Here is a 57,671-nt window from a genome sequence, read left to right on the forward strand (position 1 = left end):
GGTGGCGGTATTTCCATTGGTTTGCCTATCGGGCAAAGTAGTATGACACGCCAAATTATTTTTGATTTTGTAGATGTCTCAAACAAGCAACTATTCTGGCAGGCTAAATCTGAGTCGAGCTTCAACCCGAGGGCAGAACCAATAAAACGAGAAGAACGTTTTGCTGCAATCGTGGAGAAGGTTTTTAAAAAATTCCCACCAGAACGCAAGTAGCTTTAAATTTTATAATTATCCTAACATTTCATAGTGTTAATACTCTTTTATGTTTTGTAATTTTACATAAACAGAAAACACTATGAATACAATTCAAAATAAAGTCGCATTAATTACAGGAGGTTCAAAAGGTATAGGTTACGGTGTAGCTCAATCTTTAATGGAAAGAGGAGTACATGTAGCCGTAACGAGTAGAAGTGAGGCAGCTGCAAAAGAAGCTGCAGAAAACTTAAATACGAATAGTACAACCCAAGCGAAGGCAATAGGGGTAGCTGCTGATGTTAGAGATTTTGAAAGTCAGGAAAAAGCTGTTGCCCAAACAATTGAAGCGTTTGGACAACTGGATATTATTATTGCAAATGCCGGTTTAGGGCGATTTGGTAATATCGAGAATTTAAGTGTTGAGGATTGGCATGATGTTATTGACACGAATTTAACAGGTGTCTTCTATTCCATAAAAGCGGGTGTTGCAGCTTTAAAACAATCTCAAGGGTATTTTATTACTATTTCTAGTTTAGCGGGCACTAATTTCTTTGCTGGAGGTGCAGCTTATAATGCTAGTAAATTTGGTGTTACTGGTTTTACCCAAGCTGTTATGTTGGATTTAAGACAACATGGCGTTAAAGTAAGTACGATAATGCCAGGGTCTGTGTCTACGTATTTCAATGATAATGAACCTGGAGAAAAAGATGCTTGGAAAATTCAAATTGAAGATATTGGTAAACTTGTGGTTGATCTTTTAGAAATGCATCCAAGAACATTACCAAGTAAAATTGAAGTGCGCCCAACAACACCACCTTCAAAATAATGTGTTCAATTTTATAATCTCAATACCTGTCACCCTGAACTTGTTTCAGGGTCTAAACAAAAATCAACAAATAAAGTAAAGTAGATTCTGAAATAAATTCAGAATGACACTAAAGGTATAATTTGGGCTAATATTTCTAATTTTTAACTATTTTTCTGCTTGTTAAGAGCGTATTATTAGCAAAGAAATTTGCAATATAAATTCCTGATCTGAAATTACTTATATCAATTTCTTTAGTTCGGTAGGAAGAGAGTGTTAGGGATTGTAAAAGCTTTCCATCTACGCTTGTAATATTCACTTTTATATCTGTATCAGTGTTGCTTTCAAACTTAAAATTAAGTATGGCATTCGTTGGATTTGGATACAAGGAAATAGTATAGCTATTCGATTTGGCATCTATATCATCGATACTTAATGCTGAGTAATTTATAGTCCACGTTACCGTATTTACATGCACGGTTTCATGGTTGTCAACTCTTAACATTGGGCTATTATCTGTAACTACTGAAGTTAATGTATTGCTGCCTTCTAATAAATCTATTGCTGACAAGGAAACCATATCAATATTATTTCCAATAGTTATGCCATTCAAGGTCCAGACACTTTCCAAACTGTTAGGGTTTGGTTTTATTAAGTTCAACTCGAAATCTATAGGAAAGCTAGGGTTTTCAACCGGAGTAACGTTATTTGGACTAAAACTATCAACAGGTGACACCAAGTCATGTATTTTTTCAATCATTCCTTCTTTACAAACAGCACAGAAATCTCTTCCTAAATAACGCATTTTACAGTTTTGATGTGGCCTGTTCCAGGTTGCCGCTTCGCCAGACGTACCATAAGCATAAACGCCTACACCCTCATCGTTCAACCAGTTTTTCCATTTAATTAAACTTGGGTCAGATTCTTGGGTAGAATTAATATCTTCTCTCAACCTTCCGTCTCCAGGGTAATATTCATCCAATAAATTAAAAAGCGAATGCCCCAACTCATGAATGGCAATTTCGTTAGCGCTGGTGGCCATGGAAGACATAGGAAATTCTCCACCGCTACCGCCATAGACCGTAGAATTGACTAAAATTAAAGCGGAGTCATAGGCGGGAAAATTATCTGCTAGAACAGAAATAATTTTTGATCTAGCAATATTTGAACTTGGCCAGTCAATACCATAAAACAACAGCCTATGAAACCCAAAACTATCAAAAGTTGAATTAAAGTAAGTATCTGCCGTTGCTATGGGTGTTAAGGGTTCTGTAACGTCAATAGCAGTAGCTGGATGATCCGCACCACTTTCATTTGAAGGTACCTTTACAGCGTATACGTTAAAATAATCAATGTATTCTGAAAAAGGGGATTGACTAAACAATTCAGTAGTAAAACTAGTAGCATCTGTTACAAATTGATCTAATTCACTTGTTTGATAACCGTCGCCAAGAATTACCAAATTGATGCGTTTGTCGTCATCTCCCTCATATTTTATGGTCTCCACATCAAAAACTTGGGCAGAACTGAATAGACTGAAAACGAGTGATATCAATAAAGTCCAGTATCGCTTCATAGTTCACTTACATTAGTTAATATCAGAGGATTTTGTTCATTATTAATGTTGATAGCAACATATTTAGTTTCTGGATATAGTTGTAATCTTACTGTAAATTCAGAACTATCTAATTCCATTTGTACAACTTTAAAGTTTTTTGTTTCATCAATATACTCCAAAGTCTTCACCAATGGGTTTTTAATTAATTGTTCTGATAATGTTGCTGAGGTGGCATCCAGTTGAGTACAAACTAAATCTCCTAAATTTCCTGTTTTATCTAGTATTCTCTTTTGATTTTTAAGTGTGCCCTTTACTTTTTTTGAATTTAGAAACGTAACTGTTTTGTTTCCGATTTCATTTTTTTTAATCCTATAGTTTAGAAAAACAATTTTAGGTGTGTGTTTTACTTCATGCGTTTTTTCAGATGCTGGCACCTCTTGGTTTACACCACAACTGATGCACGCTAAAGTATATAAGAATACTGGAAGCAGTTTTAAAAAAATAACAATTTTGGGGCAATTGTAAGTCATGTATTTTATAAATTAAAGCACATTTATACAGTGTAAATATAAGTAATTTAAGTGTCTTCTTCCTATTTAGGCTGTTCTATCATAATCCTCACACCTTCGCTGTGGCTACTAAATTCTGGAGCATACATGCTTTGAATTGTTGTGATGCCGTTACTCATATTTCCTGCATTATTCACTCGTAAATCGTATTCAAACACATAAACGCCTTTTGGTAAATAATCAAAAAAGAAGTTAGTAGAAGCATCTTTAGTACTTTCATAATAGCCTAAACCATCTTGCCATTTGTATTTTGAAATGACATTTACGGGTTCTAAACCAGAAGCTCTCATATCTTTCATGTGCAAAAATTCCATGTTTCTATCGCTTTTTAATTCAATACGAACTCTGACTAAATCGCCTACTTTTAATTTAGTTTCAGAAGAGATTTCTGTAATTTCTTCACCTGTATCTGTATTGGTTTTTAGGAATAATTTTTTATTCAAACTTAAAGGCGTTTCTGCTGAAGTAATTTTATCTAAATCTTCAAAATATTGCCAGTATAAGGCACCCCAAGTGATACCTTGTCCTTTTTTAGAAATTTCTACCTCTGCCATTTCTGGTTTGATTTCAGAGGAAGCCCAAGACGTTTTATAATAACCGGTTCCAGCTTCAACTTTTACATCTTCTAATTTTGAAGGTTCTATTTTTCGTCCGCCTAAAACCACATCAACCATATCGGTTACTGATAGCCAATCGCTACCTTGGAGCAATAAAGCGTAAACAGCTTCTGTAGTTGCTTTAGTTGTTTTCCATTTATTGGTCTGTTTATTTTTAAGTAACCAGATTTTTAAATTGTCAATGGTTTCAAGATTCTTCGTTTCATTCTGAATGACAGAACCAGATTCACCAAATGCTTCAATTAATAAGGCTTGCGTTTCAATAGGCGCTTGATACCAATACCATGAATTAGTGCTAGATTTCCAGTACATACCCAATTCATCCGAAGTAATACTGGTTTCTTTCAAAGATTTTAAAATTTTTGAAGCTGTTTTTATATCATTAGTTCTATAAGACACCAGTGCCATCATACCTTTAGCATATAACGATCGTTTTACCCAATACTTTTGAATTTGTGATTGGTAATAAGCCATAATATCTTCTACTTCTTTAGATGCTTTAATTTCATGGAAGAAGCTTCTCATGTACAAATAATGCAATTGTGTATAGCTCAAATGGTCTTTATTTAGGTCTACTTTTGCATCATATTTTCTAATGTCTTTGTATGTTTTGACGAATTCATTATCTAGATAATTGATAGCATTTTTAATCATAGATTCTTCGGCGGCGCCAGTCCTGAGCGAAGTCGAAGGGCTCTGAATGACACCAAGTTTTTTCAAGTGTCCAAAACCAGCAATAATATGTTGTGTGATATATCGGTTTTCATTTCCTCCTTTAAACCAAGACCACCCACCAGAATTCATTTGATTGCTTTTTAATTTGTTGATGGCCAATTGCAATTCATTATTCATTTTATTCAAATCGAATAATAAGGCAATACGTTTTTTCTGTTCGGTTTCGCTTTGTGCATTTCGTAACCAAGGGGTCTCTTCAATTAAAATTGATTTTAATTCTTCATTCTTTTCCAAGTTTGAAAGTAGTGCCTCTGTATTTCGCCACTGATTAAAGACTTCCTGAATTCTAGGATTTGAATTCACAATATGGCTCGCCAAAGCATTGGCATAATATCTTGAAAAGGTTTGCTCATTACAATCATACGGATATTCCATTAAGTAAGGCAATGCTTGTACCGCATACCATGCTGGATTAGAAGTCATTTCCAAGGTCAACTTATGATGTTTTAGTGTGGTGGCTGAGGCACTCGAAGCCAACTTGTCTAAAGTAAAGCTTCTAGTCTCGTTACTTTTTACCCACATCGGTAAGGTTTCTGTAACCAACATTCTGTTTGAAAGCACAGGAAGCGCATTTTGTTCACCATCACTAAAATCGCCGGAGGTTGCTAAAATTTTATATTGAACCGCTTGTACATTATCTGGAACGGTTAAATTCCATGAGACTTGGGTGTTGTTTTTTGGGTTTATAGAAAATGATTTGGAGGCTGAGGCACTCGAAGCCTCATCTTTTGTATGACTATTATTTGTGACTTCGAGAGCCTCAGTCACCAGTCTATTTGTAATATCTATACCAGAAATAGCATCAGTTAAAGCTAATTTGGCTTGCCCTGAAAGTACTTTGTCTGTTAGATTTGCAATTTTCGTGCTTATAGTGATCTTGTCGCCTTCACGTAAAAATCGTGGTGCATTCGGTATTACCATTAGTTCTTTTTGCGTTACTGCCATTAAACTTGTTGTGGCACTTTCCAAAGTTTTGGTATGCGCTAATAATTGCAGTTTCCATTGCGTTAAAGCTTCAGGTGTATTAAAGCTGAAACTTATGTTGCCCTCTGCATCTGTTTGTAATTGCGGAAAGAAAAAAGCAGTTTCTTGCAAGTTTTTACGGATTTTAATGTTGTCGAAGTTTGGTTTTTTTTCTGATTCTCTTGATGAGTCTAATAGTTCTATTGCTTCTTCTTTAGATATCGAATTCAAAGTTTTTTCAACATTTTCCAAATCTCCACCAGCGTTTAGTTGTTCAGGACTAACTGCAGCGACAGCACCAGTTATTCCCTCTCTTTTTTGACTGCCATAACCAACAACAACTACTTCTTCCAATTCTGCGTTATCTTCCATAATTTGAATTCCTGAAACACGTCCAGACAAAGCTTCCCTTAAACGTGATGGGTAATAATTCCCGAACCTAAACCCAAACCAATTTAATCTATCATAACCTTGAGGTGTAAATCTATGAGAGAAGCGTTCTTGATACACTCTAAAATATTGTGTACCAAAACTACTTTGTCCCGTTGGGTTACTAAACGAATAAAAGGTTGGTTTTTGAATAGGGTTAAAAATCCAGTTATGCGATTTGAATTGGTCTAGAGATGCATCATACATACTTGCCAATAATTCAGCACTCACTTTATCACCTTGCGGACCTTTAATTTTAAACTGCCAAGTTTCATCAGTTCCAGGTAGTAACTTGTCTCTAAAGGTTAATGTTTCAATATATAAATCTGTGCTTGGGTAAGGCACAGCTATGGCAACATTACCAGATTGAAAACTATTAAATGCTGCAAAACTATAATTCACCGCAAAACCGCCTAAATCATCTTGGGTTACAGGAACACTAATCACTCTTTTGTTGTTATTAAGCGTGATAATTTCCTTTTTTATAATAGTTCTGTCTTTTTCAATTGTTATGGTTACGGCAATATTTTCAGCTGAAGATGCTATAGTTACATTCGCTGTATCTCCAATGTTATATGAAGATTTGTCCGTTGAGATATTGAACAACTGATGATCTGGAAGTGTTTCGTCGTTTTCACTAAACACCATTGTTTTTTCTTCATCTTTAACTACTTGTCCAAATTTATCTTTGGTTTCTAATGTGATAATATACGAGCCAGATTCCCACTTCTTCATCCTACCCAATTCTAAAGTTTTGGAGTTTTCAGTGTTAAACGATTTTTCTAAAACCAAAGCACCTTTCTCCCAATTGCTAGGTAAATGTTCATCAGTATACGCATCATATGGAAATAGTGTATTAAACGCTGCTTTAGAAAACTCTTGATAATCTGGTGCAGGCCAAGGACGCATTCTTAACGAGCGTTCAGGAGAAATTAACTTATATATTTTTATAACACCTTTTGCAGGTACAAACTCGCCATTTAAATTTTGGGTAGTTATGGAAATGGTATTGTCCTTTTTAGTTTTTTCTAGACTTTCAGGGACACTCAGACTTGCTGTTAATGCATGGTAACCAACATTCACAATTGTAGTTGCACTTCGGGTTTCACCATTGATATCAGTGACATCTGCAGTAACTTCATATTTAAAAATTGGGAGACTGCTTTTATCTACACTTGTATCTGGAAGTGCTTTAAAGGTAATCTCAAAATTCCCCGAATCATCTGTAATGGTTTCACCATGAGTAATTTCTTGAGGCTCACTATTTATGTATGGACGATACCAAAAATACCAACGCGGATACTGCACTTTTCTGTGTACACGATATACTACTTTTGCATTGGTAATGTTACTGCCTGCATAAGCTAGAGCATTGACTTTTACAGTTACTGAATCGTTAATTTTATAAGTTTCTGTAACGGGATTAAACTTGGTTTCAAATTTCGGACGTTTGTATTCTTCTAAGGATATATACTCAGTTATATAAAGGTGTCCATTTTTGTCTTCAGACTTTAGTTGAATTGAGTATTCACCATTTAAACCATTATTTGGAAGTATGAACTCTCCCGAAACGGAACCAAAATCATTAGTTGTAAGCCCCATTGTTCTAATGGTTTCACCATTAACATTAAATAATGTAATTTCTACGACATGGTTAGCTAAAACTTCCGATTTACGCTTATCAGTTTTCATTGCAATACCTTTGAAATAAACAGTTTGTCCTGGTCTGTAAATACTTCTGTCGGTAAAAAGGAAAGCATTATAATTTATATTTGTCTTTTGGATTTTGTGCCTCTGATTCAAATAATAATCACCAAAATAAGCCAGTTCGTTCCCTTTTTTAACTTTAAGATTGATGTTTCGGTACCAACCACTTCCCAACTTTTTTAGCTGTATTTGCCCAAGTTGGTCAGAGGTAAAATTTTCAATTTGCTTAGTTCTATTGTTTCTTTTGAAATAAGACACTTCAACTTTCGCGTCGGCGTAGGGTTTACCATTATTTCTATCGATGATTTGAAAGATCTTGTGATTTGGGGTCTGCGTTTCAACCAAAGCCAAATTAGTAACTTGCACATGTGCAAACGCAAAATTTGCAGCACTACTCTCTTTTTTTGATGACACCACTAGGTACCTACCATTATTTAATTTTGGCAATAAAACTTCGGTAGAATGTGCCTGAAAATCACCGTCGTCTCTTAATGTACTATTCCAAGATGCTGTTGCGTTAAGTTTTTTAATAAATGCCCATTGCTCATCTTGTCGGTATGTTTTGTTGAATGTTTCATATTGTTTTTCAGAAAGTTTATAAATCTTGAAATTGAGCAGACTCAAATTTTTGTAATCCACTAAGATTCGGGCATTTTTTTGAATAGGCAGAAATGCTTCCGTTTTTAATTGGAGGGTGGATTGAAGAATATTAGATTTAAGGACCGTACATTTCTCAGCAGCCCGACTTTCAGGAAATTTAGAAATAACGGTATTACATATGCCCAAAGCCTCCTTAGCTTTCCAGCGAGGAGTCTCATTTGTTTTAGGATTGTATTTTTTACTTTGATTATAATAAATCGAAGCAATTTCAAAATCATACAATCCAGAAACTTCCTGAGATTTTAGTCTGTCGCTTTCAGATTTTAAGGAAGCTAGTATTAAAGCCTCCTTATCGTCAAAAGTAGCGTGCTCATTTACAAATTTTAAACGTTCGATATTTACATCTGCCAAAGCGTAAGGCGATTCGTTTTTTAGATGAAACCGTATTAATGCCTTATAAATTTTTAATGCATATAATTGTAGCGATGAAGTATCTTTTGAAGTTAAATTCAAAACTGAAAATGTTTCAGCATCAGCTAAAAGTTTTGGGCTGTCAACCTCAAATTTGTAAGCGGGTTTGGTAATTTGGGTTTCATCTGTTTTATAAAAACCTAAAGCATTATGCGCTAAAAAATCAAAAAGTGTAGGTCTGAAATTCTTAGAGCCTTTTTCCGCATGCAGTAGGGCGTTATAGTATTTTAAAGGTTCTTGCTGCAATAGTAATCCGTTATTTAAAGACTTCTGAAAGTGCAAATGCACTTCAGTAAAAAGTGTTTCTAAATCCCAGGTTCTGAAATCGGTATTGGGCATTGAGGCACTCGAAATGCTAGAAGTTGTGTCTTCGAGACCCTCAGACACCCTAGTACGATTATAAAACTTATATCTGTTTTGTTGAAAGTATTGCCAATACAAATTGGCTAAAATACTTTCAAGAATGTTTTTAGTGGGGAATTCATTTTTGGCAATTTCACTCTTAAAATTATTTATAATACGCAACTGTGCATCTTCTTCCAAAACCAGTGCATACTTACTTTTAAAAAGCATGGTTTTAATTATCTGAGGATGATTATTGTCTTTTTTAGCTTGTAAAGCTATGGCTTCAACAGATTTTAAGGCCGATTTAGGCAAACCTTCTTTTTCAAGTGCCTTCACCTCCTGCCAAGAACTTTCGTAGTTATAATGTTGAGCTTGGGAGAGGTTTGAGAATAATATGACCATAATTATTATAAAGACTTGTTTCGCTTGCACTGAATTCATTTGAATTTGATTTTATATCTAAGCTACGTTCAAAAGCTATTCCAAAAAAACAATAATTAGGTAAATACTTTCGTTCGATGAGGGAAGTTAATCATTTTAATAGTAAAATAAGATTGTAAATTATTAATGGAATACTAAATCTTAAGATTATCTTAATCGGAAAATAAACTCAATCAAAAAAGTTATTTTTGCCCGGTTACCTCAAGACTCATGAAACGCTTTATACTATTTTTATGTTTTCCTGTAATATGTTTCTCCCAACAATCGTTGGATGAGGTACCTATGCTTTTTACTAACAAACAGTTTATAAAAGCAGAGTCGATTATTAAAGTATTTTTAGACAGTCACCCAGAGGATTTAAAAGCTTTAGAACTTTTAGGGGATGCTTTCGGGCATCAAGAAAAATGGGAGGATGCTACGGTTGCCTATAAAAAGTTAGTAGAGGCAAAGCCAAACGTGGCTAATTACCACTATAAGTATGGGGGTGTTTTGGGTATGAAAGCCCTTGAAAATAAGTTTAAGGCCGTTGGTTTAATAAGCGATATAAAATCATCTTTTACAAAAGCTGCAGAATTAGATAAAACCCATATAGAGGCACGTTGGGCACTTGTTGAATTGTATATGCAATTGCCAGGTATTTTTGGTGGAAGCAAAAGTAAATCGCTTAAATATGCCAAAGAGTTGGAGGCGCTCTCTAAGGTAGATGGCTACCTAGCAAAGGGGTATATCTATGAGTATGATAATGAACCGGAACTCGCTGAAAAATATTATAAAATGGCAATAGAGGTAGGTGGCTCTTTAACTTGTTTTGACAAGCTTACCAAATTTTATGAAAATGAAAATGAGCCAGAACAGGCTATTAAAACAATTGAATCAGCCTATAATAAACACCAAAGAAATGCGTTGCATTATCAAATAGGTAAAGTAGCTGCAGAATATAACATTCAACTTGAAAAAGGAGAAAAATGCCTGCAAACCTACCTTAAAAACTACTCTGCGAAAGATGGAGTGCCCAAAGCATGGGCTCATTACCGTTTAGCACAAATTCATACACACAAAAGAAATAAAGCACTGGCTTTACAACATATAGATGTAGCTATTGCCGAACTTCCAAAAATCAAACCCTTTAAAGAACAAAAGGAAAAGATTTTGCAACTTTAGCATTGATGCCTTATTAACAATTGCAATTTTCACTTTAGTTTGGAGAATGAGTCAGTCTAAAAACATCTTTAATTTGTCACGCTTTCCCTTAGGTAACACATCAAGTGTTATAGCTGTTTTTAAAAGATATTGGTTTTTAGATTTGGCAAAAATAAGCTCATAAAGTTGAGTTACACTCAGCGTTTTTTCTAAACGATCTACGAGTTTTATTTTATCTTTTGTGTTTACATAGCCTTCCTCTAAAACACTCACATAAGTTCCAGGAAATCCATAATTTATAAATTGGTTTATCACGTTTTGGTTTCCAAACTTTACACCAAATTTAAAACATGGTTCTCGAGGTTGGGTAACCTGTACAAGGGCATTACCAATCTTGTAAATATCACCCACCATTATTTGTGTTTCATTCATGCCATTTACAGTAAGATTTTCTCCAAACATACCCCATGCCCATTTTAAATTAGGATATAGCTCTTTCCAGTATGGATAATGATTAGAAGAAAATAAATAGCATGACTTATAGTGGCCACCATGTGCTTTTTTATCAGCAACAAAATCATCCTTTACGCCAGCTTTACCTAAAAAAACAGGGTTGTTTGTAGGTGTTTTAAAAATACCCGTTTTTACGGCTTTATTGCTCCACACAATAGTTTTGGGTTCAGAAATATTAGTTGATTCTATATACATGAATAAATGTTGCTATATGTTCCATATAAAATTAGCAAAAACTCTATATTCCATGCGGTTTTTTAAATACAATATTTATCTTTAACCAATGCAAGAAAAACCATCTTCATTTTCAATTAAGAATTGGAGTCAGGACGATCGACCTCGGGAAAAACTGCTTTATAAGGGGAAATCTGCTCTAAGTGATGCCGAGTTAGTGGCCATCTTAATAGGGTCTGGAAACCGAGACGAAAGTGCTGTGGCTCTATGTAAACGCATCTTATCCAGCGTAGACAATAATTTAAGTGACCTGGGTAAACTATCCATAAAACAACTGATGGTATTTAAGGGTATTGGTGAGGCTAAGGCTATAACCATTGCAGCAGCTTTAGAGTTGGGGAGGCGACGTAGAGGTGAGGAAGCACTCGAAAAAAAGAAGATTACATCAAGTTTGTCTGTTTTTGAGCTTATGCAACCTGTAATAGGAGAATTGGAACATGAAGAATTTTGGATTATATATTTGAACAATTCTAATAAGGTTATCCAGAAAAATCAGTTAAGTAAAGGCGGGATTACGGGGACTTTGGTTGATGTAAGACTAGTATTGAAAAATGCTTTAGAAGTTGGAGCTACCGGTTTAATTTTAGCACATAATCATCCATCGGGTACTTTAAAACCTAGTGAAGCTGATAAAAAAATTACGCAAAAATTAAAAACCGCGGCGCAAAGTTTAGATATTAAAGTTATAGACCATTTAATAATAACTGAAAAAGCCTATTTTAGTTTTGCAGACGAATCCCTATTGTGAAGATCTCAACTAACAAAATCTCTATAAATTAAATTTAGGGCTTATAATTTGGTTTTTTGGTTTTCGGTATTTAAAAGAATATGTTACTAGTTTACACCCATAAAGTATCCCCACGATTAAAATATGTTTTTAAGCATATTTGCACGCGCGTTTTAGGGTTTAAGGTTGATTTTACTACAAAGATAGAAGAGTTTATAGCTCATGACAGTTTAAAAATGTCGTATACCAAACAACATTTAGGGAAAGAATTTTTTGTAAAAAGTCATGAGATTTTATTTGAACAAGGACTCACAGATGTTGAAATTAATATACAAAACTGGGATAATACCAAATGCTTTTTCTACAACGGAGATAAAAGCGCAATACCTTTTGATATTTTTGCTGCGTCTTTTTACATGCTATCCCGATATGAAGAGTATTTACCGCAACGAAAAGATCAATATGGCAGATTTATAGCGACTGAAAGTTTGGGGTATAAACATGGTTTTTTGCACCAACCTGTTGTAGATATATGGGCATATAAATTTAAAGATGCCTTGCAACAGCAATTCCCCGATTTTAAATTTCCTCAAAGAGCATATCGTATAACACCAATTATTGATGTTCCTAGCCCTTACCATTACAAGCTTAAAGGCGTGATGAGATCACTTGGGGGTACTCTAAAAGATTTTTTTAGGCTTCGTTTTAAAAGTTTATATACAAGATATGCCGTACTCTTTGGTTTCAAACATGACCCTTATGACACCTTTAAATACATCATAAACAAGCAAAAACAGACCCAATTTAAATTTTTAGTATTCTTTTTTATTGGTTCATATTCTACTTTTGATAAGGGCATAAATATTAACAAGCGCAAATATGTTTCATTAATAAAACATATTGCAGATTATTGTCGTGTAGGTTTAAAAGCGTCTTATTTTTCAGTGAATGACTTAGATGTTCTCAAAAAAGAAAAACGGCAAATGGAAGACGTAATTAACACGTCTCTTAGGGCATCGCGTTATTCCTTTTCAAAATTTAATCTTCCTGAATCTTATAGAAATTTAGTACAGCTAGAAGTTAATGAAGATTATACTATGGGCTACGTGAATCACGTTGGGTTTAGAGCGGGTTCCTGCACACCTTTTTTATTTTATGATTTGGATTATGAAGTACAGACACCCTTAAAGGTTTGTCCATTTCAAATTATGGATTTTGCGTTATTAAAGCAAGCATCCTTGTTAGATAAAAAGAAAGTATTACAAACAATTATCGACGAAGTAAAGCAGGTAAATGGAGAATTTGTATCCGTATTCCATAATTATACATTTAGTAATAATGACCGATGGAACGGGTTTAAAGAACTATTTAATATCATTTTAGCCTCAACAAATGAACAAACTTAACGGTATAACAGATATTTTTTTTGATTTAGACCATACATTGTGGGATTTTGAGAAGAATTCAGCGTTAACGTTTGAAAAAATATTTAAACTAAATAATGTTGAGGTAGATTTAAATGACTTTCTAGAGCAATATATCCCGATCAATTTTAAATATTGGAAACTGTACCGTGAAGAACGCATAAAAAAAGAAGCGTTGCGATTTGCTCGATTAAACGAAACATTTCAAGCATTGGATATTTCGGTGCAAGACAGTCTAATTCGTCAACTCTCAGAAGATTACATAAAACATTTATCCACGTTTAATTTTTTGATTGAAGACGCTATTGGTGTTTTACGTTATTTGCAGTCTAGTTACCGGTTACATATAATTACAAATGGCTTCAATGAAGTGCAGCATAAAAAAATGGATAGGTCTAACATTACGCATTATTTTGAGACTATAACCAATTCTGAAATTGCAGGTGTAAAAAAACCAAATCCAAAAATTTTCAACTATGCTTTGCATTTAGCTCAAGTTAAGGCAGATCAAAGTATAATGATAGGCGATAGCTTCGAGGCGGATGTACAAGGCGCTTTAAACATTGGAATGGATGCCATTTTTTTCAATCCAAATGCGGTAAGTTTCGACGGAAGCATAAAGGGCATTTCAAAATTAATTGATATTAAGTATTATCTATAGTAATACTGTTGGAAAGTTGAGCGTTTTTAAATTCATAATGAAAAGGAGAATTAAATATTTGAGTTTGGGGTTGCTTTTGTTTTTTGCTTGCACAAAACCCATTGATTTTAATCAGGTTGAGAATTTAGTTTTGGAGCCTGTTGTGGAATCTAGTTTAATATTTTACACAGCCTCAGCAAGTGATTTTTTTGTTGGAGGTAGTGAGCAAAGTACAGCTGAGGATTTTGCAGAAATAGACGTTTTTAATAATAGTTTTGTTCAAAATAATTTAATAAAAGTAGATTTTGTTTTCAATGTAGAAAACTCAATAAATCGCGAATATAGTCTTACGGTGTCATTCTTAGATGGTAATGAACAAATCTTGGAAACTTTTAATGTAAACACTGAAGCTTCACCAAATAATCTAGTTATTGCAACCCAACATATAGAAACATTTGAAGGTGCTTCGCTGCAACGTATAAAGGAAGCTCGAGCACTTGTTTTTCGGTTGACTATGCAACCAGGGACACCCATAAACCAAAGTACACCAGGAGAGATTAGCGTAAAATCAAAAGGTATATTATCATTAAATATCAATTAATGCGCTTCAAGAATATTTCATTTCTTATAATGTTTCTGGCGAATTTTTGCTTAGCGCAAAACAAGCAAATATTGTACGGGTTTTATGAAATTCCTCAAACTTTACTCCAAAATCCAGGAGGAAGAATTGATAATAAAGGCTATTTTGGGATACCACTACTGTCTCATATTCATGTAAATGGTGGGTCATCAGGTATATCTATTTACGATTTGTTTGCAGAGGACGGTCGTGATTTTAATTTAAAAATAAGAAATGCAGTTAACCAATTGCGTCCAAACGATTTTTTTACAGCAACTCAGCAAATAGAGGTGTTTTCTGGAGGATTCTCATTTGGGCCATCTTATAATAAAAACAAATATATAAGTTTTGGATTGTATCAAGAACTCGATTTTATTGGCTATTTTCCTAAAGATTATGCAGTTTTAGCATTAGAAGGTAATCAAGTAAACATAGGTAAACCTTTTAATTTAAGCCATTTCAGTTTAAATGCTGACGTTCTCTCCGTATTACATGTGGGTTACAATAAGCAGATTAATGATAATTTTACGTTTGGTGTTCGAGGAAAAATATATTCTAGTGTTTTTAACGTAAATTCAACTAGAAATAAAGGAAAGTTTGTTACTGTAGCGGGTGAAAATAATATTTACGACCATATTTTCAATTTAGATTTATCATTAAGAACATCAGGAATAGCCTCTCTTTTAGATGACGAAAATGACGATTTTCAAAAAGATATTAAAACCATAAAAAAGCGTTTGCTGTTTGGCCAAAACTTAGGACTTGGGTTTGATGTTGGATTTACCCATCAAATAAACAACCAATGGTATTGGGATGCAAGTCTATTAGACGTTGGTTTTGTAAGACATACTAAAGACGTAGAAAATTATGAGTTAAAGGACGATTTTGTTTTTGAAGGAATCGATCCGCTTTTCCCAGAGTCTGAAAATGGGCAAACGGCCGACGACTATTGGAGCGAAATTGAGCAGGAGTTCAAAGATCTTTTTGATCTTCGTACTACCCAAGAAAAATATACGGTATGGAGACCTATAAAATTTAATACATCTTTAAATTACGCATTTGGTAAAAAGAAAATAAAGGATTGTGATTGTTTAGCTGAAGAACGCAATTACTTAAATAGAGTGGGAATGCAATTATTTATAGTAAACCGCCCTAAAGGGCTACAAGCAGCACTTACAGCATATTATTACAGAAGAATTTTTAACCGTTTAAGTGCAAAAGTTACCTATACATTAGATTCATACAATTATAGTAATATAGGATTAGGTGTTTCAGCAAATCTATGGGGTTTAAATGTGTATGTTATGGCAGATAATTTTTTGGCATATCAAAACTTATATGATGCACAAAATGTATCTTTACAGCTAGGGTTAAATTATATTTTTAAAAATGAAAACTAAATTATTCACTTCAATAGTTGCCTTCTTTGTTGTTGCAAGCATTTTTGCTCAAACCAATCTCAATAATTATAAATACATTATTGTGCCAAATAAATTTGATTTTTTGAAAGAAGACAATCAATACCGTATGAATGAATTAGCACAGTTTTTATTTGATAAATATGGATTCACTGCATTAATGGAAGGCTCTGAATATCCTGAAGATCTTACATTGAATAGATGCTTAGCGTTACGCTCTAATGTCCTTAAAGAGTCTGGTATGTTTAAAACTAGACTAAAGGTTACTCTAAAGGACTGCAACGATAGAATTGTATTTACCTCAAATACCGGAGAGAGCAGGGAAAAAGAATTCAAGGTAGCCTACAACGAGGCAATTAGAGATGCTTTCGCTACATTTCAGACTTTAAATTACGAATACGAGCCAAATAGAAATTTAATTTCTTTCCAATCTTCTGTGGCCACTGAAAAAGTAAAAACCGAAACAAAGGAAGAGATTGAAAAATTAAGGCAAGAGATAGAAACACTCAAAAACGCAAAAGAAACACCAAAAGGAGAGGGAAAAGTTGCCGAAGTAAGCATAACACCACAAGGTAAGGTTGTCCCAAAAGAACAGGTGTTACAGTCTGCCGCTGCAAAAAATAGTGCAAGTTCTAATGTATTGTATGCACAAGCCATACCTAACGGTTTTCAACTTGTAGACAGCTCTCCAAAAGTGGTATATAGAATTAAGAATACAGGACTAAATAATGTGTTTATAGTAGAAGGCAAATCAGCTATAATCTATAAAAATGGAGCGCATTGGATTTTAGAACTTCACACAGAAAATGAAAAATCACTAGAAGAACTAAATATTAAATTTTAGTTTTATTTCAATAGTTGTATTTACCTTTCCAACGTTGTTTAAGAAATTCCCGTTGTGCAATTTCCCTAGCATTATTTCTTGGTTCGTACAATGTAGTGCCTTTAACGTCATCAGGAAGAAATTCTTGGTCTGCAAAATTATTATCGTAATTATGGGCATATTTATAGTTTTCGCCATAACCAAGTTCTTTCATTAATTTTGTTGGCGCATTTCTAAGCTCCAACGGCACCGATAAATCACCAGTTTCTTTTACCAATTGTTGTGCTTTGCCAATGGCAGTATAAGCCGCATTACTTTTTGGTGAGCATGCTAAATATGTGGCACATTGGCTTAAAATAATTCGAGATTCGGGGTAACCAATGGTCGAAACAGCTTGAAAGGTGTTATTTGCAATAACTAACGCGGTAGGGTTAGCATTACCTATATCTTCACTTGCGGAAATTAAAAGTCTACGAGCTATAAACTTTACATCTTCACCACCTTCAATCATTCTGGCAAGCCAGTACACAGCTGCGTTTGGGTCACTACCTCTTATAGATTTAATGAAGGCTGAAACAATATCATAATGCTGTTCACCGGTTTTGTCATACCTAACCGTATTGTTTTGTGCTTTTTCTAAAACAAGAGTGTTCGTAATAGTAACTTCGTTAGAAGTATTAGAATTCACAATCAACTCAAAAATATTTAATAATTTTCTAGCATCACCCCCAGAAAGCCTCAATAAAGCATCCGTTTCTTTAAGTTTAATGGTTTTTTGGGAGATTATCTCATCGGTGTCAATAGCACGCTTTAAAAGAGTCTCTAAATCATTTTTAGAGAAGGCATTCAAAATATACACCTGACATCGGGATAATAAAGCGGGAATCACCTCGAAACTAGGATTTTCTGTTGTAGCACCAATCAGGGTAATCCAACCTTTTTCCACTGCTTGCAGTAAAGAATCTTGTTGCGATTTGCTAAACCTATGTATCTCGTCAATAAACAAAATGGGGTTTTTAGTCGTAAATAAACCACCACTTTGTTTGGCCTTTTCAATAACTTCCCTAATATCCTTTACGCCGGAGTTAATAGCGCTCAACGTATAAAATGGCCTTCCAGATTCTGTTGCAATTATATTTGCCAAAGTGGTTTTACCCGTGCCAGGTGGTCCCCAAAAAATCATAGACGCAATCAATCCATGCTTTAGCTGCTGTGATAACGCACCATTTTCTCCCACCAAATGCGTTTGGCTTACATAGTCCGTTAAGGTTTTAGGCCGTAACCGTTCTGCTAAAGGTTCATTTAAATTCATTACTGTAAAATTAACTGATTTTATTTAAGTTTTGGGCGTGCCCCAGATAAAAATCTGGGTCGGGCTTTCACGAGTCGCTCTCTGCGAGGAGCTCCAACAATCGCTCAATCCCTCACGCACCTGTCTGCCATTTTAGCACATATACCAAAGCTGGTGAACTATTTGCTATCTTTATTTTATGAAGCAAAACAAACATTTCGAATATTCTACTGGGGTTATAGCTTACCCCTTGTTATTCGTGTTAATTATTTGGGTAGTTTTTTGGTTCGAGGTACGTTTTGGGTTCAAGTTTTCAAAATTTGGGGTTTATCCACAAACATTTTCGGGATTAAGAGGTGTTGTACTAAGTCCATTTATACATGGCGACATCCAGCATTTATACCATAATACTATCCCACTGTTTGTACTCTCCATGGCACTATTTTATTTCTATAAGCCCATTGCTTGGAACGTGTTAGTTTGGGGTATTTTACTATCAGGGTTTTTAACTTGGTGCATTGGTAGGCCTTCATACCATATCGGGGCAAGTGGATTAATATACGTATTGGTGAGTTTTACTTTTTTTAAAGGCGTTTTTGCAAAACATTATCGCCTAATCGCTCTATCATTGTTGGTTGTGTTTTTATACGGAAGCATGATTTGGTACACATTGCCCATAGAAGAAGGCATTTCATGGGAAGGACATTTATCTGGTTTAATAACCGGATTATTATTTGCACTAATTTTTAGGAAGCAAATAGCAAAGCCAAAAAAATATATTTGGGAACAAGACAATTACAATGAAGATGACGATCCGTTTTTAAAACATTTTGATGAGAACGGAAATTTTATTGAGCACATAGAACCAGAACCCCATCAAGAAGATTTTAAAATAAATTACACTTTCAAAAAACGTGAAGAGTAGGGGTTTAAGAGCGTTGTCTTATAACTTCATACAAAAATGCGCCACAGGCTACCGAAACATTTAAAGATTCAATATCACCCAATAGCGGAAGTTTAGCCTTTTCATCAACTACTTTTAAAGTAGAAGGGTTGATACCTCTACCTTCAGATCCCATAATAATAGCACATGGCTCTTTGAAGGAAATATTATAAAGTGTATTTTCTGTTTTTTCAGTTGCAGCAATAACTTTTATTCCTGAAGCCTGCATATAAAACACAGCATCTTTAATATGGTCAACCTTACAAATAGGAACTTTAAAAACTGCTCCAGCACTTGTTTTAATGGTATCACCATTTACAGGTGCGCCACCTTTCTTCTGAATAATTATACCGTCTACACCAGTACATTCTGCGGTTCTAATAATAGCTCCGAAATTGCGGACATCGCTAAGTTGATCTAAAAGTAAAAAAAGAGGTGTTTTACCTGATTCAATAACATTCATCACTAAATCTTCCAAATCATAAAAGGCAATAGGAGAAATTTGAGCTACGGCACCTTGGTGATTTTTCTTTGTTAGTCGATTTAGTTTTTCAATAGGTACGTACGATGTGTTTACGGTATTTTTTCTAAGGACAGATTCTAATTCTGTAAAGAGGTCTCCGCTCAGTCCTTTCTGAAGAAATACCTTGTCTATAGTTTCCCCAGAATTGATAGCTTCAATAATAGCTCTTATACCGAATATTTGGGTTTGGTTTTGCATGTGGTAAAAATAAGGAAATAAAAAAACCTCATTCTATAGAATGAGGTTTTATATTATAAGTACTATAAGATTTATGGAATAGTAAATTCTTGACTAGCTTGATTCCCGAAATTTCCAACTATAGATACCAATTGTACACCATTTTGAGTTATAGTAACAGATCCGTCGGCAGGGAAGGATAGACCGTCTCCAAAAGAATCGGTTATCAAAAATGTGTAAGTTCCACTAGAGAGACACATTGTTGTTGAGAACTCTGCAAGACCATCCGCGTAACCGCCACCCGTGAACAATAAGGTGTCGTTGGCGTCAAAAACACCCCAAGTAGATTCACTAGCGTAACCGTCAAACACTATCTGTAACATAGTTTCAGGTTGTGGGCACACTTGTTTCAAATTAAGGGTTATGGGGTCGCTTTTAATAAGGCTTTCGGCCTCTGAAGTAATTTCTATAACTACAACATCTGCACCCGAAGAGCTAATGTTTGCTCCTACCACATCTACCATAAAGCTACCTACGGTGCTATTAGCAGGGATAGTTATGGATGAAGGTACCGAGTATGCAGAGGCATCTGCAGTGGTCATGTCCGCATTCACAGAAAGGTTAAATGTTCTGTCAGAACCAGAAGCCTGAGATACAGCGATTCTAACTTCTTGTGAAGCGTTTCCATTTGGATCTACACCAATTTGAAAGTCAGATTCAAATCCAACATAGTCAATACCCAAAATTGCGGGCGTGTCATCATTTTCTTGACAATTAGTAAATAACGCAATACTTATGATAAGGGATAATAGGGTTACTAATTTTTTCATAATTATAGAGGTTTAATTTATTTAATAATAATTTTTTGAGTGTATTTAGAATTTCCACTTGCTATATTTAAAAAGTAAATACCTTTTGCAAATTTTGAGCTATCAATAGAATAATCGTTTGATGCACTTGCCGGCAACACATCTTTGAATACCAAACTCCCGTTGATATTGTACAACGACAATTTAGATGATTCAGGAAGTGTTTTATAGGTAATGTTAATTTTAGTTGATGCAGGAATAGGCCATACCTTCAACCCAGAGAATGCATTCTCTTTAGTGCTCAACGTAAGGTTTGCACCGGTGATAATTACAGAGAACGCTTGAGACGCATTGGTTAAAGTACCCTTGTGTGTTACCGTTAAGGTGTAATTGCCAGCCACAGGGCTTGCAATGTCAATACGCTCAATATTGTCTACATTGTTATCACCTTTTATGGCAGCCCCTGCTACATTGGTATTATCCAGTTTCCAGGGCGTAAACACAGTGCTGCTTGCATCTTCCAGTCTTAAATCTAAATCGTTGACCAATCTAGGGGCCAGTATGTTCCCAGGACTTGATGATGCAACTCCCGCGGGGTCCGTCCAACAAATAGTAGCCCTTAGTTCACTACCGGCATCAGCTGAAAATTGATAGGTATACGTGTCGCCGTCATTCAATACAATCTCTCTGATCAATGCATTGCCGTTGCTGGCATCCGTGATAACATTGGCTGATGCTTCCGCATCAAGGAACCCCCAACCGTAAATAGGATCGGGACCAGTTCTTGTATCATCAACGGCCGTGTGGCAGATTAGCCCCTTTAAGGTTGCCGCTCTCATATAATTGGAGTTCAACTGGTTATAATACTGTTGCAACAACAGGCAAGTACCAGAAACGTTCGGCGCTGCCATTGATGTGCCGGAAAAGGTAGAGTAATCGGAATTATTGGCATCCGTAGAGGAATAAACACTACTGCCATCTCCCGCAATATCAGGCTTTACCCTAAAATCATCAGTTGGCCCTTGGCTACTGCCAGGGTTGATATTCAATATAAAATTACCATTGGCCAACAAAAAAGGATTGGCATTGGCAACGATAAGCGCATTTTTTGCAGTTTTGTTACCTGTTAACTTATCATAACCAGAAGCAATACCTCCGGTATAAGTCTCAGTCCCAGAATTACCAGCGGATTTAACGGGCAAATAATAGGGAGCCGCATAAGCTACTTGGTCCCAAATGCGAGCATCAGAGACATAGGCTCCAATATTGGCAGCACTTACACTTGTTAAAGGTATGCCATAAGAGTGATTGGACAATAATAAGCCATTTCCAGCCTCAGTGGCGGCTTCAGCATCATCACTGTTCCAATCGAACGATCTAAGAGTAGCTTTTGGCGCCATGCCCTTAGCATCGGCATCAGCACCTTTAGCTATCATTGTTCCGGCAACATGCGTTGCATGGGCACTTGTGGTCCCTATAAAAGGACCTCCGTTGAACTCTGGATACACCACGCGTGATTGTGGTACGACCTGGTCATCCTTAAACTCATCGTGCGTTCCGCGGGCACTTTCCTCGTCCCAAACCCCTATGGACATGTTCTGCCCTTCAAGGTCCAGCCCCAAGCTGCCCCCATTCTGTAGCCTATTGGTTCTCGTACCTATGGCACTATCCACATTGTGAGTAGTTCTATAAACTGGTTGCCCATCTTGAATATCATAGATCACATAAGTTTTGTTACCAACAACAACCTTACGCTCAGCGCCAGTATTCGCTTTTAAATAAGCAGAAATTCTTTTTTCTTTAGCAATATTTTTCGCCTTAAGTGTTTCTATGAGGGCATCTAGCGTCTCAACATCATAAGTGGCTCTTATTTTTTGGCGTTCAGCCGCTGTTTGTGCAAAGGCAACTACACTAAAAATTAAAGCTAAGGAAAGAATTGTGTATTTCTTTTTCATATACAGTTTTCAATTTAATAGCACACTCCATGAGGCCAAATAAAATGGACCTCAAGAAGTGTGTATTATATATTGAATAGAATTTATGTCTTACTCGTTGTTGATGCTTTCATCAATATTTGGGTTTGCATCGATCTCCTTTTCAGGAATCTTTAAGAAGAACAAATTACTGTCCGCAGGAACATTGATCACCACACGGTGCTCAGGATCTCTGTTGATAGGCAAGCTGTAACGCTTGGCATCGAACCATTCCACACCTATCTCAGCATAAAGTTCCTTGCGTCTTTCAAGTAAGATCTCATCAAGTAAGGCTTGACCCGTACTTGTTGTCTTAACCGCACTGGCATCCCTTGCGCTTTGAAGCGCGAACAATAGGTTTTGAGCTGCAGTCGTTCCACCTTGATGGTACTGAGCCTCAGCCTCAAGAAGTACCATTTCAGATTTTCTCATAATTGGCAAGTCAGCCTCAAACGTAAAGTCAAACTTGGTAGTTATAAACTCTCTATATGGTGTTGTAGCGGATACCCCGTAAATATCGAAGAACAGCTTTCTAACATCACTGTCAGCAAACTGAGCTACGAAATTTGGGTTTACATAGGTTGCCTGGTAAGACAGTACCAAGTGGTCTATCATTACATGGGGCGCCGCATAGAAAAAGTTGGTTTCGTTAGCATCCTGGTACATGGCCCAGATCCATTCCGGATCGGTCATGTCATCAAAACCAGCACCCCAGTTGCTTGAAACTACAGCATCAGCAGCAGCACCACCACCATAGGCAGCTTTGGCAGCAGCAGCCATACCAGCCCAGTCGTCTTGCGTAACTGCAAGTACACGTGCCAATATACCATTGGCTACAGCTTTATTAATATAGCTTTTACCCAAACGGGCGTCAGTTAACACAGGGATAGCTTCCTTCAAATCCGATAAGATCAATGCATACACATCACTAAGTGGGCTTGGAGGGTTACCCTCAGAAGCTCCCGTTGCCGGTTCAGTGTATATCGGTAATCTCGCAAGAGACCTATTGTTGTTGTAGTTAGGTGCAAATTCCAAGGCTAATTGAAAATAATGGAATGCCCTTAACACTTTACCCACAGCAATAAACTCTGCCTTTGATGCATCATCCAGATCACTCTCTGAAACACCCTTTATCAACACGTTGGATTGATTGATCTGGTCGTAGTTATAGTCCCAGTTAAAAATGGTACGTCTAAAGTTTGGCTCTCTATTTTCATGCCCATAGTCAAAACGGTACCAACTCGGTGCTTGTATAAGGTCGTTACCTTTGATGCTTCTTGCAAAATACAATGCATACAGTCCGCCCGTGTCAACAGTAGAGTATTGGCGCCTAAAGTTCCTGAGGATCCCGGTTACATAGGATTCTACAATAGAGCGGTCTGAGAATACAACATCGGCGGTAACGCCATTGGTGTTCTTTGGCTCTTCTAAAAATTCTTCCGAACAACTGTTGAACAGCATGGCTGCCATGAACAGAAGTAAGATCTTGGTTTTAATTACGTTATTTTTCATTTTTCAAAGTTTTTTAAAATTGTACGATTGCACCGGTTGTAATGGTCTTGGATAACGGTGACCTGTTGTTGGTCAGACCATTGAACGCCTGTTCTGGATCAATACCCTTGTGGGATTGCCAAGTGAATATATTATCCGCTTGAACGAATAAACGGAAACTTGATAGCCCGATACGCTCTATAACAGAACTTGGAAGGTTATAACCTAAGGTTAATGCTTTTAGGCGCACATAATCGTTATCGAACAAGAAGCGTGTTGAACGCGATGCATGGTTGTTGTTTCCAGTATATACGAGAGGAAAATCAGTAATATCTCCTGGTTGTTGCCATCTGTTTAAGATATCTGTATGGTGTGCAACTCCAGGATTAGAAAATTGGCTAATAAGTCCTGAATAATCAGTATCTAATAAGCTACCTCCAAAGCTAAAGTTTACAAGTACATTAAGATCGAACTGCTTGTACTTGATAAAACTAGTAAAACCACCAATGATATCTGGTAAGGACGAAGTTCCTGTTTCGTAACGTGTGGCTTCGTCATAATCCTTGGTAACCGTTCTTCCTGTAACTTCGCCATCAGCATCCAAAATATCTTGGTACCACATACCGAATCCATCTGCAGGATCTACACCTGCCCACTCGCGGATATACCAATCAAAAATAGAGTTGCCTACTTTCCAAAGTTTAGAACCGTTAATAAACTCGTCCTGTGTAAGTTCGGTAATCTCATTCTTATCTAATGAAAAGTTAATTCCCGTAGTCCAAGTAAAGTCCTCAGTACTAACATTTCTTGAATTTAACGAAACTTCCCATCCAGAGTTTTTTATGGCTCCAATATTGGTGATTATATTATCAACACCAGTTGAAGAAGGAATTGGTTTAGCATAAATCAAATCCACAGATTCTTTTTCGTAATAGTCTACAGTTCCAGAAAGCACACCATTAAACAATTCGAAGTCTACACCAACGTTTAAGGATTGTGTTTTTTCCCAACTGATATTAGGGTCGGCAACACCTGCCAATAAGATACCAGTATTACCTTCGTTGTTCCAGCCCAGGTTAAAAATAGATTGGTATGGGAAATAATCTTGAGTAGCAGTACCTGCAAAAGTGATACGGTTATTACCTAGCTCACCATAAGATCCTCTTAACTTTAAGTAGTTTAAAGTATTGCTGTCTTCTAAGAAGGATTCATTTGAAACAACCCAACTTCCACCAATAGAGAAGAAATCACCCCAACGGGTATCCTCACTAAATCTAGTAGAACCGTCACGTCTATAAGACCCTTCAATGTAATATTTCTGGTTAAAGTTATAGGCTAACCTTCCTAGGTAACTGTTAATACGTTCTGAAACAACGTTTCCTGTTACAGCCTCAGGAGCTGTAGCACCATCAAGAACACTTACATTTGGGAGAAAACCTGTTCCCTGAGCTCCTAAATTATCGAACTCAAAAGTATAGGCCTCTGTAATCAAGTCTGCAGAGATGTTATGGTTCCCAAAAGTCTTGTTAAAGTTTAAGGATTGAATGGCGTTTAAGGTTGTGGTAATATCTCTATCCTGATCCACACGACCACCTACATTAGAGGCGAAACTTAGCAAGTCATCATCAAAACTATAGGTATCGAACAAGTAGTTTTCATAACTCAAATTGGTTCTTGCCTTTAACCATTCCGTAATCTGAATTTCTGCAAAAGCGTTACCCAAATAACTGGTACGCCTTCTGTTTTCTCTACCTAAAAATAATTCAGCTAAGACATTCTGACCACCTCTAGCAGTTCTAACATTATTAACAGACTGTCCAATATTTGCACCATTACCCAAGTCATATTGTGGATTACCTGCAACATCTGGAATGATATTTCCATTTCCATCTCTAGAAAATATAGGATATGCACTAGAAACACCATAAATCCAAGAAATTACTTGGGTAGTACTATTACTTGTTTGATCAGGATTACCAGAATTTGATCTAGAAAAACTAGTATTGAAGCCTATTTTTAGCCAATCATTAACTTGAGATTCAATATTCGCTCTAGCTGCAATTCTCTCAAAGTTAGAACGCACCACTGGCCCTTCTTCATTTAAGTAATCAAAAGAAACAAAATAAGTCGTTTTTTCATCTCCACCTTGAAGATTGATGTTATGGTTTTTTCTCAGGTAATCTCTTCTAAGTAATTCGTTTTCCCAATTGGTATCCCATAATTTGTTTGTAGTCACCAAATTTCCATTTACATCAACAGGTCTAGCAATATTTCCATATGGATTATAACCAAAATAGTCAACAAGACCAGCAGAAGCGTTTTCTGCGGCCTCCGCAGGAGATTGCCCTAGGCCATAAAGGTTTTCATTTCTTCTTGCTTCCCAAGTTAAACGAAACTGGTCGTCTGTACTTAAAAGGTCATGTACACCAACTGTCGGGTTTGAAAGCCCAATCTGAGTTCTTACAGTAACTCTCGGTGCGGAATTACGTTTTCCTTTTTTAGTGGTAATAAGGATTACACCATTAGCACCACGAGACCCATAAAGCGAAGTAGAAGATGCATCTTTTAACACCGACATGGACTCTATTTGATCCTGACTAATTGTGTTTATGTTACCATTAAATTGTGCGCCATCTAAAATAATAAGTGGAGAGGCATCAGCGTTTAAACTTGAGAACCCCCTAATTCTAATTGTAGGGTTTGTTCCTGGTTGCCCACCAGCAGTAAGTAAATTCACACCCGGAACGGCACCTTGTAATGCTCTTAAAGGCGATGTTACCTGTTGGGTTTCTATAACCTCAGTAGATACAACACCCACCGATCCAACGATAGATTGTTTGGTTTGAGTACCATAAGCAACAACAACAACTTCTTCAAGTGCTGATGCATCTTCACTCATAACCACATTAATTGTATTTGAAGTTCCTACAGAGACTTCTTTATTGGCGTATCCAACAAAACTAAAAACCAAAGTACGACCTTGATTTACCTTAATTGAATACTTTCCATCGAAATCTGTAGAGGTACCATTGGTAGTACCCTTAACTAAGACAGTAGTCCCTGGTAAAGGTAAGCCACTCTCATCGCTCACTGTTCCAGAAATTGTCTTTTCCTGTGCAAAAGATAATTGCACAACCAACGCTAGTAAAAGCGTTAGCAATCCACTAAACTTTGTTTTCATGTTATAATTATTTGAATTAGTCAATGCCAAAAATCATAAATAAAAGTTAACAAAGCAACAAAATTGAGTTAAAATTGATGTTTTTTTTAAAAATTAGTTTCAAAATGGTCAATCCTGTGTTTAATTTAGATAATAAACGACTTATTTGCTTATAGATTATTTTTATAAACGGTTAAAACGTTGTGCTTTTGTTTAGTCTAGAATTTATTTGAAAACTTACATATATTGAAGTTTATTCTAAAAATTAGCAACCAAACTTATATGAATCTTGGAATTTGATAACTTAAATTTTTGATTCTCACTTTTGCCAGTTGCATAGTTAAATTTTAATAAGCCCGAATTTGTAAGAATGCCAAAACCAAAGCCAAAGCCAAAGAGTTTTTCTTTAAGATTAGAAGGCTTATTTTCAAAATAAGCAACATCAGTAATGGAGTGTATGTATATAGAATTGCTTAAACGATATCTGTACTCTGTGTTTAAAACGCCATATAGAGAGGCAAACAGACTATTTTCTTCAAACCCTCTAATAGAATTAATACCGCCAAACCTAAGCAATTCATTCTCAAAATAATTATCTGAAATTAAGTGTCTTGCATCAATGTTAATATATATACTGTTATTGCGATTGAGTTCAAAACTGTTAAACGCTTTTAGGGCAAGAAGTGTTTGTGCCATTTTTGCGTCATTTGAAGTTCTATTCCCAAAATTGGATTCTAAGTAGAAGTTTGCTTTTACTGGAAACAAAACATCATAGAACTGCGGCTTTATATACTCGTATGAAGCTGTAAAATAGCTCGAATTATAATCTTGTAGTGAAGTTATTGTACTTTCAGAGCGTAAATTGTTGGATGTTACACTAGATATTCCAGCCGACAATCTATGAAGCGGATTGATTTGGTAATTAACCCGAGCTTTCTGGTCGATTGTAGTAAAGCTAGAGTCTTTTTTAAAAATGCGTAAGTTCAGATCGATTCCTATGGGAGTGTTAAACAAAAAGGGCATGCCTAAACTTGCATCAAAAGTATCTTGGTCAATTTCATCGCTTTTGTAAAGTAAACTAAACGTTTCTCCAAAATTCAGGTTATTCATCAATCTAAGATTCAAGAAGCCATCAAATTCCAACTTGTTTGTGTCATCGTTGGTGCCAAAACCTAAGAAACCATCAAAGGTATTGCTTTTAGATTTTTCAACATATATATATAAGGATGTGGAATCTTCTTGAAATAGTACCTCAGGTGATTTTACTTGGTTAGCAAATTTAAGGTTGTTTAGTTGCTCTGTTTTTTTTTCTATGGTTTCTAAATCAAAAATTTGAGAGGGCTTAATTTTAAGATAATGTTTCAGGTATGATTTGGGGAATTTGCTATACCCAATAATTTTAATGTCATCAATGGTTCTTTTTGTGTCATTCGAAATAACAACTAAATCACCTCTCAAGTTGTTGTTGTCTTGTTTTTTAATATTCGAGAGTTTCAATTTTAAAAAAGGGTCGCCTTGATTGGCTAATTGAGAATTTAAAAATCTAAGGCTGTTCTCTATCTCACTGATATCAATAACAAAATATTTATTCGTTATACGTTCTGAAATTGAATTTAAAACCAATTTGTCCTTGGAAGTTTTATGGTAGTATATATATATGGTGTTGAATTTTTGTTTTAAGCAGAGTTGTGCGTCAAAAATAGAGTCATTCTTCTTTTTAATCTCAATCAGTCTATTTTCAATATATCCGATTGTATTAAGGTGTTTTCTTAAAGAGTCAACTTCAGTTTTAAGTGATAAAAAGTTTTGATGTATTTTATTGTATCCTATGGATTCAATAATTTTCGTTTCGGCATCGGTTTCCCCTGAAATATTTAACTGCAAATTCTGGGTAATTGCTTCCGAAGAAAAAAGTATATAAATAATAAGGACAAAAAAATAAGATTTCTGCACGTTGGTATCGCTGAATTTTAGTGTAAATCTAACGGAAAAAGAACACTTTTAATATGTCACAAAAATTTAATTTTAAAAACTCTTCAAAATTAATGAATTAGGGTTTGAATAATTCATTTTAATTTCTACCTTTGCAGCCCTCTAAATAGAGGATAATAAAATTTTATAGTAAAATATATGCCAACAATTTCACAATTAGTAAGAAAAGGAAGAGCCAAAATAACCAAGAAGAGTAAATCGGCTGCTTTAGATTCTTGTCCGCAAAGACGTGGTGTATGTACTCGTGTTTACACAACAACTCCTAAAAAACCTAACTCAGCAATGAGAAAGGTAGCAAGGGTTCGTTTAACAAACGGAAACGAGGTAAATGCATACATTGGCGGTGAAGGACATAATTTACAAGAGCACTCGATAGTATTGGTTAGAGGTGGAAGGGTAAAAGATTTGCCAGGTGTTAGATATCACGTTGTTCGTGGGGCTTTAGATACAGCAGGTGTTGCTGGAAGAACCCAACGTAGATCTAAGTACGGTGCTAAACGCCCTAAAAAGTAATTAAACTTTAAGAAGAAGACATGAGAAAAAGAGCAGCGAAAAAAAGACCACTTTTACCAGATCCAAGATTTAACGATCAGTTGGTAACACGTTTTGTAAACAACATGATGTGGGACGGTAAGAAGTCTGTGGCGTTCAAAGTGTTCTATGATGCAATTGATATTGTAGAAGCTAAAAAAACTGACGAAGAAAAAACAGGTTTAGAAATTTGGAAAGATGCTTTAGGAAATGTGATGCCTCACGTAGAAGTGCGTAGTCGTCGTGTTGGTGGTGCAACGTTTCAAATACCAATGCAAATTCGTCCAGATCGAAAAATTTCTACAGCCATGAAATGGTTAATTGGTTATGCTAGAAAGCGTAATGAAAAATCTATGGCACAACGTTTAGCATCTGAAATTTTAGCAGCAGCTAAAGAAGAAGGTGCAGCGGTTAAGAAAAGAGTGGATACGCATAAAATGGCAGAAGCGAATAAAGCATTCTCTCACTTTAGATTTTAAGAAATGGCAAGAGATTTAAAATATACTAGAAATATAGGTATTGCTGCACATATTGATGCAGGAAAAACTACTACAACAGAGCGTATACTTTACTATACAGGTGTTTCCCATAAAATTGGTGAAGTACACGATGGTGCCGCGACCATGGACTGGATGGAGCAAGAGCAGGAAAGAGGTATAACCATTACATCTGCTGCTACTACTTGTACATGGCAATTTCCAATCGAAAATGGACTTCCAACTCCTGATACTAAGGGATATCATTTCAATATCATAGATACTCCTGGTCACGTTGATTTTACCGTAGAGGTAAACCGTTCCTTACGTGTTCTTGATGGTTTGGTATTCTTATTTAGTGCAGTTGATGGTGTTGAGCCACAATCTGAAACTAACTGGAGATTAGCGGACAACTATAAAGTACCTAGAATAGGCTTCGTTAATAAAATGGACCGTCAAGGATCTAATTTTATAGGTGTTTGTCAACAGGTAAAAGATATGTTAAAGTCTAATGCAGTGCCAATTGTTTTAAACATTGGTGATGAGGCAGACTTTAAAGGGATTATCGATTTAGTGAAAAACCGTGCTATTGTTTGGCATGATGAAACACAAGGGGCTACTTTTGATGTTATCGATATTCCAGAAGATTTAAAAGAAGAAGCTCGTAAGTATCGCGCCCTTTTAATTGAGGAAGTTGCAACTTATGATGAGAACTTATTAGAAAAATTCATGGAAGATGAAGATTCTATTACAGAAGATGAAGTGCATGCTGCGCTTAGAGCTGCTGTGATGGATATGGCTATCATTCCGATGATTTGTGGTTCTGCTTTTAAAAATAAAGGCGTACAGTTTTTATTAGATGCTGTTTGTCGCTATTTGCCTTCTCCTTTAGATAGAGATAATATTGTAGGAACTAATCCAGAAACTGGAAATGAGGCGGTGCGTAAACCAGATGCTTCAGAACCTTTCTCTGCTTTAGCATTTAAAATTGCTACAGATCCTTTCGTAGGTCGTTTAGCATTTTTTAGAGCATATTCAGGACGTTTAGATGCTGGTTCTTATATTTTGAACAACCGTTCAGGTAAAAAAGAACGTATCTCTCGTATTTACCAAATGCACTCAAACAAGCAAAATGCTATCGATTTTATCGAAGCTGGAGATATTGGAGCAGCGGTAGGATTTAAAGACATTAAGACTGGTGATACTATGTCTGATGAAAAACATCCTATTGTTTTGGAATCTATGGATTTCCCTGATCCAGTAATCGGTATTGCTGTTGAGCCTAAAACCAAGGCAGATGTTGATAAATTAGGTATGGCTTTGGCTAAATTATCTGAAGAAGATCCAACATTTACTGCGAGAACTGATGAAGCATCAGGACAGACTATTATTTCTGGAATGGGTGAGCTTCACTTAGATATTATTGTTGACCGTTTGAAGCGTGAGTTTAAGGTTGAAGTAAATCAAGGGCAACCTCAAGTAGAGTACAAAGAAGCTATTACACAACGTGCAGAGCACAGAGAAGTTTATAAGAAACAATCTGGTGGACGTGGTAAATTTGCTGATATTGTGTTTACATTAGAGCCTGCTGAAGAGGGGAAAACAGGTTTAGAATTCGTTTCTGAAATTAAAGGTGGTAACGTTCCTAAAGAATTTGTTCCTTCTGTTGAAAAAGGATTTAAAATGGCAATGGTAAATGGACCGTTGGCTGGATACGAAGTTGATGCTATGAAAGTAACATTAACGGATGGTTCATACCATGATGTGGATTCTGATCAATTATCTTTTGAATTGGCTGCAAAACTTGGGTTTAAAAATGCAGCAAAAGCAGCAAAAGCTGTTATAATGGAACCAATTATGAAACTTGAGGTAATTACACCTGAAGAAAACATGGGTGACATTGTAGGTGATTTAAATAGAAGAAGAGGTCAAGTAAGTGATATGGGTGATAGAGCTGGTGCGAAAACTGTAAAAGCAACTGTGCCATTATCTGAAATGTTTGGTTATGTAACTACATTAAGAACATTATCATCAGGTCGTGCGACATCAACAATGGAATTTTCACACTATGCTGAAACTCCTTCTAACATATCTGAAGAAGTAATTAAGGCAGCTAAAGGCGTTGAAGCTTAAAATTTAAGAAAATGAGTCAAAAAATCAGAATAAAACTTAAGTCTTACGATCACAATTTAGTAGATAAATCTGCTGATAAGATTGTAAAAACAGTAAAAAGTACTGGAGCTGTAGTAACTGGACCAATTCCATTACCAACGCACAAGAAAATTTTCACTGTATTACGTTCTCCACACGTAAACAAAAAATCAAGAGAGCAGTTTCAATTATCTTCTTACAAGAGATTATTGGATATTTACTCTTCATCATCAAAAACTATTGATGCCTTGATGAAACTTGAATTACCGAGTGGTGTAGAAGTAGAGATTAAAGTATAAGTATCTTTCGGTAGTAAGATACCGAAAACATGTCCCACCGATGCGGTCGCGGGAAAAACGGATAAATACATTTCAGGGACGAAAGGTATTTTGTCCCTGAAGTTTTTAATAAGAATGTTGAATTAGATTTCAACGAAATAGTAATAATTAATAATAAATAATATGTCTGGGTTAATTGGAAAAAAAATCGGTATGACCAGCATCTTTGATGAAAACGGGAAGAACATTCCTTGTACAGTAATCGAAGCTGGACCATGTATCGTTACCCAAGTCAGAACTGAGGAAGTTGATGGTTATAAAGCTGTCCAACTTGGTTTCGATGACGCGACAGAAAAAAGCGCTACTAAAGCAGACTTAGGTCATGCTAAAAAAGCGGGTACTTCTGTAAAACGCAAAGTTGTTGAATTCAAAGGTTTTGATGAGGAGTACAAATTAGGAGATGCTATCACTGTAGAACATTTTGCAGAAGGTGAATTTGTTGACATCGCTGGTACGTCTAAAGGAAAAGGATTTCAAGGTGTTGTAAAACGTCATGGTTTCGGTGGTGTAGGTCAAGCTACACACGGTCAGCATAACCGTTTAAGAGCGCCAGGTTCTATTGGAGCTGCATCTTATCCTGCACGTGTGTTCAAGGGCATGAAAATGGCCGGAAGAATGGGTGGTGAAAAAGTGAAAGTTCAAAATTTAAGAGTTTTAAAAGTAGTTCCTGAAAAGAATCTACTAGTTGTTAAGGGTTGTGTGCCTGGACACAAAAACGCTTATGTAACAATTCAGAAGTAATGAAAGTAGCAGTTTTAGATATAAACGGAAAAGACACTGGTAGAAAGGCAGACCTTTCTAAAGATGTGTTTGCTATTGAGCCTAATAATCATGCTGTGTATTTGGATGTTAAACAATATTTAGCAAACCAAAGACAAGGTACTCACAAATCTAAGGAAAGAGCTGAGATATCTGGAAGTACGCGCAAGATTAAAAAGCAAAAAGGAACAGGTACTGCAAGAGCAGGTAGTATAAAGTCTGGAGTTTTTAAAGGTGGTGGACGTATGTTCGGTCCAAGACCAAGAAATTACAGCTTCAAACTTAATAAGAATTTAAAGCGATTGGCGCGTAAATCTGCCTTGAGTATCAAAGCAAATGAGAAAGCAATTACAGTTTTAGAAGACTTCAGTTTTGATGCTCCTAAAACTAAAAATTTCACTGCAGTTTTAAAGGCTTTGGAGCTTGAAAACAAAAAAACATTGTTTGTGTTGGGTGGGTCAAATAATAACGTATATTTGTCATCGCGCAATTTAAAAGGCTCTGAAGTTATAACAAGCTCAGAATTAAGTACATACAAAATTTTAAATGCAAATCAAGTAGTGCTTTTAGAAGGTGCCTTAGAAGGAATTGAAACAAACTTAAGTAAATAAGAAACAGATGAGTATCTTAATTAAACCTATAATCACAGAAAAAGCGACTGCAGATAGCGAGTTAAAAAATTGCTATTGGTTCGCAGTGAACACAAAGGCGAACAAGGTAGAAATCAAAAAAGCGGTTGAAGCTGCTTATGGTGTTTCTGTTGAAAAAGTTCGTACTATAAATGTCCGTCCAGATCGTAGTACCAAGTATACAAAAACTGGTATTCAACATGGTAAAACAAATGCTGTTAAAAAAGCAATTGTACAACTGGCGGAAGGTGAGATGATTGATTTATATGCTAATATGTAATTAGAATGTCAGTAAGAAAATTAAAACCAATCACACCAGGACAGCGTTTTAGAGTAGTAAATGGGTATGACGCCATAACTACTGATAAGCCGGAGAAAAGTTTATTAGCTCCGAAAAAAAGGTCTGGTGGTAGAAACAGTCAAGGAAAAATGACCATGCGCTATATTGGTGGTGGTCATAAAAAGAAGTATCGTATCGTAGATTTTAAAAGAGACAAAGCTGGAATTCCTGCTGAAGTTAAATCTATTGAATACGATCCAAACAGAACAGCGTTTATTGCTTTATTGAACTATCAAGATGGTGAGAAGCGTTACATCATCGCTCAAAATGGATTACAAGTTGGGCAGAATGTAGTGTCTGGAGACTCTGGAGTTGCTCCAGAAATCGGAAACGCAATGCCGTTAAGTGAAATTCCATTAGGTACAATTATTTCTTGTGTAGAGTTACGTCCTGGTCAAGGTGCTGTTATGGCGCGTAGTGCTGGTGCGTTTGCACAGTTAATGGCGCGAGATGGTAAGTTCGCTACTGTAAAGTTACCTTCAGGTGAAACACGTTTAGTGTTAGTAACTTGTATGGCAACTATTGGTGTTGTTTCTAACTCAGATCATCAGTTAATAGTTGGCGGTAAAGCAGGTAGAACAAGATGGTTAGGTAGAAGACCACGTACAAACCCTGTTAGGATGAACCCAGTTGATCACCCGATGGGTGGTGGTGAAGGTCGTGCTTCAGGTGGACACCCACGTTCTAGAAATGGTATACCTGCTAAAGGTTATAGAACCCGTTCTAAAACAAAAGCGAGTAATAAATATATTGTAGAACGTAGAAAGAAATAAGACATGGCAAGATCATTAAAAAAAGGACCTTACGTTCATTATAAATTAGAGAGAAAAGTTGCTGCAAACGTTGAGAACAACAAAAAAACGGTAATTAAAACTTGGTCAAGAGCAAGTATGATAACACCAGATTTTGTTGGACAAACAATAGCAGTGCACAATGGCCGTCAATTTGTTCCAGTTTATGTAACTGAAAACATGGTAGGGCATAAATTAGGAGAATTTTCACCAACGCGTTCATTCCGTGGGCATGCAGGTGCTAAAAACAAAGGTAAAAAGTAGTAAGCTATGGGAAGTCGTAAAAAAGAAATGGCAGACGCTATTAAGGAAGCAAAAAAGCACGTTGCTTTTGCAAAACTTAATAACTGTCCTACGTCACCAAGAAAAATGCGTTTAGTAGCCGATTTAGTAAGAGGTGAAAAGGTAGACAAAGCACTTAATATCTTAAAGTTTAACAATAAAGAAGCATCTGGTCGTTTAGAGAAGTTGTTATTATCAGCTATCGCTAACTGGCAAGCTAAGAATGAAGATGCCGATGTTGAATCAGCAGAATTATTTGTAAAAGAGATTAAGGTGGATAGTGGATCAATGTTGAAAAGATTGCGTCCAGCACCACAAGGTCGTGCACACAGAATTAGAAAACGCTCAAACCACGTTACGTTAGTGGTTGGTGCTAATAATAACACACAAAGCTAAGATAGAAGTATGGGACAAAAAACAAATCCAATCGGAAATCGCTTAGGAATTATCAGAGGATGGGAATCTAACTGGTACGGAGGAAACGATTATGGTGATAAGCTTGCCGAAGACGATAAGATTAGAAAATACGTTCACGCGCGTTTATCTAAAGCTAGTGTAAGTAGAGTAATTATAGAAAGGACTCTAAAGCTTGTAACCGTTACTATCACTACGGCTCGCCCAGGTATCATTATTGGTAAGGGAGGTCAAGAGGTAGACAAGTTAAAAGAAGAGCTTAAAAAGATTACTGGAAAAGAAGTTCAGATTAACATCTTTGAGATTAAAAGACCTGAACTGGATGCATTTTTAGTAGCATCAAGTATTGCAAGACAAATAGAGAACCGTATCTCTTACCGTCGTGCAATTAAAATGGCTATTGCTGCTACAATGCGTATGAACGCTGAAGGAATTAAAATCCAAATTAGTGGTCGTTTAAATGGAGCTGAAATGGCACGTTCTGAACACTACAAAGAAGGACGTATTCCTTTATCGACCTTTAGAGCCGATATTGACTATGCTTTAGTTGAAGCACACACTACATATGGTAGATTGGGTGTTAAGGTATGGATCATGAAAGGTGAAGTATATGGTAAAAGAGAGCTTTCTCCTCTTGTTGGTTTATCCAAAAAGCAAGGAAAAGGTGGACGTGGTGGAAACAAAGGGCCTCGTCGTAGAAAGTAATTTTTTAAAGTAAGAAGAAAAATGTTACAGCCTAAAAGAACAAAATTTCGTAAACAGCAAAAAGGACGCATGAAAGGTAATGCCGGTAGAGGTAATCAACTTTCAAGTGGAACTTTTGGTATAAAGTCACTAGACTCGAACTTTTTAACATCGCGTCAAATAGAAGCAGCTCGTATTGCCGCTACACGTTACATGAAAAGAGAAGGGCAACTTTGGATTAAAATATTTCCAGACAAGCCAATTACAAAAAAGCCTCTTGAAGTACGTATGGGTAAGGGTAAAGGTGCCGTTGAATATTGGGCAGCTGTTGTAAAACCGGGACGCGTGTTATTTGAAGTTGGTGGTGTGCCTTTAGACGTTGCAAAAGAAGCATTACGTTTAGCAGCTCAAAAGCTACCAGTTAAAACTAAGTTTATAATTGCTCGAGATTACGAAGCATAATAATTTAAGATGATGAAACAATCAGAAATTAAAGAATTATCTGTAGCTGAGTTACAAGAAAAACTTGGTGAGGTTAAAAAGAGTTATTCAGACCTTAAATTGTCTCATGCAATATCTCCTTTAGAAAACCCAATTCAATTACGCTCTTTAAGAAGAACCGTAGCTAGAATTGCAACGGAATTAACTAAAAGAGATCAACAATAATTCTGCTGAATATGGAAACAAGAAATTTAAGAAAAGAACGTATAGGAGTTGTTATAAGTAACAAAATGCAGAAGTCTATTGTGGTTTCTGAGGTGAAAAAAGTAAAGCACCCTATGTATGGTAAGTTCGTACTTAAAACAAAAAAGTACGTAGCGCACGACGAGAAAAATGACTGCAACGAAGGAGATACTGTAAGAATCATGGAAACACGACCTTTAAGTAAATCTAAGTGTTGGAGATTAGTTGAAATAATTGAAAGAGCTAAGTAATTATGGTACAACAAGAATCAAGATTAAAAGTAGCTGATAACACTGGCGCAAAGGAAGTTTTAACTATCCGTGTACTAGGTGGTACTAAGAGAAGATATGCTTCTGTAGGAGACAAAATTGTTGTTTCTGTAAAAGATGCTACACCCAATGGAAACATTAAAAAAGGTGCAGTTTCTACGGCAGTTGTTGTTCGTACTAGAAAAGAAGTAAGACGTCCAGATGGATCTTATATTAGATTTGATGACAATGCTTGTGTTTTATTAAACCCAACGGGTGAAATGAGAGGTACACGTGTATTTGGACCTGTTGCTAGAGAGCTTCGTGATAAACAATTCATGAAAATTGTATCATTAGCACCAGAGGTGCTTTAATACAGAAATATTAAGATGGGAAAGCTTAAAATAAAAACTGGAGACACCGTAAGAGTAATTGCTGGAGACCACAAAGGGGCTGAAGGTAAAGTGCAAGAGGTGTTGATAGATAAGAACAAAGCGATTGTTGAGGGTGTAAATATGGTGAAGAAACATACTAAACCAAGTGCACAAAATCCTCAAGGTGGAATCGTAGAAAAAGAAGCACCTATTCATGTGTCTAACTTATCATTGTTAACTCCAAACGGAGAAACAACTAGAGTTGGGTATAAAATGGAAGGTGATAAGAAAGTAAGATTTTCAGTAAAATCTAATGAAGTAATATAGTTATGGCATATTCACCAAGACTTAAAGAAGAGTATAAAAGCAAAGTAATTGCAGCTCTTATAGACGAATTTGGATATAAAAATGTAATGCAAGTTCCAAAACTAGAAAAGATTGTAATATCTAAAGGTGTTGGAGCAGCAGTAGCTGATAAAAAGTTAATCGACCACGCTGTGGAAGAATTAAGCACTATATCCGGACAAAAAGCTATAGCCACAATTTCTAAAAAGGACGTAGCATCTTTTAAATTACGTAAGGGTATGCCAATTGGAGCAAAAGTAACTTTACGAGGCGAAAGAATGTATGAATTTTTAGATCGTTTGGTAACTTCTGCATTGCCACGTGTGAGAGATTTTAATGGAATTAAAGCTACAGGTTTTGATGGAAGAGGTAATTATAATTTAGGTATTACCGAGCAAATCATCTTTCCTGAGATAAACATTGATAAAGTGAACAAGATCTCAGGTATGGATATAACATTTGTAACTTCTGCAGAAACTGATAAGGAAGCAAAATCATTATTAACTGAACTGGGAGTACCTTTTAAAAAGAATTAAGTTATGGCTAAAGAATCAATGAAAGCCCGTGAGGTAAAAAGAGCAAAAACAGTAGCTAAATATGCTGAAAAACGTAAGGCTTTGAAAGAAGCCGGAGATTACGAAGCATTACAGAAGTTACCAAAAAACGCTTCTCCTATACGTCAGCATAATAGATGTAAATTAACTGGCAGACCTAAAGGATACATGAGAACATTTGGTATCTCACGTGTTACCTTTAGAGAAATGGCTAACCAAGGGTTAATACCAGGTGTTAAGAAAGCAAGCTGGTAAAAAACGAATTATAAACTGGTAGAAGGTTCAATCTGAAGGACAGTTTTGAAAACCATTACCGCAAATTAATAAATATGTATTCAGATCCAATAGCGGATTATCTTACGCGAGTTAGAAATGCAATTAGAGCGAACCACAGGGTGGTTGAGATTCCTGCGTCTAACTTAAAGAAAGACATCACTAAAATATTATTCGAACAAGGATATATTTTAAGTTACAAGTTCGACGATTCAACTGTACAAGGTACTATTAAAATAGCACTGAAGTACAATAAAGAAACGAAAGAGCCTGTAATCAAGAAAATTCAACGTGTTAGTACACCAGGTTTACGTAAGTATGCTGGTGCTAAAGAACTACCTAGAGTACTTAATGGTCTTGGTATTGCCATTGTTTCTACATCTCATGGTGTAATGACAGGTAAGCAAGCTACAAGAGATAACGTAGGTGGTGAAGTGTTATGTTACGTTTACTAATAAAAAAGCCAGAAAGAAATGTCAAGAATAGGAAATAATCCAGTAGCCATTCCAGAAGGTGTAACAGTAGATGTTAAAGATGGCGTTGTAACTGTAAAAGGAAAATTAGGGGAGTTAACACAAAATTACGACTCTATTGAAATAAAAGTAGAAGACGGTAGCGTATGGGTTACGAGATCCTCTGATACTAAAGATCAAAAAGCCAAACATGGTTTATATAGATCTTTAATGCACAATATGATTGAAGGTGTATCTAAGGGTTGGACTAAAGAATTAGAATTAGTTGGTGTAGGTTACAGAGCATCAAACCAAGGTCAGAAATTAGATTTAGCTTTAGGGTTTTCGCATAATATCGTTATGGATATTGCCCCAGAGGTAAAAATCGAAACTGTTTCTGAAAAAGGTAAAAATCCAATCGTTAAATTAACATCACACGACAAACAATTAGTTGGTCAAGTAGCCGCTAAAATTCGTGGTTTCCGTAAGCCAGAACCTTACAAAGGAAAAGGAATCAAGTTTGTTGGTGAAGAACTAAGAAGAAAAGCAGGTAAATCAGCTTAATAATTGAGTTATGGCATTAACAAAGAATCAAAGAAGATTAAGAATAAAAAGCAGAATTCGAAAGGTTGTTTCTGGTACGGAAGCTAGACCAAGATTAGCTGTTTATAGAAGTAATAAAGAAATCTATGCTCAAATAGTTGATGACGTTTCTGGGAAAACCATAAGCGCTGCGTCTTCTAGAGATAAAGATATAGCAAAAGCTAAAGGAAATAAGCAGGAAAAAGCAGCTTTAGTTGGAAAGGCTATTGCAGAAAAAGCTTTAAAAGCGGGAGTTGAAACTATTTCTTTTGATAGAGGTGGTTACTTATACCATGGTAGAGTAAAATCATTAGCCGAAGGCGCTAGAGAAGCAGGACTTAAATTCTAAGAAATTATGTATCAAAAATATAAAAGCGCAGAATTAGTAAAACCAGGTGGATTAGATCTTAAAGATCGTTTAGTTGGTGTGCAAAGAGTTACTAAAGTAACAAAAGGTGGTAGAGCATTCGGTTTTTCAGCAATAGTTGTTGTTGGCGATGAAAACGGAGTTGTTGGCCAAGGTTTAGGAAAATCTAAAGACGTAGCTAGTGCTATTGCAAAGGCGGTTGAAGATGCTAAGAAAAACCTTGTACGTATTCCTATACGTAAAGGAACACTGCCTCACGAACAAAAAGGTAAATACGGTGGAGCTAGAGTAAATATTATTCCTGCTGCTCCTGGTACTGGTGTTATTGCTGGTGGTGCAGTTAGAACTGTTCTTGAAGCCGTTGGTGTACATGACGTATTATCGAAATCTCAAGGATCTTCTAACCCTCATAACGTAGTTAAAGCAACATTTGATGCTTTACTGCAGCTAAGAGATGCAAACGCTATCGCAAAAGACAGAGGTATTTCACTTGAAAAAGTTTTTAACGCTTAATAACTATCAACGATGGGAAAAATTAAAGTAACAAAGGTTAAAAGCGCTATCAATCGTACGCAGAGACAAAAAAGAACTTTAGAAGCTTTAGGTCTTAAAAAGATTGGACAAGTAAAAGAGCATGAGGCTACACCAAATATTCTTGGTATGGTTGCTAAAGTTTCACATTTAGTTTCTGTTGAAGAAACAAAATAATAAAAAACTGAAATGGATTTAAGTAATTTAAAACCTGCAGAAGGTTCAAATAAAAACCAAGGAAAGCGCGTAGGTAGAGGACAAGGTTCTGGTAAAGGAGGAACTGCTACACGTGGACACAAAGGAGCTAAATCACGTTCTGGTTACTCTAAGAAATTAGGGTTTGAGGGGGGACAAATGCCTTTACAAAGACGTGTGCCTAAATTTGGTTTTACAAATATTAACCGTGTAGAGTATCAAGTAATTAATCTAGATACATTACAAGCGTTAGTAGATGATAAGAAAGTAAAAGATACGGTAGATTTTCAAACTTTATTTTCTAATAGATTAGCTGAAAAGAATGATTTAGTTAAAGTATTAGGCAGAGGAGAGTTAAAAGCGAAATTAAAAGTATCTGCTCACAAGTTTTCTGCTTCAGCTAAAGCTGCTATTGAAGCTGCAGGAGGAGAAGCGATAACTTTATAAGATTACATTAACGTATGAAATTTATAGAATCAATAAAGAATGTTTGGAAAATTGAAGAACTAAGAAACAGAATCATCGTAACGTTGAGTTTGTTATTGGTTTATCGATTCGGTGCCCAAGTTGTATTACCTGGTATAGATGCCGCACAGTTAGGTGGTTTGGCAGATAGTGCTGATGGAGGTTTATTAGGTTTACTTAATGCCTTTACAGGAGGAGCTTTTGCCAATGCTTCGGTTTTTGCACTTGGTATTATGCCTTACATTTCAGCTTCTATTGTTGTACAGTTAATGGGTATTGCTATTCCTTATTTACAAAAACTTCAAAAGGAAGGTGCTAGTGGTCAAAAAAAGATTACGCAGATAACACGTTGGTTAACTATCGCAATTTGCTTGGTGCAGGCACCGGGATATTTAGCTAGTTTACCAGCATTGGGAATTCCTCAATCAGCGTTCTTATTGGGAACAGGTGGATTGTTTTACTTTTCGTCTATCGTAATTTTAGTTACTGGATGTATTTTTGCTATGTGGTTAGGTGAAAAAATTACGGATAAAGGTATTGGTAACGGTATTTCACTATTAATTATGGTTGGAATTATTGCTACTTTACCACAGTCATTCGTTCAAGAATATGCTGCGAGAGTAACAGAATCTAACGGTGGTTTAATTATGATTTTAATTGAGCTTGTAGTTTGGTTTGTCATCATATTGGCGTCAGTTATGTTAGTAATGGCAGTTAGAAAAATAGCGGTGCAATATGCAAGACGTACGGCTTCTGGTGGCTACGAAAGAGCTGCAGCTGGAGGATCTAGACAGTATATACCTTTAAAATTGAATGCATCAGGTGTGATGCCGATTATATTTGCTCAAGCGATTATGTTTGTTCCTGGATTAATTGGAGGGTCTTCTTTCTTGAAAGATACCGCGGCTGGATTGTGGATGCAAACTAACTTTTCTGATATTTTCGGGTTTTGGTATAATGTAATTTTTGCGTTGTTGATTATAATATTTACATATTTCTATACAGCAATCACAGTACCTACAAATAAAATGGCAGATGACTTAAAACGTAGTGGTGGATTTATTCCTGGTATTCGTCCAGGTTCTGAAACTTCAGAGTACTTAGATAAAATAATGTCTCAAATAACCCTACCAGGTTCTATATTTTTAGCCTTAATCGCAATATTCCCAGCGTTTATTGTGAAACTAATGAACGTAACACAAGGATGGGCATTATTCTTTGGAGGTACATCATTACTTATTATGGTTGGAGTTGCAATTGACACTATGCAACAGATCAATTCGTATTTGTTGAATAGACACTATGATGGCTTGATGAAAACTGGTAAAAACAGAAAAGCAGTTGCGTAAATATTATGGCATGGTTGGTGCGATGCACTGGCTGTAAACAAAATATAAGATAAATGGCAAAACAAGCAGCAATAGAGCAAGACGGAACAATTATAGAAGCATTATCTAATGCTATGTTTCGTGTAGAATTAGAAAATGGTCACATTGTGACGGCACATATTTCTGGTAAGATGCGTATGCATTATATCAAACTTTTACCAGGAGATAAAGTAAAATTAGAAATGAGTCCTTACGATTTAACTAAGGCTCGTATAACTTATAGATACTAAGTACAGATGAAAGTAAGAGCATCAGTTAAAAAAAGAAGCGCAGATTGTAAGATTGTGCGTAGAAAAGGTAGACTTTACGTAATAAACAAGAAGAATCCTAGATTTAAACAAAGACAAGGTTAAAAAATTAAGTCATTAGTTTTTTAGACGTTAGATGAATCTGTTCGAAATCGAAAGGTTTAGGATTCTAACAACTAAAAGCTAACATTTACCCTGAGGAAAAACGCGAAGGGACAAAAAACTAAAAACAATATGGCAAGAATTGCAGGTGTAGACATACCAAAACAAAAAAGAGGAGTTATCTCTTTAACTTATATCTACGGAATAGGTAAAAGTAGAGCTCAAGAGATTTTAGCTACAGCTAAGGTTGACGAAAACACAAAAGTACAAGATTGGACAGACGACGAAATCGGAGCAATCCGTGAAGCTGTTGGAGCTTATACTATTGAAGGAGAATTACGTTCTGAAACTCAGATAAACATTAAGCGTTTAATGGATATTGGGTGTTACAGAGGTATTCGTCATAGAGCAGGTCTTCCTTTAAGAGGACAACGTACTAAGAATAACTCTAGAACAAGAAAAGGTAGAAGAAAAACTGTTGCTAACAAGAAGAAAGCAACTAAATAATAATTAGACATTAGTCATTAGTGTTTAGACGTTAGATGAATCTGTTCGAAATCGAAAGGTTTAGGATTCTAACAACTAAAGCTAACAACTAGAACAAAAGAATATGGCAAAGTCAAGTACAAAAAAACGTAAAGTAATAGTAGATGCTATTGGGGAAGCGCATGTAACTGCTTCCTTCAACAACATTATCATTTCATTAACGAACAAAAAGGGGGATGTTATTTCATGGTCTTCGGCTGGTAAGATGGGATTTAGAGGATCTAAGAAAAATACGCCTTATGCTGCGCAATTAGCAGCTGAAGATGCTGCTGCTGTAGCCTCTGAAGCTGGATTGAAAAAAGTAAAGGTATATGTTAAAGGTCCTGGTAATGGTAGAGAATCTGCTATCCGTTCTATCCATAATGCAGGTATTGAAGTTACAGAAATTATAGATGTAACACCACTACCGCACAATGGATGTCGTCCACCAAAGCGTAGAAGAGTTTAATCGCGTTTACAACGTGTTTTGAATAAGAAAATTAATATCATCTGTTTTTCAGATGGTATTAATTTTTTGCATAAATTTGCAAACCGAAAAATTTAATATTAACAAGTATCAACGAGAGGTTTACAGTTATCGAAGGATAAGATTAAGACCTTAATTCATAACTACTCTCAAAAACAATTTAAAATGGCAAGATATACTGGTCCTAAAACAAAAATCGCCCGTAAATTTGGCGAAGCTATCTTCGGAGAAGATAAATCTTTTGAAAAAAGAAACTACCCTCCAGGGCAACACGGAAACAACAGAAGACGTGGAAAAAAATCTGAATACGCAATCCAGTTAATGGAAAAACAAAAAGCTAAATATACTTACGGTATTTTAGAGCGTCAATTTAGAGGATTATTTAAGAAAGCAAGAGCTGCTCAAGGCATTACAGGTGAAGTGTTATTACAGCTTTGTGAATCTAGATTAGATAATGTAGTTTTCAGAATGGGAATCTCTCCTTCTAGAAGTGGTGCGCGTCAATTAGTATCTCACAGACATATTACAGTTAATGGTGAAATCGTTAACATACCTTCTTACCAATTAAAGGCTGGAGATGTTGTGGCTGTAAGAGAAAAATCAAAATCACTTGAGGCTATCGACAGATCTCTTCAAAATTCAAGTCAAGTTTACGAATGGATTACTTGGAATAACGATACTAAGTCTGGTACTTATGTTTCTGTTCCTGCAAGAATCCAAATTCCAGAAAATATCAACGAGCAATTCATCGTCGAATTATATTCTAAATAATAAATTAACAACATTGGTGTTTGGCCAAAGGGTTTATTCGTACTTCTTCAAACTTATAAACCGCGCAACCAAATAACAATTAAAACGAAGAACAACACTATGGCAGTATTTAATTTTCAAAAGCCCGACAAAGTAATCATGATTGATTCTACTGATTTCGAAGGTAAATTCGAATTCAGACCATTAGAACCAGGTTATGGATTAACAGTTGGAAATGCATTAAGAAGAGTTTTATTATCTTCTTTAGAAGGATTTGCAATTACCTCAGTTAGAATAGAGGGAGTAGATCACGAGTTTTCCACAATTGCTGGCGTGGTAGAGGATGTAACAGAAATCATCTTGAATTTAAAACAAGTACGTTTTAAAAGACAAATTGAAGATATTGATAACGAATCAATTTCAATTTCAATTTCTGGGCAAGAGCAGATATTAGCTGGAGATTTCCAAAAGTTTATTTCGGGATTCCAAGTATTAAATTCAGAATTGGTTATCTGTAATTTAGATCCTAAGGTGAGTTTAAATATGGAAATCACCATAGAAAAAGGTAGAGGTTATGTGCCTGCGGAAGAAAATAAAAAACCTTCAGCACCAATAGGAACGATCTTTACAGATTCTATCTATACTCCAATAAAAAATGTAAAGTATAGCATTGAAAACTATCGTGTAGAGCAAAAAACAGATTACGAGAAGTTAGTTTTTGAAATCATTACTGATGGTTCAATCACACCTCAGGATGCTTTAACTGAAGCAGCTAAAACCTTAATTCACCACTTTATGTTATTCTCAGATGAGCGTATCACTTTAGAAGCGGATGAAATTGCACAAACTGAAACTTATGACGAAGAATCACTTCACATGAGACAGTTGCTTAAAACTAAGCTTATCGATATGGATTTATCCGTACGAGCGCTTAACTGTTTAAAGGCTGCAGAGGTAGATACTTTAGGAGACTTAGTATCTTTTAATAAGAATGATTTAATGAAGTTCCGTAACTTCGGTAAAAAGTCGTTAACAGAGCTTGAAGAGCTTGTACATGTTAAAGGGTTGAATTTCGGAATGGATTTAAGCAAATATAAATTAGATAAAGACTAAGAATTGAAAATTGATTATTTATTATTGACGATTTCATTGTCGCGCCGATAAATAATCAATAGTAAATTTTAAATTAAAAATTATTAGATAACTCTTCTATAGTTTGCTCCTCAAAAGAGTGTAGTAGCAAGATAGAAGTTTAAAACAAACGTCATGAGACACGGAAAAAAATTCAACCATTTAGGTAGACAAACAGCGCACAGAAAGGCAATGTTAGCAAACATGGCTTGTTCTTTAATAGAGCATAAGCGCATTAACACTACAGTTGCAAAAGCAAAAGCTTTAAAACAATTTGTAGAGCCTTTAGTAACAAAGTCTAAAGAAGATACAACACACAATAGACGTATCGTGTTTAGTAAATTAAGACAAAAAGAAGCCGTTACTGAGTTGTTTAGAGAGGTTGCTACCAAAGTTGGAGACAGACCAGGAGGTTACACTAGAATCATTAAATTAGGTAACCGTTTAGGTGATAACGCCGATATGGCAATGATAGAGTTAGTAGATTACAACGAAATCTACAATGCAGGTAAAAAATCTAAGAAAACTACTAGAAGAAGTAGAAGAGGAGGCAGTAAGCCAGCAGTTGCAGCACCAGTTGAAACTAACGCATCAAACGAAGAAGAATAAATGTTAATAAGCATTTAATATATAAAGGATAAACTATTTTTAGTTTATCCTTTTTTTTTGAATTTTTGTAAAACTTTTTGGGCGTTACCCATAAAGGGTCGGGCTTTCGGGAGTCGCTCTCTCCTTCGTCGAGGAGCTTCAACAAACCCTCAATCCCTAACGCAAAAGAAAACAACGGAAACATATGAAATATCAGAAAAAGCAAAATGCCATAATTCTACTAGCAGATGGTACCATTTTTTATGGAAAAGCAGTAGCAGGAAAACAAGGAACAGCCTTTGGAGAGGTATGTTTTAATACAGGTATGACGGGATATCAGGAAATTTTTACTGATCCTTCGTATTACGGACAATTAATGGTAGCTACCAATGCCCATATTGGAAATTATGGTACCAATAAAGATGAAGTAGAATCAGATTCTATAAAAATTGCAGGCTTAATTGTAAAGAACTTTAGTTATGACTATTCTCGTGATGCGGCCGATAGTTCGTTGGAAGAATTTTTAGATAAAAATAATCTTTTAGCTATTTCTGATGTAGACACAAGAGCTTTGGTGAGCTATATTAGAGAGCATGGAGCCATGAATGCCGTAATAAGTACAGAAGTTGATAATGTGGAGGGATTGAAAAAGCAATTGGCAGAAGTACCTAGTATGGAAGGCTTGGAATTGGCATCTAAGGTATCAACCAAAGAACCATATTATTTTGGAAATGAAAATGCTACTTTCAAAGTTGCAGCTTTAGATATCGGTATTAAGAAGAATATTTTACGACATATCGCGAGTAGAGATTGTTATATCAAAGTATTTCCATACAATGCTACGTTTGAAGATTTAGAAGCTTTTCAACCAGATGGCTATTTCTTGTCAAATGGACCCGGAGATCCTGAACCATTGGTTGAGGCTCAGGAAGTCGCTAAAGAGATTATTAAAAGAGATTTGCCTCTTTTTGGTATTTGTTTAGGACATCAAGTAATTGCTATTGCTAATGGTGTATCAACCTATAAAATGTATAATGGCCATAGGGGTATTAATCATCCAGTAAAAAATTTAATTACAGGTAAGGGGGAGATCACATCTCAAAACCATGGTTTTGCAGTAAATAAAGAAGAAGCGGAGGCCAATAAAAACCTTGAAGTTACTCATGTTCATCTTAATGATGGTACCGTTGCAGGATTAGCAATGAAAAATAAAAATGTGTTTTCAGTACAGTATCACCCAGAAGCTAGTCCAGGACCTCACGATTCATGGTATTTGTTCGATCAGTTTATAGAAAATATCAAGAAAAGTAAGCTTTCAACTGTTTAAAAGTGACTTGAAAATAGGCTTGATAGAACTAAAACGTTGTAGTTTTCTTTTTAGAATTTTATGACAAATGCTAGTAAATTAAAAAAGATTAAGCCGTAAATTTGATGAATTGATTTGGGCATTTATAACAAATGGAAAACGCCTGTATCAATTCTAAATAATAAAAGATTAAAAACAAACCAATTATGAGTATAATAGTTAGCGTACACGCAAGACAAATTTTAGATTCAAGAGGTAACCCTACCGTTGAAGTAGATGTAATAACAGAAAACGGCGTATTAGGAAGAGCTGCAGTACCATCTGGAGCATCAACTGGAGAGCATGAAGCTGTAGAGCTACGTGATGGCGGCGATACCTACATGGGTAAAGGTGTATTAAAAGCCGTAGAAAATGTAAACACTAAAATTGCTGAAGAATTACTAGGAGTTTCAGTTTTCGAGCAAAACTTTATAGATCAAACCATGATTGATTTAGATGGAACACCAAATAAATCAAAATTAGGGGCTAACGCAATTTTGGGAGTATCTTTAGCAGCAGCGAAAGCAGCAGCGAATGAATTAAATATGCCTTTGTACCGTTATGTAGGAGGAGTATCTGCAAATACACTGCCAGTACCAATGATGAATATTATCAATGGAGGTTCTCATAGTGACGCACCTATAGCGTTTCAAGAGTTTATGATTATGCCAGTTAAGGCTAAAAACTTTACGCACGCTATGCAAATGGGGACGGAAATTTTCCATCATCTTAAAAAAGTGCTACACGACAGAAATTTAAGTACTGCGGTAGGTGACGAAGGTGGTTTTGCGCCAACTTTAGATGGTACTGAAGATGCTATTGAGACTATAGGTAAGGCTGTTGAAAATGCAGGATATAAGTTTGGAGATGAAGTTAAGATTGCTTTAGATTGTGCTTCCGCTGAATTTTTTGTGAATGGAAAATATGATTATACCAAATTTGAAGGCGATAAAGGTATGATTAGAACTTCAAAAGAACAGGCTGAGTATTTAGCCCAATTAGCAGAAAAGTATCCAATTATTTCTATTGAAGATGGTATGGACGAAAATGATTGGGAAGGTACAAAATATCTTACCGAATTAATTGGAGATAAAGTGCAGTTAGTAGGAGATGATTTATTTGTGACTAATGTTGAACGTCTATCTAAAGGAATTGAAAACGGGATTGCAAACTCTATATTAATCAAAGTGAATCAAATAGGTTCATTAACTGAGACTATAGCAGCGGTAAATATGGCAAAAAATGCAGGATATACCTCGGTAATGTCTCACAGATCTGGTGAAACTGAAGATAATACTATTGCAGATTTGGCAGTAGCATTAAATTGTGGGCAAATAAAAACAGGTTCTGCTTCACGTAGTGATCGTATGGCAAAATACAATCAATTGCTTCGTATAGAAGAAGAATTGGGGTCTGTGGCCTATTTTCCTCAAGAAAAAGCGTTTAAAGTAAAGCAATAAAAGAATTTTAAATATACTGTCATTACAACGATGACAGTTTAGGAAACAAAAAAACCATTGGTTATTTCCAATGGTTTTTTTGTTGAGCCTATTAACAATTTACCTATTTAAGTTTTTTCGATATATACAGTCTTCTATAAATCAAAAATACATCCTTTTTTAAGCAAGTTAAGCACATAAAAAAGTCTAGAATACCTCTAAAAAGAAAAACCATTTAAAGTAAATCTTCAAATGGTTTTAATATTTTTTAATAGGTGTTTAATTAACTAATAGCTAGTTAATAAAATTCAACGGTTTATCTAAAATCTAAACTCTAAACCCGCGTAAGCTCCAAACGGGTGCCCAGGTCTTAACCCTGCCGGCACTCTTGAAACCGCATATGTTTCATCTAAAAGGTTGATGATATTTCCTGTAACGCTTAGGTTTTTATTTAGATGGTATTTTCCAGAGAAATCAAAAATTAAATTTGAGGTCACCCCGTTTTCATCTGTTATTTTTTCTGTTCCGGCAGTTGTTCTAAAAGCACCATTGAATCTCGCGTTTACATTTAATTCAAAAGATTTATGTTCTAATCCAATGGATGCATTAAATTGATGTTTAGCAATATAAGGTAACTCATCACCTTTAGTAACTTCACCCCACAAGTCATCATCACTACCAAAGCTATTTAAAAATTCGGTGTCAGTATAGGTGTACCCAAAAGTAAGTGGCAAGTTAAATCTCGTATTTTTCTCCAATACGTTATAATTCAATAATAATTCAATACCCCTTACGGCTACTTCTCCGGCGTTAAATTGATCTAGAGAACCAGTACCACCAGTTGCGGCCAAATCACTGCCTAATAAATTGCTGTAATCGTTGTAAAAAGCAACAACATCACCTCTAATTCCTTTAAAGTTAAAACGAGAGCCTAATTCATAGTTAATACTTTCTTCTGCTTGTTGGTCTGGAGCATTTCCCGGAGGTGAAAATCCTTTATGCACACCACCATATACCGATGTGTAAGGGTTGAACTTGTAGTTAAAACCAATTCCTGGAATAAAAATATCAACGTTGTTTTCTCTTACCGCTAAATTACTCCCGCTTCTGCTCGCATCGTTTGTACCAAAATCCTCTCGTTTTAAAATAATATTCTCATAGCGAATACCAGGGGTTAACGTAAGGTTGTTGTATTTAAATTTATAAAGAACAGATCCAGCAAAGGCGTTGGCGCTACTAACTCTGTTGGCGTCACTACCCCCTGGGCCATTAGATGTTAGATTCATTTCACCATTAATTATATTGTACCCATCTTTCCATTGAAAACGGTCCTCTTCATCATAATGGTAACGTAAACCAATTTCAAGGTCATGAAACACATTAGCGCTAGCCCAATGTATGTCAAATTTAGTTTGAATTCCTTGAGATTTATATCTTCTGTTATTCGCTTTTAAAATGATAGCATCAGAATCAGAATCTACAGAACCATTTACAATGGCAAAATGATTGGGGTAGGAACTCGGGTCTTCAACAATTGAAGCTATCCCAACCTTATCACCATTAAAAACAATATCATTAAGCTTGTACCAATTTCTTGAGAACCCATTATAATAAGCATCTGTTGTAATTCTGAAATTTTTTGAAAACTCTAACTCATGACTTGCTGTAAACTGAATGTGATCATTCGTCATTTTATCATCTTGTGAACTTGCGTATCGACTAAAAGGATTCAAGTTAAAATCATTTTGAGAGAGCCCCAAGTAGGTTTCATTAGACACTTCGTCAGAATATTGAAACTTAAAGTTAACTGCTTGTTTGATGGCAGCCTCAGGGTTGGAGTTTAACCTAAATTTTGCAACAACATCATTTTTGTCAAAACCGGTGTTGCTAGCGTCAGGTAGATTTTTAAAGCCATCCGAATTGAAGTTTAAAAACTCTAAAGAGTATCCAAAATTAGATTTACTATCGCCAATTTTTGCATGTATTTGGCCAGTATTAAAGCTACCATAGCTCGCTCTGATGCCACCTTTAAATGTATTAGGTATTTGGGTACTCACCAAATTTATGGCACCACCAGTTGTAAAAGGACCATATTGAATTTGGCTACTTCCTTTTAAAATTTCTACAGCTTGCATTCTTGCAACAGATGGGAAATAATAAGCGGCAGGAGCACTGTAGGGCGCCGGAGCAATTAAAATACCATCTTCCATAATTGAAATTTTTGCACTACGCTCAGGAGATGTTCCTCGTAAGCTAATATTGGGTCTTAAGCCAAAACCATCTTCTTCATATATGTTAACACCAGGAACGGATCGTAGTAAGCGATTAATATCGGTATAGTTAAATTTTGCAATTTCTTCTGGGGAGATATAATACGAGGATCCTGTTCTGTTTTTGGCTTCATATTTATTTCCAAAAATAACTTGTGTGCTAATAAGTACTTGATCTAATTTTTGTATTGAATCTTTAGCTTTTTCTTCTTGTGCGTATAAAAAACTAGTAAATATTAGTGCGATTAACGATAACTTAGCTTTCATTTTATTTAGACTGATTAAAAATAAGATTTAGTTTTCGCAGGCAAAAATAAACATGAATTTTAGTTTCACAAAGTTTATTTAGAACAAATAAAAATAAAATTTATAATCTGTTGACATGCAGTCTTTTACTAAAGTTAAATTTTTGTTATACAACTATAATTAAATTTCAATTAGCTGTTAGTCTCTAAAAAAAGTGTAAATTTGCACGCAATTAATTGAATAGTCCAAGAAAATTATTCAAGTAATTTTTACCAAAATAATTGTCCTTCTCATAATAGTGAGAAATTAAATTAATTGCATCATGACTGCACATCAAAACAAAATTCTAGGTGAAGGTTTAACTTACGACGACGTTCTTCTAGTTCCTGCTTTCTCAGAAGTTTTACCTAGAGAAGTTAGTATTGCTACTAAGTTTACCAGAAATATTACCATTAACGTCCCTATTATTTCGGCAGCAATGGATACTGTTACCGAGAGTAAAATGGCAATAGCCATGGCACAAGAAGGCGGTATTGGTGTGTTGCACAAAAATATGACTATTGAAGCACAGGCAATGAAAGTACGTCGTGTGAAACGTGCTGAGAGTGGGATGATTATTGATCCTGTAACCTTAACATTGACTGCCACCGTGGCTGATGCAAAGCTAAACATGGCAGAGCACAGCATTGGAGGTATTCCTATTGTTACTGAAGACGGCACACTAAAAGGTATTGTTACCAACAGGGATTTACGTTTTGAACATGATAATACCAAGTCTATTGCAGATGTAATGACCAGCGATAGGTTAGTTACTGCACCAGTAGGCACCTCTTTAAAAGATGCTGAAATTATTCTGCAAGAACATAAAATTGAAAAGTTACTAATTGTTGATGATAACTATAAACTATCTGGTTTAATCACCTTTAGGGACATTACAAAATTAAGCCAGAAACCAAATGCGAATAAAGATGAATACGGACGTTTGCGTGTTGCTGCTGCCATAGGTGTTACTGCCGATGCGGTTGATAGAGCTGCAGCTTTAGTAAACTCAGGCGTAGATGCAGTGGTTATAGATACAGCTCATGGTCATACAAAAGGCGTGGTTAGCGTATTAAAAGATATAAAGAAAAAATTTCCACAGTTAGATGTTATCGTGGGCAATATTGCTACTGGCGAAGCAGCAAAATATTTAGTTGAAGCTGGCGCAGATGCTGTAAAGGTAGGTATAGGTCCCGGGTCTATTTGTACTACACGGGTTGTTGCAGGCGTTGGGTTTCCTCAATTTTCAGCCGTTTTAGAGGTTGCTGCAGCTATAAAGGGGTCAGGTGTTCCTGTAATTGCTGATGGCGGTATTCGTTATACTGGTGATATTCCAAAAGCTATTGCTGCTGGGGCAGATACTGTGATGTTAGGATCACTCTTAGCGGGAACGAAAGAATCTCCTGGAGAAACTATTATTTACGAGGGTAGAAAATTTAAGTCTTACCGCGGTATGGGGTCTGTTGAAGCCATGAAACAAGGGAGTAAGGACCGTTATTTTCAAGATGTAGAAGATGATATTAAAAAATTAGTACCAGAAGGTATTGTTGGGCGTGTGCCATATAAAGGAGAATTGAACGAGAGTATTCATCAATTTATTGGCGGCTTACGTGCTGGTATGGGTTATTGCGGTGCAAAAGACATTGCTTCGCTTCAGGATAAAGGGCAATTCGTTAAAATTACAGCGAGTGGTATTAACGAAAGCCATCCACATGATGTAACGATTACTAAGGAATCACCTAATTATTCAAGGTAGGACAGCATATTATTGGGTTTTAAAACTGATTGAATCATCGACTTTTAATCCCCATATATCAGATAAGCCAGCATTTATTTCTAACACATATTTTGCGGGACCACCAGACGGAAGCGACATCTCATCAAAAGGTTTTGCATTTTTTTGAAAGCTTAAAATCTTTTTATTTGAATTGATATAGATAATGTCTAAAGGAATTCTAGTATTTTTCATGTAGAAAAAACGCTCTTTTTCATCTTCAAAAATAAAGAGCATACCTTGTTTGGTATCCATTCTGCTACGATACATCAAACCTGTTTGAATATCAAAATCGGTATCAGCAATTTCAATGTCTAACACAACTTTTAAAGAGTCAGTTTCAGTTTTATAAATAGCTAGCTCGCCTTCTTTTGTAAACTTAACTTCGGTTTGTGATACCGTTTTCTTCTCGTCTTTGCAAGACGTAAAAATAGTAGAAACACTTAATACTATAAGAATAGCAATTAAAAAAGATTTCATTTTTAGCGTACAGTTGTTTTTGGTTTGTATTTAAACATAAAATATAGCCCCAATAGAACAAAAGGAATGCTAAGCAGTTGTCCTGTGTTTAAATCCCAAGCAGCTCTATTTTCTACTTGTGCTTCTTTCACGAATTCCACAAAAAATCGTACCGTCCATAACAATACTAAAAATAGGCCAAAAAGAAACCCGGTTTGGTCTCGTTTGGCTGTTTTAGAGTAGAAATACCACAAAATTAAGAATACAAATATGTAGCAAAACGACTCGTATAATTGCGCTGGGTGCCTGTATGGTACAGCTGCCAGTAACTCCGCATTATTAGCTATGGCGTTATAAGCTTCTTGAACATCTTTAATGCCAGTAAGCCTAACAGCTTCATATTTATTATAGTGGTCTTGAATAAAACGCACACCTAAAGGAAAATCCCCAGAAGCTTTACCGATAATTTCAGAATTTATAAAATTACCAATTCTAACAAAAACTGCACCTGATGCTACGGGTATAACTAAGCGGTCTAAAATCCACAACAACGATTTGTAATTGTATTTTCTGCGGTATAAATACATTCCAATAATAATTCCTATTGCTGCTCCATGGCTTGCTAGCCCTTGAAAGCCTGTAAATTCAACACCATTCTTAAAACTAAATGGAAGGAATATGCTGAAAAAATCTTCTTTAATAAGTTCAGATTGGTAAAACAAAACATGTCCTAAACGTGCACCCAACATAGTAGATAATACCACATAGATAAACATAGGGTCTAAATACTCTAACTTTACTTTTTCTTTGGTATAGATACGCTTCATAATGTACCAGCCCAGTACGAAAGCAATAACCCACATAAGGCTATAAAAGTGAAGTTTAAAATTACCAATAATATCTATTCCTGTTAAGGGGTTCCAGTCGAACTTTAGTGCGTGCATGTGTATGATTTTACTCTGTAAATATAAAGGTTTGACACCATTTAAGTGTTAAAATTTTGTTTAGCTATTTAGCAAGACTTAGAATTTCTACCTCAAAAATAAGATTGGTTTTTGGCGGAATCCCACGACTTCCGGCCTCACCATAACCCAAGTGATATGGAATAAATAATGTCGCTTTATCCCCTACATTAAGTTGTTGCATGCCTTCTTTAAATCCTGCAATCATAGGCGCATCAGGGCTCAAATCTGCCTTAATAGGTACATATCGGTTTGCAGCTTTTTTTCTTTCATTTACAGCATCTAAAGCTTCGGCCAAAGACAAATTACTCGTGTCTAACAAGGTGCCATCATCAAAAAACAAAGCATAATGCGTCATAGCTTTTGAAAACACTTTTAGTGGTTCACCGTCTCCTTTTTCAGAAATGAAATATTTTAAACCAGACTCTAATGCGATAGCTTCTTCTTTTTGTTTTTCATGTTTTGCTCTAGTGTCAGCTTTTATCTTTTTCTTACGCTCTTTTTTGACTTTTTCTCTTTTTTCCCGTTCAACAAAATGCTTTTCAAATACTTTGGGTGCATCAAATTTTTTAGCATCGCTTCCTTTTCTAATAATATTTAGTTGATTGATAATTACACTATCCAAGGGTTTATTGTTGGCATCGGTTTCAACATTCGAAATAGAGTCTTGTACATCTAGGCCCATAACCAATTCTCCAAAAACACTATAACGATTATCTAAATCTGGTCGAGGCACTTCAGTAATATAAAATTGGGAGCCGTTGGAGTTAGGTCCAGGATTTGCCATTGCTAAGACTCCTGGCTTATCATGTTTTAAATCGGGATGGAATTCATCCATAAAGCGATATCCAGCGCTACCATTACCATTCCCTAATGGGTCTCCACCTTGAATCATAAATTTATCAATTACTCTATGGAAAATTAAGCCATCATAAAACTTTTTTTCTTTGTATTTCTTAGCAACAAGTCTATTTGTTCCTTCTGCCAAAGAGATAAAATTCGCTGAGGTAACTGGTGCTTTTTTATAGTGCAATTTAGCCACCATTTTACCTTTTGTAGTATTAATTTCAGCATAAATACCATCTTCTAATTCTGAATATTGCGATTTGCAACTTGCTAGAACTAGGGTGAAAACCGCTAAAGTATAAACGGTTATCAAATTTAACTTAAGCATGTTAATTGTCTTGTGTTTTGGTAATTGAGTTGACCGTCACTTCTGCAATAAGAGGCACATTGGTGCCTATTTTACCTTCATCGCCATAGTAGCCGTAAGCTTTTTGGGATGGGAACAAAAAAGTAACTGTTTCTCCTGGTTTCATCAACTTTAAACCTTCGCGCAGGCCAGTGAACAGTTCTTGTTTATCCATAGCATATTCTAAGTTTTTAAAATGGTCTTCAGGATAAATTAAGTTCCCGTTAAGATCTTTTAAATTGTAGGAGTAGTTTACAATATCACCAAAATCGGGAGTTTCTAAGGTTTCTTCGGCAGATTGTGAATTATAGTAGTACCAAAAACCATTTTCGGAGGCAATATACGCATTGCTATCGTTGGCCGACATAATTTCTAGAATTTGCGCTTGCTCCTTGGCATTAAGCTTTTTGTTGCGTTCAACAGATTCATCAATAAATGAGCCAGTTTTTACTGAAATTGGCTTGCGTGCTTCTGGAGTTTTACAACTGAAGCAAAAGACTACTATAAGTATTAAAGTGAAAAATTTATTCATGATTTAGGGCATCTTTATATTGAGGCAATATACTAAGAAATTTTTCAACCGTTGCATCGAGTGGTGTTTCACTGCGTCCTCCGGCAGCATTGTTATGTCCTCCGCCATTAAAATGAGCCCGAGAAAACTCGTTTACCGAAAAACCACCTTTGGAGCGTAAGGAAATTTTAATAATGCCTTCTTGCTTATCCTCAATAAAAATTGCAGCAAAAATGATGTTTTCTAAAGATAAGGCATAATTTACTACGCCTTCGGTATCACCTTTCTTATAATCGAATTTACGCAATTCATTCTGAGTTAAGGTGATGTATGCGGTTCTTAATTCTGGTAGTACTTTTAAGTTGGTTAAGGCACACCCTAAAAGTTGTAATCTATTATAGCTATTTGTGTCATATAC

Annotated in this window: 62 protein-coding genes (2 of these 62 cut by a window edge); 45 read left to right on the forward strand and 17 right to left on the reverse strand. The window is 35.7% G+C overall.

Features of this window, described 5'->3' with window-relative positions:
- Both BMY39_RS10285 and BMY39_RS10290 read left to right on the forward strand, forming a co-directional pair.
- Positions 1 to 213 carry the final stretch of a DUF4136 domain-containing protein gene (locus BMY39_RS10285; protein ID WP_092579327.1) on the forward strand. 312 nt of this gene lie to the left of the window's left edge, so only the last 213 of its 525 coding nucleotides appear in the window; its start codon lies off the left edge, out of view; its stop codon occupies positions 211 to 213.
- Positions 214 to 295: 82 nt separating this feature from the next.
- Entirely contained in the window at positions 296 to 1,021 is a 726-nt protein-coding gene (locus tag BMY39_RS10290) for an SDR family oxidoreductase (RefSeq protein ID WP_092579329.1), read from the forward strand.
- Positions 1,022 to 1,157: 136 nt separating this feature from the next.
- On the opposite strand, the gene BMY39_RS10295 is transcribed toward BMY39_RS10290, so the two are convergent.
- The 3 genes from BMY39_RS10295 to BMY39_RS10305 form a co-directional block, all read right to left on the reverse strand.
- A complete protein-coding gene (locus BMY39_RS10295; RefSeq protein ID WP_092579331.1) occupies positions 1,158 to 2,576 on the reverse strand; it encodes a T9SS type A sorting domain-containing protein in 1,419 nt (472 codons plus the stop codon).
- Complete coding sequence (locus BMY39_RS10300) at positions 2,573 to 3,088, reverse strand: hypothetical protein (protein WP_092579333.1); 516 nt, start codon at positions 3,086 to 3,088, stop codon at positions 2,573 to 2,575. The genes BMY39_RS10295 and BMY39_RS10300 overlap by 4 nt, the downstream gene beginning before the upstream one ends.
- Before the next feature lie 62 nt (positions 3,089 to 3,150).
- A complete protein-coding gene (locus BMY39_RS10305; RefSeq protein WP_245738256.1) occupies positions 3,151 to 9,435 on the reverse strand; it encodes an alpha-2-macroglobulin family protein in 6,285 nt (2,094 codons plus the stop codon).
- Between the two features lie 210 nt (positions 9,436 to 9,645).
- On the opposite strand from BMY39_RS10305, the gene BMY39_RS10310 reads away from it, so the two are divergent.
- Positions 9,646 to 10,596, forward strand: coding sequence for a tetratricopeptide repeat protein (locus tag BMY39_RS10310; RefSeq protein WP_092579335.1), 951 nt, complete (start codon positions 9,646 to 9,648; stop codon positions 10,594 to 10,596).
- A 51-nt stretch (positions 10,597 to 10,647) separates the two neighbouring features.
- On the opposite strand, the gene BMY39_RS10315 is transcribed toward BMY39_RS10310, so the two are convergent.
- Positions 10,648 to 11,283, reverse strand: a complete 636-nt coding sequence (locus BMY39_RS10315; protein WP_092579337.1) for an MOSC domain-containing protein — start codon at positions 11,281 to 11,283, stop codon at positions 10,648 to 10,650.
- Positions 11,284 to 11,371: 88 nt separating this feature from the next.
- Here BMY39_RS10315 and radC point away from each other — a divergent pair, with 88 nt between their 5' ends.
- From radC to BMY39_RS10345, 6 genes are all read left to right on the forward strand, one after another.
- The gene (gene radC / locus BMY39_RS10320; protein WP_092579339.1) at positions 11,372 to 12,070 is read left to right on the forward strand and encodes a RadC family protein; all 699 of its coding nucleotides are present in this window, start codon (positions 11,372 to 11,374) and stop codon (positions 12,068 to 12,070) included.
- A gap of 80 nt (positions 12,071 to 12,150) precedes the next feature.
- Positions 12,151 to 13,455 carry a polysaccharide deacetylase family protein gene (locus BMY39_RS10325; protein ID WP_092579341.1) on the forward strand — a complete coding sequence of 435 codons (1,305 nt, stop codon included), beginning with the start codon at positions 12,151 to 12,153 and terminating at the stop codon, positions 13,453 to 13,455.
- Complete coding sequence (locus tag BMY39_RS10330) at positions 13,442 to 14,134, forward strand: YjjG family noncanonical pyrimidine nucleotidase (protein WP_092579343.1); 693 nt, start codon at positions 13,442 to 13,444, stop codon at positions 14,132 to 14,134. Before BMY39_RS10325 ends, BMY39_RS10330 begins: the two co-directional genes overlap by 14 nt.
- A 37-nt stretch (positions 14,135 to 14,171) precedes the next feature.
- On the forward strand, positions 14,172 to 14,714 hold the full coding sequence (locus BMY39_RS10335; RefSeq protein WP_143064767.1) for a hypothetical protein: 543 nt from the start codon (positions 14,172 to 14,174) through the stop codon (positions 14,712 to 14,714).
- A 71-nt stretch (positions 14,715 to 14,785) separates the two neighbouring features.
- Positions 14,786 to 16,132, forward strand: coding sequence for a DUF5723 family protein (locus BMY39_RS10340; protein WP_245738258.1), 1,347 nt, complete (start codon positions 14,786 to 14,788; stop codon positions 16,130 to 16,132).
- A complete protein-coding gene (locus tag BMY39_RS10345) occupies positions 16,122 to 16,994 on the forward strand; it encodes a hypothetical protein (protein WP_092579349.1) in 873 nt (290 codons plus the stop codon). Before BMY39_RS10340 ends, BMY39_RS10345 begins: the two co-directional genes overlap by 11 nt.
- A 7-nt stretch (positions 16,995 to 17,001) precedes the next feature.
- Here BMY39_RS10345 and BMY39_RS10350 read toward each other — a convergent pair whose 3' ends face one another.
- The gene (locus BMY39_RS10350; protein WP_092579351.1) at positions 17,002 to 18,285 is read right to left on the reverse strand and encodes a replication-associated recombination protein A; all 1,284 of its coding nucleotides are present in this window, start codon (positions 18,283 to 18,285) and stop codon (positions 17,002 to 17,004) included.
- 178 nt (positions 18,286 to 18,463) lie between these two features.
- Between BMY39_RS10350 and BMY39_RS10355 the strand changes: the two genes are divergently transcribed.
- Positions 18,464 to 19,189: a rhomboid family intramembrane serine protease gene (locus BMY39_RS10355; protein ID WP_092579353.1), complete on the forward strand. Its 726-nt coding sequence runs from the start codon at positions 18,464 to 18,466 to the stop codon at positions 19,187 to 19,189.
- A 4-nt stretch (positions 19,190 to 19,193) separates the two neighbouring features.
- Here BMY39_RS10355 and rlmB read toward each other — a convergent pair whose 3' ends face one another.
- The 6 genes from rlmB to BMY39_RS10385 all read right to left on the reverse strand — a co-directional run bounded on the left by rlmB (position 19,194) and on the right by BMY39_RS10385 (position 29,224).
- A complete protein-coding gene (rlmB, locus tag BMY39_RS10360; RefSeq protein ID WP_092579355.1) occupies positions 19,194 to 19,928 on the reverse strand; it encodes a 23S rRNA (guanosine(2251)-2'-O)-methyltransferase RlmB in 735 nt (244 codons plus the stop codon).
- 71 nt (positions 19,929 to 19,999) lie between these two features.
- Complete coding sequence (locus BMY39_RS10365; RefSeq protein ID WP_092579357.1) at positions 20,000 to 20,737, reverse strand: hypothetical protein; 738 nt, start codon at positions 20,735 to 20,737, stop codon at positions 20,000 to 20,002.
- Positions 20,738 to 20,754: 17 nt separating this feature from the next.
- Positions 20,755 to 22,671, reverse strand: a complete 1,917-nt coding sequence (locus tag BMY39_RS10370; RefSeq protein WP_092579359.1) for a S8 family serine peptidase — start codon at positions 22,669 to 22,671, stop codon at positions 20,755 to 20,757.
- A 90-nt stretch (positions 22,672 to 22,761) separates the two neighbouring features.
- Positions 22,762 to 24,201 (reverse strand): RagB/SusD family nutrient uptake outer membrane protein, encoded by a 1,440-nt coding sequence (locus BMY39_RS10375; protein WP_092579361.1) that lies wholly within the window; start codon positions 24,199 to 24,201, stop codon positions 22,762 to 22,764.
- Between the two features lie 13 nt (positions 24,202 to 24,214).
- Positions 24,215 to 27,361, reverse strand: a complete 3,147-nt coding sequence (locus BMY39_RS10380; RefSeq protein ID WP_092579363.1) for a SusC/RagA family TonB-linked outer membrane protein — start codon at positions 27,359 to 27,361, stop codon at positions 24,215 to 24,217.
- Positions 27,362 to 27,598: 237 nt separating this feature from the next.
- Complete coding sequence (locus BMY39_RS10385; RefSeq protein ID WP_245738260.1) at positions 27,599 to 29,224, reverse strand: POTRA domain-containing protein; 1,626 nt, start codon at positions 29,222 to 29,224, stop codon at positions 27,599 to 27,601.
- A gap of 246 nt (positions 29,225 to 29,470) precedes the next feature.
- Here BMY39_RS10385 and rpsL point away from each other — a divergent pair, with 246 nt between their 5' ends.
- The 34 genes from rpsL to eno all read left to right on the forward strand — a co-directional run bounded on the left by rpsL (position 29,471) and on the right by eno (position 49,821).
- Entirely contained in the window at positions 29,471 to 29,845 is a 375-nt protein-coding gene (gene rpsL / locus BMY39_RS10390) for a 30S ribosomal protein S12 (protein WP_042245171.1), read from the forward strand.
- Between the two features lie 20 nt (positions 29,846 to 29,865).
- Positions 29,866 to 30,342 (forward strand): 30S ribosomal protein S7, encoded by a 477-nt coding sequence (gene rpsG, locus BMY39_RS10395; RefSeq protein WP_092579367.1) that lies wholly within the window; start codon positions 29,866 to 29,868, stop codon positions 30,340 to 30,342.
- Positions 30,343 to 30,345: 3 nt separating this feature from the next.
- Positions 30,346 to 32,472 (forward strand): elongation factor G, encoded by a 2,127-nt coding sequence (fusA, locus tag BMY39_RS10400; RefSeq protein WP_092579369.1) that lies wholly within the window; start codon positions 30,346 to 30,348, stop codon positions 32,470 to 32,472.
- 11 nt (positions 32,473 to 32,483) lie between these two features.
- The gene (rpsJ, locus tag BMY39_RS10405; RefSeq protein WP_007650482.1) at positions 32,484 to 32,789 is read left to right on the forward strand and encodes a 30S ribosomal protein S10; all 306 of its coding nucleotides are present in this window, start codon (positions 32,484 to 32,486) and stop codon (positions 32,787 to 32,789) included.
- Positions 32,790 to 32,951: 162 nt separating this feature from the next.
- Entirely contained in the window at positions 32,952 to 33,569 is a 618-nt protein-coding gene (rplC, locus tag BMY39_RS10410) for a 50S ribosomal protein L3 (RefSeq protein WP_092579371.1), read from the forward strand.
- Positions 33,569 to 34,198, forward strand: a complete 630-nt coding sequence (rplD, locus tag BMY39_RS10415) for a 50S ribosomal protein L4 (RefSeq protein WP_092579373.1) — start codon at positions 33,569 to 33,571, stop codon at positions 34,196 to 34,198. Before rplC ends, rplD begins: the two co-directional genes overlap by 1 nt.
- A gap of 7 nt (positions 34,199 to 34,205) precedes the next feature.
- Entirely contained in the window at positions 34,206 to 34,496 is a 291-nt protein-coding gene (gene rplW / locus BMY39_RS10420; protein WP_092579375.1) for a 50S ribosomal protein L23, read from the forward strand.
- A gap of 5 nt (positions 34,497 to 34,501) precedes the next feature.
- Complete coding sequence (rplB, locus tag BMY39_RS10425; RefSeq protein WP_092579377.1) at positions 34,502 to 35,329, forward strand: 50S ribosomal protein L2; 828 nt, start codon at positions 34,502 to 34,504, stop codon at positions 35,327 to 35,329.
- A 3-nt stretch (positions 35,330 to 35,332) separates the two neighbouring features.
- Positions 35,333 to 35,611, forward strand: coding sequence for a 30S ribosomal protein S19 (rpsS, locus tag BMY39_RS10430; RefSeq protein ID WP_042245192.1), 279 nt, complete (start codon positions 35,333 to 35,335; stop codon positions 35,609 to 35,611).
- Between the two features lie 6 nt (positions 35,612 to 35,617).
- Positions 35,618 to 36,025: a 50S ribosomal protein L22 gene (rplV, locus tag BMY39_RS10435; protein ID WP_092579379.1), complete on the forward strand. Its 408-nt coding sequence runs from the start codon at positions 35,618 to 35,620 to the stop codon at positions 36,023 to 36,025.
- 9 nt (positions 36,026 to 36,034) lie between these two features.
- Positions 36,035 to 36,748, forward strand: a complete 714-nt coding sequence (gene rpsC / locus BMY39_RS10440) for a 30S ribosomal protein S3 (protein ID WP_042245199.1) — start codon at positions 36,035 to 36,037, stop codon at positions 36,746 to 36,748.
- Between the two features lie 21 nt (positions 36,749 to 36,769).
- Complete coding sequence (gene rplP, locus BMY39_RS10445; RefSeq protein WP_092579381.1) at positions 36,770 to 37,189, forward strand: 50S ribosomal protein L16; 420 nt, start codon at positions 36,770 to 36,772, stop codon at positions 37,187 to 37,189.
- A gap of 12 nt (positions 37,190 to 37,201) precedes the next feature.
- On the forward strand, positions 37,202 to 37,393 hold the full coding sequence (gene rpmC / locus BMY39_RS10450) for a 50S ribosomal protein L29 (protein WP_092579383.1): 192 nt from the start codon (positions 37,202 to 37,204) through the stop codon (positions 37,391 to 37,393).
- Positions 37,394 to 37,404: 11 nt separating this feature from the next.
- On the forward strand, positions 37,405 to 37,662 hold the full coding sequence (gene rpsQ, locus BMY39_RS10455) for a 30S ribosomal protein S17 (RefSeq protein ID WP_092579385.1): 258 nt from the start codon (positions 37,405 to 37,407) through the stop codon (positions 37,660 to 37,662).
- 2 nt (positions 37,663 to 37,664) lie between these two features.
- Positions 37,665 to 38,033, forward strand: a complete 369-nt coding sequence (rplN, locus tag BMY39_RS10460; RefSeq protein WP_092579387.1) for a 50S ribosomal protein L14 — start codon at positions 37,665 to 37,667, stop codon at positions 38,031 to 38,033.
- A gap of 15 nt (positions 38,034 to 38,048) precedes the next feature.
- Positions 38,049 to 38,360 (forward strand): 50S ribosomal protein L24, encoded by a 312-nt coding sequence (rplX, locus tag BMY39_RS10465; RefSeq protein ID WP_092579389.1) that lies wholly within the window; start codon positions 38,049 to 38,051, stop codon positions 38,358 to 38,360.
- Positions 38,361 to 38,362: 2 nt separating this feature from the next.
- On the forward strand, positions 38,363 to 38,914 hold the full coding sequence (gene rplE, locus BMY39_RS10470; protein WP_092579391.1) for a 50S ribosomal protein L5: 552 nt from the start codon (positions 38,363 to 38,365) through the stop codon (positions 38,912 to 38,914).
- Positions 38,915 to 38,917: 3 nt separating this feature from the next.
- Positions 38,918 to 39,187 carry a 30S ribosomal protein S14 gene (rpsN, locus tag BMY39_RS10475; protein WP_092579393.1) on the forward strand — a complete coding sequence of 90 codons (270 nt, stop codon included), beginning with the start codon at positions 38,918 to 38,920 and terminating at the stop codon, positions 39,185 to 39,187.
- Positions 39,188 to 39,261: 74 nt separating this feature from the next.
- On the forward strand, positions 39,262 to 39,660 hold the full coding sequence (gene rpsH, locus BMY39_RS10480) for a 30S ribosomal protein S8 (RefSeq protein WP_092579395.1): 399 nt from the start codon (positions 39,262 to 39,264) through the stop codon (positions 39,658 to 39,660).
- Positions 39,661 to 39,678: 18 nt separating this feature from the next.
- Positions 39,679 to 40,221 (forward strand): 50S ribosomal protein L6, encoded by a 543-nt coding sequence (rplF, locus tag BMY39_RS10485; RefSeq protein WP_092579397.1) that lies wholly within the window; start codon positions 39,679 to 39,681, stop codon positions 40,219 to 40,221.
- A gap of 10 nt (positions 40,222 to 40,231) precedes the next feature.
- Complete coding sequence (rplR, locus tag BMY39_RS10490) at positions 40,232 to 40,588, forward strand: 50S ribosomal protein L18 (RefSeq protein WP_092579399.1); 357 nt, start codon at positions 40,232 to 40,234, stop codon at positions 40,586 to 40,588.
- Positions 40,589 to 40,594: 6 nt separating this feature from the next.
- On the forward strand, positions 40,595 to 41,119 hold the full coding sequence (rpsE, locus tag BMY39_RS10495; RefSeq protein ID WP_092579401.1) for a 30S ribosomal protein S5: 525 nt from the start codon (positions 40,595 to 40,597) through the stop codon (positions 41,117 to 41,119).
- A 12-nt stretch (positions 41,120 to 41,131) separates the two neighbouring features.
- On the forward strand, positions 41,132 to 41,314 hold the full coding sequence (gene rpmD, locus BMY39_RS10500; protein ID WP_092579403.1) for a 50S ribosomal protein L30: 183 nt from the start codon (positions 41,132 to 41,134) through the stop codon (positions 41,312 to 41,314).
- Positions 41,315 to 41,326: 12 nt separating this feature from the next.
- Entirely contained in the window at positions 41,327 to 41,779 is a 453-nt protein-coding gene (gene rplO, locus BMY39_RS10505) for a 50S ribosomal protein L15 (RefSeq protein WP_092579405.1), read from the forward strand.
- 14 nt (positions 41,780 to 41,793) lie between these two features.
- Entirely contained in the window at positions 41,794 to 43,146 is a 1,353-nt protein-coding gene (secY, locus tag BMY39_RS10510; protein ID WP_092579407.1) for a preprotein translocase subunit SecY, read from the forward strand.
- 53 nt (positions 43,147 to 43,199) lie between these two features.
- A complete protein-coding gene (infA, locus tag BMY39_RS10515; protein WP_007094967.1) occupies positions 43,200 to 43,415 on the forward strand; it encodes a translation initiation factor IF-1 in 216 nt (71 codons plus the stop codon).
- 6 nt (positions 43,416 to 43,421) lie between these two features.
- The gene (ykgO, locus tag BMY39_RS10520; protein WP_013305171.1) at positions 43,422 to 43,538 is read left to right on the forward strand and encodes a type B 50S ribosomal protein L36; all 117 of its coding nucleotides are present in this window, start codon (positions 43,422 to 43,424) and stop codon (positions 43,536 to 43,538) included.
- Between the two features lie 129 nt (positions 43,539 to 43,667).
- On the forward strand, positions 43,668 to 44,042 hold the full coding sequence (gene rpsM, locus BMY39_RS10525) for a 30S ribosomal protein S13 (protein ID WP_092579409.1): 375 nt from the start codon (positions 43,668 to 43,670) through the stop codon (positions 44,040 to 44,042).
- A gap of 103 nt (positions 44,043 to 44,145) precedes the next feature.
- Positions 44,146 to 44,529, forward strand: a complete 384-nt coding sequence (gene rpsK, locus BMY39_RS10530) for a 30S ribosomal protein S11 (RefSeq protein WP_092579411.1) — start codon at positions 44,146 to 44,148, stop codon at positions 44,527 to 44,529.
- A gap of 183 nt (positions 44,530 to 44,712) precedes the next feature.
- A complete protein-coding gene (gene rpsD / locus BMY39_RS10535) occupies positions 44,713 to 45,318 on the forward strand; it encodes a 30S ribosomal protein S4 (protein ID WP_092579413.1) in 606 nt (201 codons plus the stop codon).
- 99 nt (positions 45,319 to 45,417) lie between these two features.
- Entirely contained in the window at positions 45,418 to 46,410 is a 993-nt protein-coding gene (locus BMY39_RS10540; protein WP_092579415.1) for a DNA-directed RNA polymerase subunit alpha, read from the forward strand.
- Between the two features lie 153 nt (positions 46,411 to 46,563).
- Positions 46,564 to 47,037: a 50S ribosomal protein L17 gene (gene rplQ / locus BMY39_RS10545; RefSeq protein ID WP_092579417.1), complete on the forward strand. Its 474-nt coding sequence runs from the start codon at positions 46,564 to 46,566 to the stop codon at positions 47,035 to 47,037.
- 184 nt (positions 47,038 to 47,221) lie between these two features.
- Entirely contained in the window at positions 47,222 to 48,343 is a 1,122-nt protein-coding gene (gene carA / locus BMY39_RS10555) for a glutamine-hydrolyzing carbamoyl-phosphate synthase small subunit (RefSeq protein WP_092579421.1), read from the forward strand.
- Between the two features lie 185 nt (positions 48,344 to 48,528).
- Entirely contained in the window at positions 48,529 to 49,821 is a 1,293-nt protein-coding gene (eno, locus tag BMY39_RS10560) for a phosphopyruvate hydratase (RefSeq protein ID WP_092579423.1), read from the forward strand.
- 299 nt (positions 49,822 to 50,120) lie between these two features.
- Here eno and BMY39_RS10565 read toward each other — a convergent pair whose 3' ends face one another.
- Positions 50,121 to 52,337 carry a TonB-dependent receptor family protein gene (locus tag BMY39_RS10565; RefSeq protein WP_092579425.1) on the reverse strand — a complete coding sequence of 739 codons (2,217 nt, stop codon included), beginning with the start codon at positions 52,335 to 52,337 and terminating at the stop codon, positions 50,121 to 50,123.
- 301 nt (positions 52,338 to 52,638) lie between these two features.
- Between BMY39_RS10565 and guaB the strand changes: the two genes are divergently transcribed.
- Entirely contained in the window at positions 52,639 to 54,111 is a 1,473-nt protein-coding gene (gene guaB / locus BMY39_RS10570; RefSeq protein ID WP_092579427.1) for an IMP dehydrogenase, read from the forward strand.
- A gap of 9 nt (positions 54,112 to 54,120) precedes the next feature.
- Here the strand turns inward: guaB and BMY39_RS10575 are convergent, their stop codons facing one another.
- The 5 genes from BMY39_RS10575 to BMY39_RS10595 all read right to left on the reverse strand — a co-directional run.
- Entirely contained in the window at positions 54,121 to 54,609 is a 489-nt protein-coding gene (locus BMY39_RS10575; RefSeq protein ID WP_092579429.1) for a DUF192 domain-containing protein, read from the reverse strand.
- A gap of 2 nt (positions 54,610 to 54,611) precedes the next feature.
- A complete protein-coding gene (gene lgt, locus BMY39_RS10580; RefSeq protein ID WP_092579431.1) occupies positions 54,612 to 55,532 on the reverse strand; it encodes a prolipoprotein diacylglyceryl transferase in 921 nt (306 codons plus the stop codon).
- Positions 55,533 to 55,596: 64 nt separating this feature from the next.
- Positions 55,597 to 56,724, reverse strand: coding sequence for a peptidylprolyl isomerase (locus BMY39_RS10585; RefSeq protein WP_092579433.1), 1,128 nt, complete (start codon positions 56,722 to 56,724; stop codon positions 55,597 to 55,599).
- Between the two features lies 1 nt (position 56,725).
- On the reverse strand, positions 56,726 to 57,274 hold the full coding sequence (gldI, locus tag BMY39_RS10590) for a gliding motility-associated peptidyl-prolyl isomerase GldI (RefSeq protein ID WP_092579435.1): 549 nt from the start codon (positions 57,272 to 57,274) through the stop codon (positions 56,726 to 56,728).
- On the reverse strand, positions 57,267 to 57,671 hold the 3' end of the coding sequence (locus tag BMY39_RS10595) for a DHH family phosphoesterase (protein WP_092579437.1). Its footprint extends 615 nt past the window's final position; 405 of the gene's 1,020 nt are visible here — the last part of the coding sequence; the start codon falls outside the window, past its right edge; its stop codon occupies positions 57,267 to 57,269. The genes gldI and BMY39_RS10595 overlap by 8 nt, the downstream gene beginning before the upstream one ends.

The organism is Hyunsoonleella jejuensis (assembly GCF_900111025.1).
GTDB classification, from domain to species: Bacteria; Bacteroidota; Bacteroidia; order Flavobacteriales; family Flavobacteriaceae; genus Jejuia; species Jejuia jejuensis.

Bases quoted from the DNA above. Each gene is read 5' to 3' on its own strand.
- BMY39_RS10290 (WP_092579329.1), top strand. From the start codon at position 296: ATGAATACAATTCAAAATAAAGTCGCATTAATTACAGGAGGTTCAAAA.
- BMY39_RS10295 (WP_092579331.1), bottom strand. From the start codon at position 2,576: ATGAAGCGATACTGGACTTTATTGATATCACTCGTTTTCAGTCTATTC.
- BMY39_RS10300 (WP_092579333.1), bottom strand. From the start codon at position 3,088: ATGACTTACAATTGCCCCAAAATTGTTATTTTTTTAAAACTGCTTCCA.
- BMY39_RS10305 (WP_245738256.1), bottom strand. From the start codon at position 9,435: ATGAATTCAGTGCAAGCGAAACAAGTCTTTATAATAATTATGGTCATA.
- BMY39_RS10310 (WP_092579335.1), top strand. From the start codon at position 9,646: ATGAAACGCTTTATACTATTTTTATGTTTTCCTGTAATATGTTTCTCC.
- BMY39_RS10315 (WP_092579337.1), bottom strand. From the start codon at position 11,283: ATGTATATAGAATCAACTAATATTTCTGAACCCAAAACTATTGTGTGG.
- radC (WP_092579339.1), top strand. From the start codon at position 11,372: ATGCAAGAAAAACCATCTTCATTTTCAATTAAGAATTGGAGTCAGGAC.
- BMY39_RS10325 (WP_092579341.1), top strand. From the start codon at position 12,151: ATGTTACTAGTTTACACCCATAAAGTATCCCCACGATTAAAATATGTT.
- BMY39_RS10330 (WP_092579343.1), top strand. From the start codon at position 13,442: ATGAACAAACTTAACGGTATAACAGATATTTTTTTTGATTTAGACCAT.
- BMY39_RS10335 (WP_143064767.1), top strand. From the start codon at position 14,172: ATGAAAAGGAGAATTAAATATTTGAGTTTGGGGTTGCTTTTGTTTTTT.
- BMY39_RS10345 (WP_092579349.1), top strand. From the start codon at position 16,122: ATGAAAACTAAATTATTCACTTCAATAGTTGCCTTCTTTGTTGTTGCA.
- BMY39_RS10350 (WP_092579351.1), bottom strand. From the start codon at position 18,285: ATGAATTTAAATGAACCTTTAGCAGAACGGTTACGGCCTAAAACCTTA.
- BMY39_RS10355 (WP_092579353.1), top strand. From the start codon at position 18,464: ATGAAGCAAAACAAACATTTCGAATATTCTACTGGGGTTATAGCTTAC.
- rlmB (WP_092579355.1), bottom strand. From the start codon at position 19,928: ATGCAAAACCAAACCCAAATATTCGGTATAAGAGCTATTATTGAAGCT.
- BMY39_RS10365 (WP_092579357.1), bottom strand. From the start codon at position 20,737: ATGAAAAAATTAGTAACCCTATTATCCCTTATCATAAGTATTGCGTTA.
- BMY39_RS10370 (WP_092579359.1), bottom strand. From the start codon at position 22,671: ATGAAAAAGAAATACACAATTCTTTCCTTAGCTTTAATTTTTAGTGTA.
- BMY39_RS10375 (WP_092579361.1), bottom strand. From the start codon at position 24,201: ATGAAAAATAACGTAATTAAAACCAAGATCTTACTTCTGTTCATGGCA.
- BMY39_RS10380 (WP_092579363.1), bottom strand. From the start codon at position 27,361: ATGAAAACAAAGTTTAGTGGATTGCTAACGCTTTTACTAGCGTTGGTT.
- rpsL (WP_042245171.1), top strand. From the start codon at position 29,471: ATGCCAACAATTTCACAATTAGTAAGAAAAGGAAGAGCCAAAATAACC.
- rpsG (WP_092579367.1), top strand. From the start codon at position 29,866: ATGAGAAAAAGAGCAGCGAAAAAAAGACCACTTTTACCAGATCCAAGA.
- fusA (WP_092579369.1), top strand. From the start codon at position 30,346: ATGGCAAGAGATTTAAAATATACTAGAAATATAGGTATTGCTGCACAT.
- rpsJ (WP_007650482.1), top strand. From the start codon at position 32,484: ATGAGTCAAAAAATCAGAATAAAACTTAAGTCTTACGATCACAATTTA.
- rplC (WP_092579371.1), top strand. From the start codon at position 32,952: ATGTCTGGGTTAATTGGAAAAAAAATCGGTATGACCAGCATCTTTGAT.
- rplD (WP_092579373.1), top strand. From the start codon at position 33,569: ATGAAAGTAGCAGTTTTAGATATAAACGGAAAAGACACTGGTAGAAAG.
- rplW (WP_092579375.1), top strand. From the start codon at position 34,206: ATGAGTATCTTAATTAAACCTATAATCACAGAAAAAGCGACTGCAGAT.
- rplB (WP_092579377.1), top strand. From the start codon at position 34,502: ATGTCAGTAAGAAAATTAAAACCAATCACACCAGGACAGCGTTTTAGA.
- rpsS (WP_042245192.1), top strand. From the start codon at position 35,333: ATGGCAAGATCATTAAAAAAAGGACCTTACGTTCATTATAAATTAGAG.
- rplV (WP_092579379.1), top strand. From the start codon at position 35,618: ATGGGAAGTCGTAAAAAAGAAATGGCAGACGCTATTAAGGAAGCAAAA.
- rpsC (WP_042245199.1), top strand. From the start codon at position 36,035: ATGGGACAAAAAACAAATCCAATCGGAAATCGCTTAGGAATTATCAGA.
- rplP (WP_092579381.1), top strand. From the start codon at position 36,770: ATGTTACAGCCTAAAAGAACAAAATTTCGTAAACAGCAAAAAGGACGC.
- rpmC (WP_092579383.1), top strand. From the start codon at position 37,202: ATGAAACAATCAGAAATTAAAGAATTATCTGTAGCTGAGTTACAAGAA.
- rpsQ (WP_092579385.1), top strand. From the start codon at position 37,405: ATGGAAACAAGAAATTTAAGAAAAGAACGTATAGGAGTTGTTATAAGT.
- rplN (WP_092579387.1), top strand. From the start codon at position 37,665: ATGGTACAACAAGAATCAAGATTAAAAGTAGCTGATAACACTGGCGCA.
- rplX (WP_092579389.1), top strand. From the start codon at position 38,049: ATGGGAAAGCTTAAAATAAAAACTGGAGACACCGTAAGAGTAATTGCT.
- rplE (WP_092579391.1), top strand. From the start codon at position 38,363: ATGGCATATTCACCAAGACTTAAAGAAGAGTATAAAAGCAAAGTAATT.
- rpsN (WP_092579393.1), top strand. From the start codon at position 38,918: ATGGCTAAAGAATCAATGAAAGCCCGTGAGGTAAAAAGAGCAAAAACA.
- rpsH (WP_092579395.1), top strand. From the start codon at position 39,262: ATGTATTCAGATCCAATAGCGGATTATCTTACGCGAGTTAGAAATGCA.
- rplF (WP_092579397.1), top strand. From the start codon at position 39,679: ATGTCAAGAATAGGAAATAATCCAGTAGCCATTCCAGAAGGTGTAACA.
- rplR (WP_092579399.1), top strand. From the start codon at position 40,232: ATGGCATTAACAAAGAATCAAAGAAGATTAAGAATAAAAAGCAGAATT.
- rpsE (WP_092579401.1), top strand. From the start codon at position 40,595: ATGTATCAAAAATATAAAAGCGCAGAATTAGTAAAACCAGGTGGATTA.
- rpmD (WP_092579403.1), top strand. From the start codon at position 41,132: ATGGGAAAAATTAAAGTAACAAAGGTTAAAAGCGCTATCAATCGTACG.
- rplO (WP_092579405.1), top strand. From the start codon at position 41,327: ATGGATTTAAGTAATTTAAAACCTGCAGAAGGTTCAAATAAAAACCAA.
- secY (WP_092579407.1), top strand. From the start codon at position 41,794: ATGAAATTTATAGAATCAATAAAGAATGTTTGGAAAATTGAAGAACTA.
- infA (WP_007094967.1), top strand. From the start codon at position 43,200: ATGGCAAAACAAGCAGCAATAGAGCAAGACGGAACAATTATAGAAGCA.
- ykgO (WP_013305171.1), top strand. From the start codon at position 43,422: ATGAAAGTAAGAGCATCAGTTAAAAAAAGAAGCGCAGATTGTAAGATT.
- rpsM (WP_092579409.1), top strand. From the start codon at position 43,668: ATGGCAAGAATTGCAGGTGTAGACATACCAAAACAAAAAAGAGGAGTT.
- rpsK (WP_092579411.1), top strand. From the start codon at position 44,146: ATGGCAAAGTCAAGTACAAAAAAACGTAAAGTAATAGTAGATGCTATT.
- rpsD (WP_092579413.1), top strand. From the start codon at position 44,713: ATGGCAAGATATACTGGTCCTAAAACAAAAATCGCCCGTAAATTTGGC.
- BMY39_RS10540 (WP_092579415.1), top strand. From the start codon at position 45,418: ATGGCAGTATTTAATTTTCAAAAGCCCGACAAAGTAATCATGATTGAT.
- rplQ (WP_092579417.1), top strand. From the start codon at position 46,564: ATGAGACACGGAAAAAAATTCAACCATTTAGGTAGACAAACAGCGCAC.
- carA (WP_092579421.1), top strand. From the start codon at position 47,222: ATGAAATATCAGAAAAAGCAAAATGCCATAATTCTACTAGCAGATGGT.
- eno (WP_092579423.1), top strand. From the start codon at position 48,529: ATGAGTATAATAGTTAGCGTACACGCAAGACAAATTTTAGATTCAAGA.
- BMY39_RS10565 (WP_092579425.1), bottom strand. From the start codon at position 52,337: ATGAAAGCTAAGTTATCGTTAATCGCACTAATATTTACTAGTTTTTTA.
- guaB (WP_092579427.1), top strand. From the start codon at position 52,639: ATGACTGCACATCAAAACAAAATTCTAGGTGAAGGTTTAACTTACGAC.
- BMY39_RS10575 (WP_092579429.1), bottom strand. From the start codon at position 54,609: ATGAAATCTTTTTTAATTGCTATTCTTATAGTATTAAGTGTTTCTACT.
- lgt (WP_092579431.1), bottom strand. From the start codon at position 55,532: ATGCACGCACTAAAGTTCGACTGGAACCCCTTAACAGGAATAGATATT.
- BMY39_RS10585 (WP_092579433.1), bottom strand. From the start codon at position 56,724: ATGCTTAAGTTAAATTTGATAACCGTTTATACTTTAGCGGTTTTCACC.
- gldI (WP_092579435.1), bottom strand. From the start codon at position 57,274: ATGAATAAATTTTTCACTTTAATACTTATAGTAGTCTTTTGCTTCAGT.